The organism is Hymenobacter metallicola (assembly GCF_004745645.1).
Taxonomy (GTDB): Bacteria; Bacteroidota; Bacteroidia; order Cytophagales; family Hymenobacteraceae; genus Hymenobacter; species Hymenobacter metallicola.
Window position 1 is genome coordinate 1 of sequence record NZ_SRMB01000009.1, and the last position, 57,671, is coordinate 57,671.

General features: G+C 59.4%; 35 protein-coding genes and 1 pseudogene (1 of these 36 running past the window's edge). 10 read left to right on the forward strand and 26 right to left on the reverse strand.

The window, feature by feature from the left end; genetic code table 11:
• Nucleotides 1-836 precede the first annotated feature (836 nt).
• Together E5K02_RS24945 and E5K02_RS24950 are read left to right on the forward strand one after the other, a co-directional pair.
• Nucleotides 837-3,200 carry a TonB-dependent receptor gene (locus E5K02_RS24945; protein WP_135399214.1) on the forward strand — a complete coding sequence of 788 codons (2,364 nt, stop codon included), beginning with the start codon at nt 837-839 and terminating at the stop codon, nt 3,198-3,200.
• Nucleotides 3,201-3,210: 10 nt separating this feature from the next.
• Complete coding sequence (locus E5K02_RS24950) at nt 3,211-4,116, forward strand: DUF4249 family protein (protein ID WP_135399216.1); 906 nt, start codon at nt 3,211-3,213, stop codon at nt 4,114-4,116.
• 412 nt (nt 4,117-4,528) lie between these two features.
• Here E5K02_RS24950 and E5K02_RS24955 read toward each other — a convergent pair whose 3' ends face one another.
• Nucleotides 4,529-4,891, reverse strand: a complete 363-nt coding sequence (locus tag E5K02_RS24955) for a hypothetical protein (protein ID WP_135399218.1) — start codon at nt 4,889-4,891, stop codon at nt 4,529-4,531.
• A gap of 301 nt (nt 4,892-5,192) precedes the next feature.
• On the opposite strand from E5K02_RS24955, the pseudogene E5K02_RS26300 reads away from it, so the two are divergent.
• Together E5K02_RS26300 and E5K02_RS26000 are read left to right on the forward strand one after the other, a co-directional pair.
• Nucleotides 5,193-5,531: pseudogene (locus E5K02_RS26300) on the forward strand (helix-turn-helix domain-containing protein); the annotation flags it as partial.
• 25 nt (nt 5,532-5,556) lie between these two features.
• Complete coding sequence (locus E5K02_RS26000; protein WP_240737442.1) at nt 5,557-6,273, forward strand: serine hydrolase domain-containing protein; 717 nt, start codon at nt 5,557-5,559, stop codon at nt 6,271-6,273.
• On the opposite strand, the gene E5K02_RS24965 is transcribed toward E5K02_RS26000, so the two are convergent.
• From E5K02_RS24965 to E5K02_RS25075, 23 genes are all read right to left on the reverse strand, one after another.
• Nucleotides 6,254-6,745, reverse strand: coding sequence for a hypothetical protein (locus E5K02_RS24965; RefSeq protein WP_135399222.1), 492 nt, complete (start codon nt 6,743-6,745; stop codon nt 6,254-6,256). The genes E5K02_RS26000 and E5K02_RS24965 overlap by 20 nt on opposite strands.
• A gap of 399 nt (nt 6,746-7,144) precedes the next feature.
• On the reverse strand, nt 7,145-8,497 hold the full coding sequence (locus E5K02_RS24970) for a family 43 glycosylhydrolase (RefSeq protein WP_135399224.1): 1,353 nt from the start codon (nt 8,495-8,497) through the stop codon (nt 7,145-7,147).
• 28 nt (nt 8,498-8,525) lie between these two features.
• Nucleotides 8,526-10,100: a glycoside hydrolase family 43 protein gene (locus E5K02_RS24975; protein WP_135399226.1), complete on the reverse strand. Its 1,575-nt coding sequence runs from the start codon at nt 10,098-10,100 to the stop codon at nt 8,526-8,528.
• A gap of 3 nt (nt 10,101-10,103) precedes the next feature.
• A complete protein-coding gene (locus tag E5K02_RS24980) occupies nt 10,104-11,417 on the reverse strand; it encodes a glycosyl hydrolase family 8 (RefSeq protein WP_135399227.1) in 1,314 nt (437 codons plus the stop codon).
• A 27-nt stretch (nt 11,418-11,444) separates the two neighbouring features.
• Nucleotides 11,445-13,103, reverse strand: coding sequence for a glycoside hydrolase family 43 protein (locus E5K02_RS24985; protein ID WP_135399229.1), 1,659 nt, complete (start codon nt 13,101-13,103; stop codon nt 11,445-11,447).
• Nucleotides 13,104-13,272: 169 nt separating this feature from the next.
• Complete coding sequence (locus E5K02_RS24990; RefSeq protein ID WP_240737444.1) at nt 13,273-15,321, reverse strand: alpha-glucuronidase; 2,049 nt, start codon at nt 15,319-15,321, stop codon at nt 13,273-13,275.
• A 72-nt stretch (nt 15,322-15,393) separates the two neighbouring features.
• The gene (locus E5K02_RS24995; protein WP_135399233.1) at nt 15,394-16,350 is read right to left on the reverse strand and encodes a glycoside hydrolase family 43 protein; all 957 of its coding nucleotides are present in this window, start codon (nt 16,348-16,350) and stop codon (nt 15,394-15,396) included.
• 47 nt (nt 16,351-16,397) lie between these two features.
• Nucleotides 16,398-18,887 (reverse strand): glycoside hydrolase family 95 protein, encoded by a 2,490-nt coding sequence (locus E5K02_RS25000; protein WP_135399235.1) that lies wholly within the window; start codon nt 18,885-18,887, stop codon nt 16,398-16,400.
• 68 nt (nt 18,888-18,955) lie between these two features.
• Nucleotides 18,956-20,884, reverse strand: a complete 1,929-nt coding sequence (locus E5K02_RS25005) for an alpha/beta hydrolase-fold protein (RefSeq protein WP_135399237.1) — start codon at nt 20,882-20,884, stop codon at nt 18,956-18,958.
• A 96-nt stretch (nt 20,885-20,980) separates the two neighbouring features.
• Entirely contained in the window at nt 20,981-22,909 is a 1,929-nt protein-coding gene (locus tag E5K02_RS25010; protein WP_135399239.1) for a glycoside hydrolase family 97 protein, read from the reverse strand.
• Nucleotides 22,910-22,948: 39 nt separating this feature from the next.
• Nucleotides 22,949-24,619 carry a glycoside hydrolase family 43 protein gene (locus E5K02_RS25015; RefSeq protein ID WP_135399241.1) on the reverse strand — a complete coding sequence of 557 codons (1,671 nt, stop codon included), beginning with the start codon at nt 24,617-24,619 and terminating at the stop codon, nt 22,949-22,951.
• 291 nt (nt 24,620-24,910) lie between these two features.
• A complete protein-coding gene (locus tag E5K02_RS25020) occupies nt 24,911-26,524 on the reverse strand; it encodes a RagB/SusD family nutrient uptake outer membrane protein (protein WP_167856586.1) in 1,614 nt (537 codons plus the stop codon).
• Nucleotides 26,525-26,548: 24 nt separating this feature from the next.
• Complete coding sequence (locus E5K02_RS25025; protein ID WP_135399245.1) at nt 26,549-29,983, reverse strand: TonB-dependent receptor; 3,435 nt, start codon at nt 29,981-29,983, stop codon at nt 26,549-26,551.
• Nucleotides 29,984-30,128: 145 nt separating this feature from the next.
• Nucleotides 30,129-31,169 carry a FecR family protein gene (locus tag E5K02_RS25030; protein ID WP_135399247.1) on the reverse strand — a complete coding sequence of 347 codons (1,041 nt, stop codon included), beginning with the start codon at nt 31,167-31,169 and terminating at the stop codon, nt 30,129-30,131.
• Between the two features lie 140 nt (nt 31,170-31,309).
• Entirely contained in the window at nt 31,310-31,876 is a 567-nt protein-coding gene (locus tag E5K02_RS25035) for an RNA polymerase sigma factor (RefSeq protein ID WP_135399249.1), read from the reverse strand.
• 1,105 nt (nt 31,877-32,981) lie between these two features.
• Complete coding sequence (locus tag E5K02_RS25040; RefSeq protein WP_135399251.1) at nt 32,982-36,779, reverse strand: AAA family ATPase; 3,798 nt, start codon at nt 36,777-36,779, stop codon at nt 32,982-32,984.
• A gap of 48 nt (nt 36,780-36,827) precedes the next feature.
• Nucleotides 36,828-39,545: an AAA family ATPase gene (locus E5K02_RS25045; RefSeq protein ID WP_135399253.1), complete on the reverse strand. Its 2,718-nt coding sequence runs from the start codon at nt 39,543-39,545 to the stop codon at nt 36,828-36,830.
• Nucleotides 39,546-39,594: 49 nt separating this feature from the next.
• Nucleotides 39,595-42,591, reverse strand: a complete 2,997-nt coding sequence (locus E5K02_RS25050) for a type I restriction endonuclease subunit R (protein WP_135399255.1) — start codon at nt 42,589-42,591, stop codon at nt 39,595-39,597.
• A 41-nt stretch (nt 42,592-42,632) separates the two neighbouring features.
• A complete protein-coding gene (locus E5K02_RS25055; RefSeq protein ID WP_135399257.1) occupies nt 42,633-43,982 on the reverse strand; it encodes a restriction endonuclease subunit S in 1,350 nt (449 codons plus the stop codon).
• Nucleotides 43,983-43,987: 5 nt separating this feature from the next.
• Nucleotides 43,988-45,709, reverse strand: a complete 1,722-nt coding sequence (locus tag E5K02_RS25060) for a type I restriction-modification system subunit M (RefSeq protein ID WP_135399259.1) — start codon at nt 45,707-45,709, stop codon at nt 43,988-43,990.
• 43 nt (nt 45,710-45,752) lie between these two features.
• Entirely contained in the window at nt 45,753-46,751 is a 999-nt protein-coding gene (locus E5K02_RS25065; RefSeq protein WP_135399261.1) for a hypothetical protein, read from the reverse strand.
• Between the two features lie 2 nt (nt 46,752-46,753).
• Nucleotides 46,754-48,466, reverse strand: a complete 1,713-nt coding sequence (locus tag E5K02_RS25070) for an AAA family ATPase (protein ID WP_135399263.1) — start codon at nt 48,464-48,466, stop codon at nt 46,754-46,756.
• Between the two features lie 161 nt (nt 48,467-48,627).
• Complete coding sequence (locus E5K02_RS25075; RefSeq protein ID WP_167856587.1) at nt 48,628-50,103, reverse strand: sigma 54-interacting transcriptional regulator; 1,476 nt, start codon at nt 50,101-50,103, stop codon at nt 48,628-48,630.
• A gap of 210 nt (nt 50,104-50,313) precedes the next feature.
• On the opposite strand from E5K02_RS25075, the gene E5K02_RS25080 reads away from it, so the two are divergent.
• From E5K02_RS25080 to E5K02_RS25105, 6 genes are all read left to right on the forward strand, one after another.
• Nucleotides 50,314-50,673 carry a helix-turn-helix domain-containing protein gene (locus E5K02_RS25080; RefSeq protein ID WP_167856588.1) on the forward strand — a complete coding sequence of 120 codons (360 nt, stop codon included), beginning with the start codon at nt 50,314-50,316 and terminating at the stop codon, nt 50,671-50,673.
• A gap of 31 nt (nt 50,674-50,704) precedes the next feature.
• On the forward strand, nt 50,705-51,412 hold the full coding sequence (locus E5K02_RS25085) for an ImmA/IrrE family metallo-endopeptidase (RefSeq protein WP_262709889.1): 708 nt from the start codon (nt 50,705-50,707) through the stop codon (nt 51,410-51,412).
• A gap of 10 nt (nt 51,413-51,422) precedes the next feature.
• On the forward strand, nt 51,423-51,953 hold the full coding sequence (locus E5K02_RS25090; protein WP_135399271.1) for a hypothetical protein: 531 nt from the start codon (nt 51,423-51,425) through the stop codon (nt 51,951-51,953).
• A 303-nt stretch (nt 51,954-52,256) separates the two neighbouring features.
• Entirely contained in the window at nt 52,257-52,478 is a 222-nt protein-coding gene (locus E5K02_RS25095; protein WP_135399273.1) for a DUF2188 domain-containing protein, read from the forward strand.
• A gap of 440 nt (nt 52,479-52,918) precedes the next feature.
• A complete protein-coding gene (locus E5K02_RS25100) occupies nt 52,919-54,160 on the forward strand; it encodes a nucleotidyltransferase domain-containing protein (protein ID WP_135399275.1) in 1,242 nt (413 codons plus the stop codon).
• Nucleotides 54,161-54,609: 449 nt separating this feature from the next.
• Nucleotides 54,610-55,848 (forward strand): SAVED domain-containing protein, encoded by a 1,239-nt coding sequence (locus E5K02_RS25105; RefSeq protein ID WP_135399277.1) that lies wholly within the window; start codon nt 54,610-54,612, stop codon nt 55,846-55,848.
• 114 nt (nt 55,849-55,962) lie between these two features.
• On the opposite strand, the gene E5K02_RS25110 is transcribed toward E5K02_RS25105, so the two are convergent.
• Together E5K02_RS25110 and E5K02_RS25115 are read right to left on the reverse strand one after the other, a co-directional pair.
• Nucleotides 55,963-56,925 (reverse strand): tyrosine-type recombinase/integrase, encoded by a 963-nt coding sequence (locus tag E5K02_RS25110; RefSeq protein ID WP_240737445.1) that lies wholly within the window; start codon nt 56,923-56,925, stop codon nt 55,963-55,965.
• 149 nt (nt 56,926-57,074) lie between these two features.
• Nucleotides 57,075-57,671, reverse strand: partial view of a T9SS type A sorting domain-containing protein gene (locus tag E5K02_RS25115; protein ID WP_135399279.1) — the end only. Its footprint extends 756 nt past the window's final position; 597 of the gene's 1,353 nt are visible here — the last part of the coding sequence; its start codon lies off the right edge, out of view; the stop codon is at nt 57,075-57,077.

A 57,671-nucleotide genomic window follows, 5' to 3' on the forward strand; every position in this document is an offset into this window, starting at 1 on the left:
CTCTAGTGGGAATTCCCATTACACCTCTAGTACTACCCCAGTTGCTACAATTGCTCTTAACGCCCAAGTGATAAGGATGGCCAAATTTCCTTAGCGTTGGTTTCCGTTCCAACTCTAGTGGAACCCCTACTCCTGCGGAGTATCAGGGACACTCTCGTTAGCAGCCCTTTGGACAGCCTATAGTAGCGGCTAGGGTCATTTCCCTCGACCACGGGCACCGCGGAGGGCCCGGCCAATGCCTTCGGCCGGGACGTGCAGTATAAGCTCGTCGACATCTTCGAGCCTAACGGCCTGTGGGATAAGCGCTTCAACACGGCCCTGTTTACCAGCGCCGCCGCCGGCTTTGTGAAAGGCCGCGGCAACGACGGGCCCGGCCCAGGAGGCGTTGGCCACCGATCCGGCCAAGCCGGTGAACAGCTACTTCCAGAACCTGGGCCCGTTCGATCTGAACTACATCGACAATAAGTACAAGGGCCTCCAGCACCGCCCAGCTACCAGAAGGCCAGGAGCGGGGCCTGCACCAAGATGTTGCAGGCCCTGTTGCGGTTGCGGGAGTCACCGGCTAGCAGTAGCTGCCAGGCAGAACCACCTGGCCATAGCCCGCACCGCCGGGGCCGCGTTTTTCACCCGGATAGTGGGCGGGGCTATGGTTTCGGCTGCGCAAAGGGAGCCGGCGGCCGGGCCCGGAGCACCCCATCCCGGCCTCTATACGCTACCTGGACCTGGGGGGAAGCATCGTGCAAGGCCCTGCCGGCGGAGAAGGAGCCACCAAAGAATAACATTTAGGCTCGTTGACGCTTTACTGTGAACGGATTATCTCTTACCAGCCGCCACGCATGCCAGCAGCGCACCGAGCATCTTCCCCGTCCGCAGGCCTGGGCCTTTTTCTTTTGCTGCTGGGGCTGCTGGCCCCGGCGCTGACCTGGGCCCAGGCCCAGCACGTGCTCAGCGGGCTGGTGCGCGCCGCGGACGGCACGGCTTTGCCGGGCGCTACCGTTGCCGTGCCGTCCCTGGGCCTGGGCACGGCCACCGATGCCGCTGGCCGCTACCGCCTTGCCATTCCCGCCGGGCCCCAGAGCGTGACCGTCTCCTTTCTGGGCTACCAGCCCCAGACTTTTCGCGTGAACCTGAGCCGCGCCCAGCAGCGCGACCTGCTGCTGATGCCTACCACCAACGAGCTGACCGAGGTAGTGGTGCAGGGCCAGCAGACCCTGCAGCAAAAGCTCGAAACTCCGCAGATGGGCGTCGAGCACCTGAGCGTGCGGGAAGCCAAGCTGCTGCCGGCCCTGTTCGGCGAGGTGGACATTCTCAAAACCCTGCAGCTCAAGCCCGGCGTGCAAAGCGGCGGCGAGGGCAGCAGCGGCCTGTTCGTGCGCGGGGGCTCGGCCGACCAGAACCTGGTGCTGCTCGACAACATGCTGGTGTACAACCCCAACCACCTGTTCGGGCTGTTTTCGGTCTTCAACTCCGACGCCGTGCAAAGTGTGGACCTCTACAAGTCGGGCTTTCCGGCCCAGTTCGGCGGGCGCCTCTCTTCGGTGATTGACGTGAAGATGCGCGAGGGCAGCCGGGAGAAGCTCACCGTCAGCGGCGGCCTGGGCCTGATTGCCTCGCGCCTGAGCCTGGAAGGGCCCATCGACAAGGGCCGGGGCTCGTTTCTGGTGAGCGGGCGCCGCACCTACTTCGACGTCTTTACCCGCGCCCTGAACCGCGCCAACGCCGATAACGAGAACTGGCAGCCCATTCCCGACTATTACTTCCACGACCTCAATGCCAAGGCCAACTACACCCTGGGCGAGCGGGACCAGGTGTTTGCCACCGGCTACCTGGGGCGCGACGTGTTTGGCCTCAACTCCTTTGGCAACCTGTCGGCCAACTTTTCCTGGGGCAATACCCTGGGCTCGCTGCGCTGGCAGCACACGTTCTCGCCCCGGCTCACGGCCAACACCCAGGTAGGCGTGACCAGCTACCGCTACTCCTTGGGCAGCGCCTTCGACATTGCTTCCTTCGGGCTGACGTCCACGATCCGCGACTACACGGCCCGCCTCGATCTGGACTACGCCCCGGACTCCACGCACCAGGTGCGCTTCGGTGGCAGCGTTACGCAGCACACCTTTGGCGTGGGCCGGCTGCAGGTGGAAACCAACGACAACTCCCTTAACATCAACAACGACATCACCTACCCGGCCCTGGAAGCCGGCCTCTACGCCAGTGACAGCTGGAAAGTCACCAGCCGGCTGCAGGCCGAGTTGGGGCTGCGGCTCAGTGGCTTTCACAGCCAGGGACGCGCCTACGGCGGGCTGGAGCCCCGGGTGGCGGCCCGCTACGCGCTGACGCGTACCGTGTCGCTTAAAGCCAACTATGCCCTGATGTACCAGTACGCCCACCTGGTCAGCAACACGGGCGCCTCCCTGCCCACCGACATCTGGTACCCCACGCGCCTGTCGGTCCGGCCGCAACGCTCCCAGCAGGTAAGCACCGGTGTGAGCTGGCTGCTGTTCGGCGGCAAGTTTCTGCTCACCGACGAGGTGTACTACAAGTGGGCCAAAAACCAGGTGGACTTCCGCGACGGGGCCCAGATTTTTGCCAACCCCAACCTGGACCAGGAATTCCTCTTCGGCCGGGGCTGGAGCTACGGCAACGAGCTGTACCTGGAAAAGCAGCAGGGCAGGACCACCGGCTGGATCGGCTACACGCTGGCCTGGGCCTGGCGGCGCTTTCCGCCCCAGCGCGGCACGACCGGCATCAACGACGGGCGCGACTACGTGCCCAGCTACGACCGGCGCCACAACCTGAACGTGGTGCTGCTGCACCAGCTCAGCACCCGCCTGCGCCTGACGGCCAGCTTCGTCTACACCAGCGGGGCCCCGGCGACGCTGCCGGCCGGGCGCTTTCCGGTGCAGAACGTGCCCGGCGGCGACCTGCTGGCCGTGCCCGTCTACCCCGACCGCAACACCTACCGCCTGATTCCCTACCACCGCCTCGATCTGGGCCTGGTCTGGAAGCTGCGGCCCGTGCGCCTGGGCACCGAGCGCGACCTGACCTTCAGCATCTACAACGCCTACGACCGGCGCAACGCCTACTTCGTGTACTTCGAGGTGACGCGTAACCCGGACACGGACCTGATCGACGGCTTCCGGGCGCGGCAGGTCTCGCTTTTTCCCATCATCCCGTCGGTGACCTACAACTTCACGTTTTAATGTCCCCCGTATGAAACCATCGCCATTCCGTGCCCTGCTCTGCCTGGGGAGCCTGCTGCTGGCGGCCGGGTGCAACCTGGAAAAAGACCTGGACGTGGTGCTGCCCGCCTACACGCCCGAGCTGGTGGTGGAGTGCTACCTGCAGAACGGGCAGATTCCGCGCCTGACGGTGGTGGAGTCGGGGGCCTACCTGCCCACGCGCGTGGGTACGGGCCAGCCCACCATCACCCTGCCCACGGCCACCACACCCACGCTGGGCCTGGGCCTGCCCAACGGCATCACGATTCAGCTGCCCGTTGATGTGACGGTCCGCCTCACGCTGCCCGGCGGCCAAGTCGTGCCGCTGCGCTTTGCTCCGGGCATCGACCCGGTCACCCGCAAGGTCTTCACCCACATTGGCACCGCGCCGCTGCGCCTGGAGGCGGGCCAGCGCCTGGACCTGGACGTGCGCGACACGCGCAACCACCACCTTACCGGCACGGCGACCGTCCCGGCCTTTATCCCGATTGACTCGGTGCGCTACGGCTTTAACGGCCTGAGCGGCCCGGCCCGCAAAGCCAACGTGGTAACCCGCTGGACCGACCCGGGGGCCACGGCCAACTACTATTACCTGCTGCTCAACGCCGCCGACGAGCCCAACGACGACGCGGGCGACTACCTGCTCGACGACCAGCTCTTCAACGGCCAGACCTACACGGCCCTGACCACGTACCGCTTCGCCCCGGGCGATACGATGACCGCCACGCTCTATCACATGGAGCCGGCCCACTATACCTACCAGCAGAGCATTCTGGGAGCCGTCTCGGCCAACGGCAACCCCTTCGCCCAGCCCGCCCGCATCCGCAGCACGGTGCAGGGCGGCCTGGGCGTGTTTGCCGTGCTGGTCGCCGACCGGCGCACGGTGATTCTGCGCTGAGCCGGCCGGTAACGGGTCTGCTCTGCGACGCGCCGGGTCGTCCCGTACGCACCCCGGTGCAGGCCCAGGACCTGGAAACCGCCGGCAATTTGTGGGCCGCGGGCCTGTACGTGGTGCGGGCTGATGATGGCGCTACCCGCCCGCTGGTGGTGGACTAGCCCCGGCAGGATGGGCCCGATTGGGCGGCCCGATACCCGGTGCGCAGGCCCACCTTGATGCTGGCGTTGTCAGCCTGCCCGGCTTTCCCACAGCCTTCTACCTCGCCGAGCCCGTCCTGCGTTCAGTAATAAGGGTGGGCAGGGAAGTAGTAGCTCCCTGGCGGAAGGCAGCAAGCTCCCCGCTGCGGCAAAGAAAAAGCGCCGTTCCAGCAAGTGGACGGCGCTTTTTCTTGGTGTATTAGAAGCTCAAGGCGCTAGGCCGTACGGAAGCCGGTTGCCTGCTTGATCGAGCGCTCGTTGCCCGTGGCCGGGTCGGCGTAGCTGTGCTCACCGATTTCAACGGAGACCCGCTTGCCGATGAGCTCTTTGGTGTCCAGGTCTTTGCCTGCCTGCGGATGAATGCCCACGGCGGCATACAGGGACAGCAGAATGGGCATGGCCGTCGGGGAGGTATAGAAGCGCTGCACGACAAAGCCCTCCTCGTTTTCCATGCGGGCGGCAAAGAAGGGCACGTTCTGGTGCTCGCTCTGGCCTTCTTCAATAGCGGTAATCTCTACTGTATGGCGGCCGTCCGGCAAAAAGCCTTTTTCCTGACCTTTTTCAACTGATATTTTCATGATCTAGGGTTCGGTTGGGTATAGGTAGTGTACGGCGACTAATAAAATTAGGTTTATCTGCTAATAAAAATAGCAGTACATGTTTTTTCCCGAACCGGGTGATGCACCAGCTCTAGTCAGTCAGTCAGGTGAAGGCAAGCGCTTTCCAAGGCTGCTGCCTTCAGCACAATAGGGGCAGTTACGCTACTACTGGCCACGTGCGGCGGGTCGCAAGGACGGTTTTTCAGCGCGTATCTCTTCAGCGGATCGAGCCTGGCGTCAGTAGGCCCTGCTACCCCTTCCCCGGCCTTCTCCAACACCCATGAGCAAAGAGCTGATTGCCCGCACCCTGCTCCAGCTGCGAAACCGGCGTGCTATCACGCAGGAGCAGCTGGCCGCCCGCTCCGGCGTGGGCATCCCTACCATTCAGCGCATTGAAGCGGCAGCGGCAACCGCCCAGCTAAGTACGCTGGCCCTGTTGGCCAAGGCGCTGGAGGCCCCGGTGCAGACCTTAACGGACCCCGCACCGCAGGAACCGCTCCCCGGGCCCTCCAGTGCCGATGCCCGGCCCGGCTCCGCCAGGCGGGAGCTGGTCCTGTTGCACGTGCTGCCCTTGCTGGGCTGGGTACTGCCCTTGGCCAACGTGGCAGCCCCGCTGCTGTACTGGCTCTATAAGCGGGAGCAGCATGAATGCCTGGATGCGCAGGGGCGCCTTGTACTTCCAGGTGTCCGTCGTGCTCGGTATGACCCTGGCCGTCGCCTTGCTGCTGAGCTTCTTTACGGCCGGCCTGGTGGTCCTGCGCGGCAAGGGGTTGCCCCGGCCCATATACCGGCAGATGCTTTCGCCCCAGATTCGTGTCGACAGCTACCGGGGCTGGGGGCCCGGGCGTGACAGCCTCAACCAGCAGCCCGATCCGGCGCACCTGGCCTGGGAACTGGGCTGGGGCATATTCGAGAGCGCCCACGGCCGGGCCTTCTGGCACAGCGGGCATGCCGAGGGCTGGCAAAATTTCTGCGTGCGCTACCCCCGCCGCCAGCTCAGCGTACTGCTGCTCAGCAACAGCGACAACTTTGAGCGGGTTGCCGCCCAGCTGCTGCGCCTCTGCCTGGGAGAGGCCCCGGCCCCCTTGGTCTGGGGCGGCTACTATGATCATCGCCCCCGGCCGGAAGTTTCCCCGACCGGGGGAGTCGTTAGCCAGCGGCGGCCGGGCGAAAAGGGAATGTCCACCACCCTTGACAGGGCGGTTAGCGGGGAGAGGCATCAATACCGGTTGGCACACAAGAGCCTGCGAACTGGAAAGCGAAGCGGTTGCCAGGCGCTGTACCCCAGTACCCATCAGTGGGTACTGGCTCCGATTGTAAAGCCGGGGAGCGAAGGCGTGCCTACCGTCCTATTTTGTTGAAAGCCACGTTGTCAAATACCGCGTCGGTTATCGTCACAGCGGGGCCTTTGGTCGGCTGGGCCGTGCAGCCGGTAAGGGTGCAGGACGCCCTACGCGTGGCCGCATCATAGCTGGTGATGGTCACGTTGCCGCCCCGGGCCGTGACGTAGTCCTGGCCCATGACAATGCCGTTGGGGTAATAGTTGACGACCACATACGTGTCCGGGGTGGTCAGTACCGGGCGGGTCTGCGGGAGCTTGGCAAAGGTGGCCGGATAGATCGTAACCATGATGCTGGCCTTGCCCGCCTTGCCGGCCAGCGACAGCGCGTCGCCCATCAGAAGGCAGCTTGCTGCATCCACCGTGCCTGCTACGGGCTGGCCATTGAGTTTACAGCGGAACGAGCCGCTTGCCGTTGTAACCGGGTCGCGGTCAAGGCTACCGGTTACCAGCAGCAGGGCTGGGGCCAGGGCCCAGGAGCAGAGCAGTTTCATAGCATGGGAATGGGCTGAGGAGAAAATGCGGGGAGGGTACGGAAACAAAGTGCGCGTGGCGACTCCGACAAGGCTGAAGCGCCCCGGCCGGTAGGGCTGGCAACGGCTGGTCAGCGGTAGCAGGGGATGGTTTCTTCGCGGGCTTACTGCACCGAGCAATGAATTAAATATACTATTTATAAAATATATTTTAAGCAGGGCCGCCACTTGGCAGGCCAGGTGCCGGTGGCGTCCCGCGTGTTTCAGAGTACCAGTCTAAACCAGACGTATTCGTGCGCCGCAAAAGCGCCTTTGCCTTGGCGCACTACACCCTTTCTGCTACGGGGGCTACGGGGTAGCGGGCCTTTAGTCATGCAGGTAGGAAAAATGCCTGCTTTTTGGCGCAGGCACTTCGCGGCATTACTCAAAGCGTATCCAATCCACTTCAACAGTGCCTGTCTTAGCCGTTGGAGCTACATATATGGCGTGCGTACCGGGCTGGCAGGACAAGACCGGGACTTTGATTTCCTGCCAGGCGCCGCCTTTGGGCACGGTCACTTCCGCCAGAAGTGGTCCCGCCGCATGATCAAGCCGGATCTGCAGGGTGGCCCCAGTGGCCGAGGTGACCCGCAGCAAGACGGTTTTGGGCGTTTGCCGGCCAAATGCTACCCCACCGTACTGCACCCAGCCGCCGGCCCCGGTGAAAACTGTTTTCCAGCCCCGGAAGGGAGTGGCCGCATCCAGGAAAGCAATAGCTGCGCCCTGGGGGCTGAGGCGGCTGTAGCGGTCCAGCTGGATTTTCTGCCGGGCGTCGGTCAGGCCCACGCCGCGCAGGGTGGGCACTACTTTGTTGATGGACCCGTCGGCGGCAAACGACAGGCTGTCGATTCTGACGGAGCGGTTCTTGTCGAACTGCGGCGAGAGGTCGTTGTGGTGGTAGAAGAGATACCACTGGTTGTTGAACTGCAGCAGGGAGTGGTGGTTGGTCCAGCAGCCGGTCGGCGACTCGTCCATAAGCACGCCCTTTACCGTGAACGGCCCCAGCGGGCTGGAGCTGGTGGCGTATTCCAGCCGCTCGGTTTTGTGCTCCACGTGCGGATAGGTGAGGTAGTAAATGCCCTTGCGCTCAAATACGTACGGGCCTTCCTTGAGGCCTTGGGTGGGCAGCTCGCCGAGCGTTTTGGGTTCTTCGGCCAGCTCCAGCAGGTTGGCCTTGAGCTTGGCGCCGTAGATGTTGCCCTGCGACCAGTACAGATACGCCTGCCCGTCCTTGTCGATCAGCACGTTGGGGTCGATGCCGCGCACGCCCTTGATGGGCAGCGGCTGCGGCACGAAGGGGCCGGTGGGCTTGTCGGCCACGGCCACCCCGATGGTGAAGCCCTTGCCGTTAATTGTCGTGTCCTTGGGCGTGGTGGGGAAGTAGAAGTAGTACTTGCCGTTGCGCTCAATGCAGTCTGGGGCCCACATGCTGTAGCTGTCGGGCTTCACCCAGGGCACCTTGTTCTGCGTCACGATAACGCCGTGGTCGGTCCAGTCGGTGAGGTTGGCGGAGGAAAACACGTGGTAGTCTTCCATCACAAACCAGCCGGCCCGCCCGCGCCCGGGGGCGGCCGGAATATCGTGCGAGGGGTACACGTACACGCGCCCATTGAACACCCGCGCCGTGGGGTCGGCGGTGAACTGCGAGGTGATGAAGGGGTTTTGGGCGTGCGCGGACTGAAGGCCCAGCACGGCCAGCGTAGCCAGCAGCCACGGTTTTAGGTTCTGTATCATAGGTTAAGGAGGTTCCCCGACAGCACGCTTACTTGGTCAGCTTATCGGTGATGCGGAAGTAGTCGAAATCGGCGTAGCCGCCCGGGGCCTGGGTGGCGTAGGTGAAGAGGGCGAAGCGGTAGCCCATGAAGTGCGGCAGCGTGTAGGCCATCTTGAGCGGGCCGCCGATGGGCTGCCAGGTCTTACCATCGAGGCTGTAGAAGAAGGTGGCCACGTCGCGGCGGTCCTGGAAGTCGCACTCGATTTTGAAGTACACCTTGTCCTGCGTCAGCGGCAGGCGCTGCAGCTCCACCGGCTTCTCCGATTCGGCGCTGACCATCACAATGGCCTTGCCACTGGCGCCGGCCTGCACGCCCACCAGCCCGTAGCGCCGCTGCAATACCCCGAGGCCGGCAAAGTCGCCCGCTTTCAGGTGCGACACGTCCAGGGCGGTGCTGCCGGCGCACACCGGGCCAATGGTGCGCTGGGTAAGGGTGTTGCGGGCCAGCACAAACGACGTATCGACCCGGCCGGTGCTGAGGCGCAGGTAGCCGGGGCGCTGGCTCACCGACCAGAGCCGGTTGTCGGGGTTGTGGTTCCACTGCCACACCAGCGGCAGGGCCGGCTCCCCCTTGCGCCGGGCGAATTCGTCGGAAGCCACGATGCCCGGGATCAGGCTCTTGTTGGCGGGCAGGGCCAGCGTTTCGGGCACCTTGCCCGCCGGGCTGCCCAGCACCGGCCAGCCATCCTGCCAGGTGACGGGAACCAGGTAGGGGATGCGGCCCACGGCGCCGAAGTCGCGGAACAGGTAGGCGTACCACTGGCCCTCGGGCGTGTCGATAAGGCCGCCTTGGGCCACGCCAAGGTCCTGCAGGGCCACGCGGCCTTCGTAGGGGCCGGTAATCTTATCGGCCCGGTGCACTACCACCGTGCGCATCCCACCCTTGGGCCAGGTGATGTTGAAGAGGTAGTATTTGCCCTTGATTTTGAACAGCTGCGAGCCTTCGGCCACCAGGTTGATGGTGCTGGGCGGACCGGCCGGGGCGCTGGCATTGTCGATGATGGTTTGCGGGGCGGTGCCCGGCTTCAGCCCCGATACGTCGGCCGTGAGTTCGGCCAGCTGGATGTTGCCCGCGCCGTAGAGCATGTACACGCGGCCATCGTCGTCGAAAAACAGCGAGTGGTCGTGCATGCTGGGCCGGAAGGAAACGGCTTTCCAGGGGCCTTTCTCGATGTTTTTGGTGGAATAGACGTGGGTTTTGCCCGTGGTTTGGGCGAAGGTGCTGACGTAGTAGGTGCCGTTGTGCAGGCGCAGGCTGCTGGCCCAGGAGCCGCGGCCGTAGGTGCTCTTGCCGTTGGCGAGGCTCATGGCGTCGTTGCTGGCCAGCGTGTCGTAGGCGTAGCTCACCAGCTGCCAGTTCACCAGGTCCGTCGACTTCATAATCGGCACGCCGGGGCTCAGGTGCATGGTGGTGCTGCTCATGTAGTAGGTCTTGCCCACCCGGATGATGGCCAGGTCGGGCACATCGGCGTGCACCACGGGGTTACGGGCCTGGGCCCGGGCCGCCGGCCGCAGCCCCAACACGCTGAGCGCGGTCAGCAACAGTAGTAAGTAGTTCTTCATCGGTTAGCCTTTGGAGGGTTGTGGCTTGATTGCCTGGTACTTGCCGCTCAGATGCAGGAGACTGAACAGGTAGAGCAGGCCGTCGTAGTAGGGGTCGAAGTAGCCGTCTTCGTAGGGCGCCAGCTTGGCATTCCAGAGGGCGTGCACGAAATCGAGGCGGTTGGCGTCGGGGCTCATCAGCGAAGCCGAGGCCGACGTCGCCACCAGGCCCAGCGAGTGGCGCAGCTTCTTCACCTTACCGGCCGGCAAGATGAAGTCGGGCCGGGAGCCGTCCACGTTGAACTGGTCCTCGAAGGTGTTCAGGCCCTTGCTGCGCAAAAAGCCCTGGAAGCGCCGGGCGTACTGCTGTTGCCAGGCCCGGTCCTTGCCAAACCACACGTAGTCCATGGCAATGTTCATGGGCACGCGCCAGGAGTCGTAGCGAAACGCGGGGGGCGCCCAGCGGGTAGCGCGGGGCTTACCGCTGAACTCGGTGTAGTCGTAGTTGAGGCCGGTGGGGGCGGCGCAGGCGCGGTGCAGAAACACGCGCGCCGTATCGGCGCAGTCCCGGTAAAACTGCTCGTGCCCGTCCCGGGCGTATTCGGCCCACACTTCCAGGAACGCCGGTACGTGGTAGGAGGGGTCGGTCCAGCGGTACATATCCCCGACGGGCACGAAGCTGATCTGCTTGTGCTCGGTGTTGAAGAGGTTGTACACGTCGCCGGTGCCGTCTTTTTTCCAGGAGGCATCCAGAATGCGGCGGGCTTCCTGGTAGTAGTTGATACCGGTGTTGTTGCCCCAGCGGTTAGCGGCAAACAGCAGGCTGGTCACGAAGTACAGCTCCCCGTCCGAGGCCGGCCCTTCGGCGTTGCGCTTCAGGGTGGCCGGGTTGATGCTCCAGGCAAAGTAGCCTGCCAGCGGCCCGCTCTGGTGCTGCAGGTACTTCTTCGACCAGCGCCAGAGCCGGTCGAATACCTCCTTTTTATCGAGCTGCACGGCCACCATCATGCCGTAGGACATGCCTTCGGTGCGGGCGTCCTCGTTCTTCACATCCGACACGTAGGCCATGGAGTCGCCCACCGTGAAGTATACCTTGTTCGGGCCCTCGAACACGTCGTGGTAGGCCTGGGCTACTTTCTTATCGATGGCGGCCTGGCTGTAGCCGGCCTCCCGCAGCAGGTTGGGGTACTTATTGGTGTAAAAAGCCGCCGTGCTCGAGGGTTTTTTCGGAGCGGCGGGGCGCTGGCCGAAGCTCGGGGCGGTACTCACGGCGAGCAGGCCCGCCACCGCCAAGAGGGTGCAGGTAGTGCTGCGTACAAGGGTGAAAGGGTTGGTCATGAAGCTGCTTTCGGGGCGGGAAATGGGCTAGTGGTTTAGCAGGGTGCCGTACACGGCCAGGGCAAAGTCGTAGCCGCGCTTGTTGTTCAGGAGCACGGGCTGGCGGTTTTGGTAGGCGCTGCCGCCGGCGTAGGTGTCCTGCCGGCTCACCCGCCAGAACAGCGGCGCCGACTTCGCCACGCCCTGCAGCTCCAGAGCGTAGCGGTGCCCGGCTTGCAGCGTCACCTGCTGGGCGGCGGCAAAGTCGAATTGCAGGATGCCAGCGGCCTGGGGTGTGTAGCTGATGCCGTTGGCGTTGCCCAGCAGGTTAGCGCCGGCGGCGTAGGTGGGCGCATCGGCGGCCAGGCCCGCGGCCGGCCCCAGGTCGTAGAGGGCCAGGGTTACCGGCTGCCTGGCATCCGTGCCGAACCCATCCCCGCCAAACAAATCAAGGCGCGTCAGCCGGCAGTCGGCTTTCACTTCGAAGGTCTGGCCGAGGCTGCTGACGCCCTGCTTGTGGTTGAAGCTCAGGTTGTCCAGCGCCAGGGTGGCCGGGTCGGGCATGGTGCTGAACACGGGGCTGCCGGGCCACTGCGCGGGGCGGGGCTGGGTGTTTTCGGTCAGCGTGACGCCCGCGCTGGCGGCTGGTGGCGGGGCCGTAGCCGGGGCCAGGGGTGGGCGCTTGGGCGGGGCGGGCTGGGCGCCTTTGCGGGGCGGCACGCTCAGGCCGGCTACCGTGTGGGTGATGGGCTGAATGGTGCCGTCGGGGTTGTTGTAGAGGTACTCGGCGCACACGCTGCGCCGGCCCAGGGCGCCACTTTCGCCGGTGGGCAGCGTGAGCGTGGCGTTGTGGTAGAACAGGTACCACTGCTTCTTGAACTCCACCACACCGGCGTGAATGGTGTAGCTGTTTTTGGCCTGCTCGGTGAGGATGCCCTGGTAGGTCCAGGGGCCAGTCACGCGGGGCGCGGTGGCGTAGCAGAGCTTTTCCCACATGCCCTGGTGCGCAAAGGCCGCGTAGGTGAGGTAGTACACGCCGCCGCGCTTGTGCAGCCAGGGCCCTTCGGTATAGTTCGGCACCTCGATGCGCTGAATGGGGCCGTCCAGCTCCGTCATGTTGGGCTTGAGCTTGGCCAGGTAGCAGTTGGGGTTGCCCCAGGCCAGCCAGGCCGTGCCGTCGTCGTCCACGAAGACCGTCGGGTCGATGTCGTCCCAGCCGTTGGGGCCGGGCGTGGTTTTATCGGAAACGAGAGCCGAGCCGCGGGCGTCCACGAAGGGGCCGGTGGGGCTGTCGGACACGGCCACGCCGATGGCCTTGGCGTTGGCCGGGGCGCCCTCCTGCACCGCCGCGTAGAAGTAGAACTTGCCGTTGCGGGCCACCACCTGCGAGGCCCAGGCGTCCTTTGTGGCCCACTTGAAGTCGCGCACCTGCATGATGGGGCCGTGGGCGGTCCAGTTCTTCATATCGGACGAGGAGTAGCAGCGCCAGTCGTTCATGTTGAACATCTGGCCTTCCTTGGCCTCGTCGTGGCCCACGTACAGGTACACCCGGTCCTTGTACACCAGCGGGGCCGGGTCGGCGGTGAATACGTCGCGCAGGATGGGGTTTTCGCCCGGCTTGGGGTTGGTCTGGCCGTAGCTGCGCGGGGCCGGAGCGGCTAGCGCAACTGCCGCAACCAGGGCTACATAGGGGAGGAGTTTGGGCATGTATGGAAGGGTGGAATAGGGCGAAACGGACGGTTCGGAAACCACCAAGAGCTTTGTCAGTGGAGTTGGTGAGGTGTAATGGCCTGCCGTGGCGCCTCACCCCCCCGGCCCCCTCTCCGGAGGAGAGGGGGAGCCAGACGATTTTTAGGTCTGCGGCTTCTGCTGGATACTAGGGCTGGCGGGCCGGGCGTGGAGCCGGCGTGTCGTACTTGATGAGGGCTTCCAGCGTGTGCATGGGCGGCTCCACGGCGGCTGGAATGGGCAGGCGGCTGAACTGCTGGAAGTAGAGCAGGCAGGCGTCCTTCCACATCACGGCGTTGCCGCTCTGGGTGCGCAGCTTGTTTTGCACGGCCGCAAACCGCTCGGCATCCACGTAGGGCTGGGCCCGGTCCCAGGTGCGCTGAAACTGCCGCACCTGCTGCACGCCGTGGTCGTAGTGCAGGGCCAGCTCGTCCCAGAGGGTGCGGCCGCTTTTCATCCGGAAAGTCCAGGGCAGGTGGTGAAACCAGAGCAGGTACTCATCGGGGCAGGTGGCGGGGTCGTTAAGCTGCGAGGCCAGCGGCTCGTGGTACTGGCTCACCGCGTCGCTGCCCGTCCTGGTGCGGTCGAAGCCCACGCCGTTGGCGGCCGCCTGGTGGTAGTAGGGCGGGGTCCAGTCGGCGCGCATGCCGGAGGGCGCCCACCAGGGGCCGGGGCCGTAGTGGTGGTAGGTGGCCGACATGATGTGGTGCAGGCCCAGTGGCATGGAGTAGTCGACGATGGCCTCGCGGCTGGCCAGCATCAGCTGCGCTACGGGCGTCAGAAACTTCGCATTCCATTCGGCCTCGGCGGCAGGCGTGGCATCGGCGGCGTTCTGGAAAGTCAGCTTCAGCCACTCCTCAGCTATCTGGGCGCTTTTGGCGCTGCTGTTCCAGGCCAGCCGCCCGAAAGCGTACCAGTTGGCCTGCGCGAAGTCGTGGCCGGTCCAGTTCCGGTCCAGGCCCACGTTGGACACACCGGCCATGGCCGAGTGCGCCTGCCGGTACACGCTGCCGTTGGTGCAGCGGGCCACGGTGCTGCCGGGGCCGGCCTGGTAGGTGTCGCTCTGCAAACACTCCTCCCACATCGGCGCCAGGTAGGCCAGGTCGATGGCGTGGCCGAGGTACTCCTGGGTGATTTGAAACTCGGGCATGACGGCCGTCTTTTTCAGCGCCCCAAACAGCGGGCTGAACGGCTCCCGGGGCTGAAAATCCACCGGCCCGTTTTTCACCTGGATGATGACGTTGTCGCGGAATTTGCCGTCGAGCGGCACAAATTCGTTGTAGGCCTGCTTGGCGCGGTCCTTATCGGAGGGGCTGTACACGAAGGCCCGCCACATCACCAGGCCGCCGTAGGGCCGCACGGCGTCGGCCAGCATGTTGGCCCCGTCGGCGTGGGTGCGGCCGTAGTCCTGGGGGCCGGGCTGCCCTTCGCTGCTGGCCTTCACCAGGAAGCCCCCGAAATCCGGCACCTGCTGGTAAATCTCCTTCACCTTGCCCTGCCACCACTTGACGACGGCCGGGTCGAGCGGGTCGGCGGTCTTGAGGCCGCCCAGCAGCACCGGTGAGGAAAATTTTACCGAGAGGTAGGTTTTCACCCCGTAGGGCCGCAGCGCGTCGGCAATGGCTTTTACCCGGCCCAGGTACCCGGCGGAGAGTATCACGGGCGAGGCATTCACGTTGTTGAGCACGCTGCCGTTGATGCCCACCGAGGCGTTGGCCCGGGCGTACTGCTGCCACAGCGTTTGGTCGCGCCGGGTTACGACCAGGGCGCTGTCCTTGCGCCAGAAGATGGACTTGCCCGCGTACCCCCGCTCCACCGAACCGTCGGGGTTGTCCCAGTGGTTGAGCAAGCGGTGCTCGTACGAGGGGTTGGAGAGGCCCGCCTCTGGCGCCTGGCCGATTTGCTGGCGCCGCAGCAGTTCGAACACGCCGTACAGCAGGCCCCGTTCGGTGCTGGCCTGCACGCCCTGCGCGCTCAGGCGAAACCCGTCGTACTTGATGGCCTTGTCCTTTTTCAGGCTCAGCGTGATGGTGGCGCCGGCGGGGCCCTGCCAGCCTTGCTGCAACTCCTGCCGGGCCGTGGCGAGCAAGGCGGAGGTTCTGGCGGGCAGTACGACCGTAACCGGTACTGATACGTGCGGCCGCAGCCAGAGCTGGTGGCCGTCTTCGGCGCGCAGCCCTACGGCAGGGCCTAGCATAAGAACAGCGAGAAAGAGCTTTTTCATGGGTGAGAGGCGCAGGGTGCGGGATCAGTCAGGCAGCGTAGCGGCTTACTTCACCGGCGCTACGCCCTGGGTGGTCTGCACGATTTTTTGGATGGAGCCGTCCTTGTTGTAGTGCAGCTCGTCCACGCAGATAGAGCGACGGTAGCTGCCGCCGGTGGGCAACGAGCCGTTGTGGTAGAAAAAGTAGCTTTTACCCTTGTAGTCGATGATGCCGGGGTGGGTGGTGAAGCTGTTGGGCACGTTTTCCTGGATAATGCCCCGGTAGGTCCACGGTCCGGTGGCGCTGGGGGCCGTGCAGTACTCTATCATTTCGGGCTTGGTACCCTCGCTGGCATACACCAGGTAGTAGAGCTTTTTGCGCTTATACACCCAGGGGCCTTCAATGTAGTTCTTGGGCGTTATCACATTGATGGGGCCGTCCAGCTCGGTCATGGTATCCTTGAGCTTTACCCACCGGCAGCTTAAGTTGCCCCAGTACAGGTACACCTGCTTGTCGTCGTCCACAAAAACGGTGGGGTCAATGTCGTCCCAGGCGTGGGGCTTGTCCTTGGTCATCTCATTGACGATAAGCGCCTTGCCGATGGCATCCTTGAACGGCCCCGTCGGCCTATCCGACACAGCCACCCCGATGGCCGCCCCGCCCTGGCTGTTGGCGTCCTTCTTGTGAAACGTCGACACAAACCAGTAGAACTTGCCGTTGTGGTACACGCACTGGGCCGCGTACGCATCGCCCGTGGCCCAGGCGAAGGTGCGGGGCGAGAGACGCTTGCCGTAGTCTTTCCAGTGCACCATGTCGGTGGTGGAGTAGATGCGCCAGTCGGGCATCTTGTAGTTGGTTTCGCTCACCGAAGCCGTGTCGTGGCTGGTGTAGAGAAACAGGGTGTCGCGGTATACCAAGGGGGCCGGGTCGGCCGTGAACACGTCGCGGATAATGGGGTTTTGCGCCTGCGAAGGCAGGGTGGCCCCAAGGGCCAGCAGCGTGACAAGCAACGTTTTTTTCATAGGGCTGGGGGTAGCTAGGCTGGGCGGAGCAGGAATGAACGGCGGCGCTAGCGCGCTTGCAGGGAATAGGTTTTACCGGCTTCGGTAGCAACATCATACACAAACGACGGGGCTAGCACGGGTCGCTTAGGGGTAGTTTTGGCGGAAACCAGGGGCGGCTTGAGGGCCGGGGTGTGGTAAAACGGGTTGGGATTGTCGCCCTGCGCCGCTAGCAGCCTGGTGCTGCCCGTGGCCACCACGGGGCTGTGCACCCGCACGCGGCAGGTGCCCCCGAGCCGCGAGGTGATGCGCGCCCGGGTAAGCCGGCCCTTGTTCCAGGCCAGGTCCACCAGGTAGCCGCCGCGGGCCACCAGGCCCGTTACCTCACCGGTGGGCCAGGCGGCGGGCAGGGCGGGCAGCAGATCCAAAGTGCCGTCGTGGCTTTGTACCAGCAGCTCGGCTAGGCCCGCGGTGCAGCCGAAGTTGCCGTCAATCTGAAACGGGGGGTGGGCGTCGAGCAGGTTGGGGTAGGTGCCGCCGCCCTCGCCCGAATTGCTCCCCGCGCCCGAGCGCAGCCGCAGCTGGTCGGTGAGGAGCTTGTAGGCGTGGTTGCCGTCCTGCATCCGGGCCCAGAAGTTCACCTTCCAGCCCATCGACCAGCCCGTGGACACGTCGCCGCGCTGGGTGAGGGTCACGCGGGCGGCCTCAAACAGCTCGGGGGTGCGGTAGGGCGAAATCTGACTGCTCGGGAACAGGCCGTAGAGGTGGGAGATGTGGCGGTGCTGGTCCTGGGGGTCGTCCACGTCCTGCAGCCACTCCTGCACCTGCCCGTGCTGGCCAATCTGCAGCGGGGCCAGCCGGTCGCGCAGGGTGCGCAGCGTATCGGCAAAGGGCTGGTCGAGGCGCAGCAGCTCGGCGGCCCGGATGGTTTTCGAGAACAAATCGAAGGCCAGCTGGGTGTCCATGGTAGTGCCGGCCACGATGGCAATGCTCTTGCCCCGCAGCGAATAGGTATTCTCGGGCGAAACCGAGGGCGCTACTACCAGCCACTGGTGGGTGGGCTCGGGCTGCAGGGCATCAACCAGGTACGTGGCCGCGCCCTTGAGCACGGGGTAGTACTCGCGCAGAAACTGCTCATCGCCGGTGAACTGATAATGGTCCCAGAGGTGCTGCGTGAGCCAGGCGCCGCCCATAGGCCAGAGGCCGTACTGCGGCGGGTCGACTTGCCCGGTGATGCGCCAGATATCGGTGTTGTGGTGCAGGGCCCAGCCGCGGGTCCCGTACATCTGGCGGGCGGTCTGCTGGCCGGTTACGCTCAACTCGTTTATCATCCTGAACAGCGGCTCGTGCAGCTCCGTCAGGTTGGTGACTTCGGCGGGCCAGTAGTTCATTTCGGTGTTGATGTTCACCGTGTACTTGCTGTCCCAGGGGCCCTTGAGCTGGTCGTTCCAGATGCCTTGCAGGTTGGCCGGCTGCCCGCCCGGCTGCGAGGAGCTGATGAGCAGGTAGCGCCCGTACTGAAAGTACAAGGCGGCCAGCGCGGGGTCGTGGCCCTGGGCAAAGCCCGTCAGGCGCTGGGGTGTGGGCAGCTGGGCGGCGGGCGTCACGCCCAGGTTCAGCGTCACGCGGTTGAAGTAGCGCTGGTAGGCCGCGACGTGGTCGGCCAGGGCCTGCTTATAAGGCTTGCGCACGGCCGCCGACAGGTAGGCCGCGGCCCGCGCAGCCGGGTCGCCGCTTACGTCGTGGTAGTTATGGAAGTTGGTGCCGATAGAAATGTAGAGCGTGGCGCTGTTGGCACCCTCCAGGCGGATGCCCGCGTCGGTAGCCTGCACGGTGCCGCCCTCGGCCACGGCCTGCACGCGCGTCTGGAAGCGAATCTGGCCTTCCTGGCCTTCGTGCTCACTACCGCGGCCGTCCAGCACCAGCTGGTTTTGCGCGGCGTGCCGGGTGTGCGGCATGGGGCTTTCCTGGCTGAGCAGGCAGCTGATGCGGCCCGGCTTGCTGGCCGTGAGCCGCACCATGACGACCTGGTCGGACAAGGAGCTGAACACTTCGCGCCGGTAGGCCACCCCGCCCACCTCGTAGCTCACCGAGGCCACGGCCCGGCCGATGTCCAGGTCGCGCTGGTAGTGGGTGACCTGGTCGTGGCCCGAGAAGTCGAGGTACACGTTCGAGGCCGTTTGGTAGGGCATGCCGCTATTGCCGGCGGGCTGCATCCGGGCTTGAGCCAGGGCCTGGGCCTCTACCAGCTGCCCGGCCAGCAGCTGCTCCCGGAGCTGCCGCACCACCGGCAGCGCATCGGCTTTCACGTTGTTGTTGGGCCCGCCGGCCCAGATAGTCTCCTCGTTCAGCTGGAGCCGCTCCCGCTGGGGCCCGCCAAATACCATAGCCCCCAGGCGGCCATTGCCCAGGGGCAGGGCCTCATTCCAGTTGGCGGCCGGCTTGTCGTACCAAAGCCGCAGGGGCGTCGGCTGGGGTTTGCGCGCGGCGGCCCCCGGGGCAGTTGTCCAGCAAAGCATCAGCAAAGCGGCCCTGACTGGCCAGTGAAGTTTCCGCATGAATGGGATTGGCGCTACCTCGTGAAAAAGCAGAAGATGGAAAGGGACTTACCGAGCCATATAGCGGCCTAAAACAGCTTCTGGGCAAACAGATACAAGTCGTGGCGCCACACGGGCCAGGTGTGGCCGCCGGGGTACTCGCTGTACGCGTACCGGATGCCGAGCTCGTCCATCTTGGCCCGCATCACCTTGTTGTTGGCGTAGGCTATGTCTTCCGGTCCGCCCATCGAGAGCCAGAGCTGCCGCAGGTTGGTGTTGATGGTGCCCGCATTGGCTTTCATGTAGGCATACTGCGGGTCCGACAAGGCTGGGTTGTTGGCAAAGAAGCCCGAGCTGAACACGCCCAGGTAGCTGAACATATCGGTGTTCTTCAGGCCCGCGTACAGCGTCTGCAGCCCGCCCATCGACAGGCCGGCCAGGGCCCGGTTCCGGGCCCCGGGCGCCACGCGGTAGTTGCTTTCCACCACCGGCAGCACGGTTTGCTTGAGCTCGTCCTCGAAGCGTTTCAGCGTGGGCTCGCCGAAACCGGCCAGGCCCCCGGGGCCGCCCATGTTGCCGTCGAGCATCACCACGAGCATGGGCTTGGCCTTTTGGTCGGCAATGAGGTTATCCAGAATCAGGTCGGTTTTGCCTTGCCTGGCCCAGCCGGTTTCGTCTTCGCCGCCGCCGTGCAGCAGGTAGAGCACCGGGTACCGGGCGGCCGTATTGGTGTCGTAGCCGGCCGGCGTGTACACGAAAAACCGCCGCCACGAATTGGTGACCTTGGAGTAGAACCGCCGCTCGCGCACTTCGCCGTGGGCCACGTCGCGCAGGGCGTAGAAGCCCGTGCCGCGGCCGGGAATCTCGATGCCGCTGGCCATGCGCCCCATGCCGTAGAAGGTGTCGCTGGCGGGGTCGGCGACGGGCAGCCCGTCGAGCACCAGGGAGTAGTAGTGCAGGCCCCGGCTCAGGGTATCGGTGGTGACGGTCCAGGTGCCGGTGCTGTCCTTGACCAGGTCGTACTTGCGGCCCAGGTCCAGCTGGGCCTTCTGTACGCCGGGGGCTTTGAGGCGAAACACGGCCCGGTTATCGGGCAGAATCTGGGGGTACTTAGCGTTGCGCACGTTGGTGGCGGCCGGCGCGCCCAGCACGGTGTAGGTGGGCAGCGCGGCCACGTCGACGGGCCTGAACAGCTGCTGGGAGAACATATAGAGCCCGTTTTTCCAGACCTTAAAGTCGTGCCCGCCGGCCTCCAGGTAGTACACGTGGGGCACGCGGTGCTCGTAGAGGTAGTCGTGGGTGCGCTGGCTCACGGGCAGCAGGCCGTCCTGGTCGCCGCACGAAATCCAGAGCAGCTTGAGTTGCTGCTTAGCTTTGGCCGGGTCGGGCACCAGCAGCCCGGGCTGCTTGGTATTCGGGGCCGAGGAAAACCCGCCCACCCAGGCAAATTTATCCAGGTGGCCCAGCCCAAAGTTCAACGACTGCCCCCCGCCCATGGACAGGCCGGCAATGGCCCGGTTCTCGCGGCTGCGAAGCACGGGATAGTGCTTTTCGACGTAGGGAATCAGGTCGGTGAGCAGGTCTTGCTCGAAGTTGGCAAAGGCGGCCACCTTCTCGGGACTGAACACGTCACCCACGGCCCGGTCGTCCTGCATGGCGCGGCCGTTGGGCATCACCACCAGCATGGGCTTGAGCTTGCCGGCCGCGTACAGATTGTCCAGAATCACCTGCGGGCGCCCGCCTTTGAGCCACTCCTTCTCGTCGCCCCCGATGCCGTGCAGCAGGTAGAGCACCGGATACTTCTTCTTGTTGGAGTAGCCCGGCGGCGTGTATACCAGCGCCTTGCGCACCGTGCCTACCGTTTTAGAGGTATAGCTGATGCTGTCCAGCTTGCCGGTGGCAATGCCCGCAGTAGCTTGGTCGAAGCCCTTGGGGGCTTCCATCCCGGTTTTTTGGGCAACGGCGCTGCGTACGCTCAGTAAGGCCACGCCCAGCAGAAAGGCAAAGACAGTTCTCATAGCTTACAATCGATTCATTCGCTAATGCTTCGTTAACCAGTGAGTTGGGCAGGCCTGGCCAGGAATGTTTACTGCGCGGGTAGCGCCGCCGCATCGCTAGGGCTGCACCACAAAGCCGCCGCGGGCCGGCAGGGTGAGGCTCAGGGCCGGGCCGTCTATGGCCCTAGTGCTGAAGCTGCGGTGGCTGGCGCCGTCGGTGATGAGCGTGCCGCCGCTCAGGCCCAGCGTACCCAGGTCGAGCTGAATGGTTTTAGGCGCGTCGGTGCCGTTGATGCCGGCCACGTACCAGCGGCCGTCGGGGGCCTGGCGGGCCAGCACGGCGTACTCGCCGGGGAAGCCCGCCACGAACTTCACATCCGCCCAGCGCGGGGGCAGCTGTTTCACGAATGCCTGCACGTAGGCGGGCTGCGCGGCCATGCCCTCGGGCACCTCGGCGTAGTGCTGAATGCCCGACTGAAACAGCACCGACAAGGCCAGCTCAAACGCGTTGGACGTGCGGCGCTCCTTGCCCCGAATCTCGGAAAAGGCCATGGGCGTGAAGTCCATCGGCCCCACCGCGTTGCGGGTGAAGGGCAGCGTGGCGCAGTGCGTGGCCTCCTGGTCGGTGTTGCGCTGGTCGAAGGTCAGAAACTCGAAGCCCTTCACGGCCTCCATCGTCATCAGGTTAGGGTAGGTGCGGTTCCAGCCCCGCGGGATGGTCGTGCCGTGGAAATTCACCAGCAGCCCGGCCTGGGCCGCGTCGACGAGCAGGTCCTGGTAGTAATTCATAAACGACTGTCCGTCGCCGCCGAAGAAGTCAACCTTAATGCCGGCAATGCCCATCTGCCTGATGCGGGCAAATTCTTTCCGGCGGCTTTCGGCCTCGAACAGCACGTTGGTGGGCGTTTGCGGGGCCTCGTTCCAACGGCCGTTGGAGTTGTACCACACCAGCAGGCCCACGTTCTTGGAGCGGGCATACTGGGCCAGCTCCTGGGTTTTGTCGTAGCCGATCTGCTGGTCCCAGAGGGCATCTACGAGGCAGTAGCGCCAGCCCATGGTGGCCGAGTAGTCGATAAAGCGGCGCTGCACGTCGTAGGTGGTGTTCTGGTCGCCCAGCAGCACCCACGACCACGAGGCCTTGCCGGGGGCTTCGGGCAGCACGGGCGTCGTGGCGGGCACGCTCAGGTCGGTGGTCAGCGTCGATTCCACGATGGGCGCCAGGGAGTTGCCCACCACAATAACGCGCCAGGGCGTACGCCAGGGCAGGCGGCCTTCGGGCAGCAGGGCCGCGTCGGGCGTGGTTTTTTCGGGCGCCTGCGGGAAGGCTACGCGGTACTCGGCGTCGGGCGACTCGTGCGCCAGGTGGGTGCCGGCGTAGCTGCGGCCCATGCCGGCCTCGGTCAGCAGCACCCAGTGCCCGCCCGTCGCAAACAAGGCCGGAAACGACCAGCCCTGCCCGATGGTAGACGGCGTGCCGGCGGCGATGCCCCGCTGGTAATTCTCCTCGTACGAAGGCTGGGTGTTGGCAAAGCCGGTTTGGGCCTTGGCGTGCGGGTGCAGCCAGCCTTTGGCAGTGGCCGGCAGGTGAAACGTAGTAGCCTCGGCGGCAAGGCGCTGCACTTCCGGCTCTTTGCCTTCCAGCACATACTGAAACGCTACCCCGTCGTTCGACACCTGAAACACGACGCTCAGCTTCAGGGCCTTGGTGTTGCCCGCGAAGTGCACCACGCGCCGGTTGGCCCGGTAGTGGCAATTCGCGCGCTTGTCGGTAGTTAGCTCGTAGTCATCCGTTACGGCTTCCACCTTGTCGGCTTTTTTCAGCTTCAGGCCCTGGGTAAGGTCGGCGCCGGCTAGCTGCAGGCCCAGGCGGGAAGGGCGCAGCAGCTCGGTGCCGGCGTAGCGCACGGCATAAGTCGGCTGGCCCTGCGGGGTGACGTCTACGGTCACCTGCACCGCCCCATCGGGGCTGCTGACCAGAACGGGCTTAGCGGCCTGCGCCGCAGTCAGGGGCAGCACAAGCAGGCACAGAAGGGGAATGGAGCGCATACGGAAAGAAAGGTGTAAGCTGACGAAGGGGCCGGCGGATTACTTTTTGTACATAGGGTCATGGCCCTCGTACTTGAGCCAGGTAAAGGAGGCGGTGTTGGTCGTGGGCTGCCCGGCCGAGGTGCCGTACATGCCGTACAGGCAGCCAATAAAGCCGCCCGCTACCTGCGTGCTCAGAAAGCGCGCGTCTACCTTGTCTTTCAGCAAGGTGTAGTTTTTGCCGTCCTCCGAGAAGCGGAAGCTGTAGGTATCTCCGTCGGCGTTGATGCGCAGCTGCACTTTGCCGACTGCCGCTTGCAGGGGCGCTTTGGCCAGCAGCTCGGGGTTCTTGGTATCGGTCGTGCTCTTGAGCAGCTGCACGACCGGCTTGCCGTTCTCCACCGATTTGCAGAGGTAGTAGAAGTGCTTCTCATCCTGAAACACCACCAGGCCGGCCGTTTCATTGGCCGCCCTGGCCGCAAAGCTCAATTCGGTTTCGGCGCTGCCGTACAGATGCTGCTGCCGCTTGCCGACAAAGGCCGGGTTGCCGGTTTCGGCCACCGTTTCGGGCTTCAGCTTCAGGGTGAGGCCGTTGGCCTTGCTCAGCGAGAAGCTGGCGCTGTCCACGGTGCGCATAAACAGCAGCGCCGGGTCGAGCTGCTTGTCGAAGGTGAGCGTGTAGGCGAAGTTGCCGCTCTGGGGCCGGGCGCCTTTCTGCTTGACTTCGGGGAAGCTGGCCTTGTAGGAGTACTGCACTCCGGTGGGGCCGGGCGCCATCACCGGCCACTCGTCTTTCCACTCCACGGGCACAATGAAGGTTTCGCGCCCGGTGTTGTAGAAGTTGTCCTCGTAGGGCCGCACGGCCAGAAAAATAGCGTAGGTTTTGCCATCAGGCCCTTCCACAAACTGCGCGTGCCCGGCCGAGGTGATGGGGTCTTTGCGGTCCTTGGGCAGCTCGCGCTGGGAGAGGATGGGATTTTTCTCGTAGGGCACAAACGGCCCCAGGGCCGCCTTGCTGCGGAAGACCACCTCCGTATGGTTCACCGACGTACCGCCCTCGGCCGCGTAGAGGTAGTACCAGCCATTGCGCTTCATCAGGTGCGGGCCCTCAATCCAGACGGGCTTCTTGCTCAGGTCGACCCCGCCGTTCACCACGATTTTCGCCTCGCCCACGGTTTGCAGCGTTTGCGGGTTGAGCTCGATCATCTTGATGGAGCGGTGACCGTCGTAAAGAGGCTTGTTGTCCGGCGGGTCGCTGTTGTAGATAACGTAGGCCTTGTCGCCCTCAAAATACAGCGAGGGGTCGATGCCCTTTACCTCGGGCAGGAACGTGGGGTTGCTCCACGGGCCGGCGGGGTTTTTGGCCGTTACCACAAAGTTGCCCTTGTGGTCGATCAGCGTGCAGGTGACGTAGTAAGTGCCGTTGTGGTACTCAATGGCCGGCGCAAACAGGCCCCGCGTCATCCGGTCGCCCATAAACGTCATCTGCGCGGGCCGGTCTATCACGTTGCCAATCTGCTTCCAGTTTTTGAGGTCCCGGCTGTGCATCACCGGAATGCCGGGAAAGTAGGAGAAGGTGGAGTTGACCAGGTAGTAGTCGGGACCTACCTTCACAATACTGGGGTCCGGGTAAAAGCCGGTGAGGATGGGATTAATCAAGTCAATCGATTGTGCAAAAAGGCCGGCAGTTTGCAGCAGCAGGGTGGCCATCACGGCCAGGGATTTTTTCATGCTCGTGATTTTCTCGGGTACGCTTACCGGGTGAAGGTACAGGTTAGAACGCGTAGCTAAAACTAATAAATGCCGGGCCGTTTCTTCCGCTTCGGCAGCCTCCCGGTCAAGACGGCGCTGCTGGCGGAGTGGACAGCAACAGCGCCGGTGCCGCCCGATTGACGCTGCTTTCCCTGCCCGGGATGCATCCTTCCTGATTTTATTCTCCACCCGGGCTGGGCTACGCAGCGCAAAGCCGGCTGGCTGCCTTAAGGGAGGCAGCCAGCCGGCTTTTGGGGAAGCAGCTGGCAATCAATAGCCAGGGTTTTGCGCCAGCTTCCAGGTTTGGGCATCGTTCAGGGAAATGGGCAGCAGGGGCATCGGGTTGACCGACTGCTCGGTGGCCACGTGCGACTGGGCGCGCGCCCGGACGTCAGCCGGCAGAATGCTGAAGTAGCGGCCCGTACGAATCAAATCCCACAGGCGCAGCGACTCTTCCCCGAATTCTACCCGGCGCTCGTGCCAGATGGCGTTCAGCAGGGCCTGGCCCGACAAGCCGGGGGCCAGATCGGGCAAGGTGCCGGGCGGGGTGTTGGCGGGCTCGTAGGCCAGGGAGCCCAGCGTGGTGCCCGGCGGCCGGGTGGAATTGCGGGCCCGCTGCCGCACCTGGTTGACCAGCGCTACTGCTTCGGCGGATTTACCGAGCTGGGCGGCGGCTTCGGCCTTCATCAGCAGGATGTCGGCGTAGCGCAGCTTGCGGATGTTCTGCGGGCCCGACTCCGGGGCGTTGGGCGCCAGGATAGCCGCCTTGCGGTTGAAATAGCCCGTGGCATTCTGCGTCAGGTCGACGGGGTTGAGAATACCCAGCACGATGTCGTTGTTCTTGATGACGGTGACTTCGCGGCGCGGGTCGTTGGGCTCAAACTCGTCCACCAGATTTTGCGTGGGGTTGTTGAAGCCGTAGCCGAAGGTTCGGCGGTTGTTCTGAAAGATATTGTTGGTCGTACCCACCGAAATGGGGCCGTAGCCATCGTTGGAAGTGGCAAACTGGATTTCAAACAGCGACTCGCTGCTGTTCTCGCCGATTTCCTGGTGAATAGCCGCGTAGTTGGCCAGCAGGCTGTACTGGCCGGAGCTGATAACGGTGCTCGTCAGGTCGTACACTTCCTGCCAGGTGTGGTTGTTGCCGTTCACGGTGCCCAGCTGGTAGAGGATGACGCGGGCCAGGTAGCCGGTGGCCGCGCCCTTGGTGGCCCGGCCGTTGTCGGCGGCGGCGTAGGCGCCCTTCTCGGGCAGCAGGGCCGCGGCGGCCTTCAGGTCTTTTTCGATGAAGGCATAGGTCTGGGCAATGGTGGCGCGGGTCGCGTTGGGCGCCTCGGCGGGCGTCACGTTCTTTTCAAAGAGCGGCACGCCCCCGAAGCCCTTGACCAGGTTGAAGTAGAAATAGGCCCGCAGAAACAGGGCTTCGCCCTTCAGGCGCGCTTTCAGGGCCGCGTCGATGGTGCCCGCGTCGATGTTGTTAATCACCGTATTGGCCCGGGCAATGCCCGTAAAGCTGTGCACCCAGAGCGTGGTCACGGGCGGGTTCGAGGGCGGAATGTTCCAGGTTTTGAGCTCAATCAGGGACAAAAAGTCGCTGGGCGAGCTGCCGCCTTTCTCGGAATCGTCACTCATCAGGTCCCCGAACATCCATTCGTAGGTCTGGGCCACGTACTGGCCGGTGGGGTCGCCCCACTTGGGGCCCTGGTCCCAGGCGGCCACGTCGTAGACGGCGTTAATGGCCTGCACGGCATTGGTCGGGTCCCGGAACAGGTTGTCCTGGGTGGTGGTGCCCAGGGGCTCCTTATCCAGAAAGTCCTGGCAGCCCGAAGCCAGGGCGGTCGTTATCAGCAGGCCGAGCAGGACGGCGGCACGGGTGGGTTTCATAGAGGGTAGGTAGGACATACGTGGTTAGAACTGCAGGTTGAAGCCCAGGCGGTAGGTACGGGCCTGCGGGTAGTTACCGTAGTCCACGCCGTAGGCCAGGGGGTTGTTGTAGAACGCCGCCGTCGATATCTCGGGGTCGTAGCCCGTGTACTTGGTCAGGGTAAAGACGTTATCGACCGATACGAACACCCGGGCGCCGTTCACCTTCACCTTGCCCAGCAGCGACTGGGGCAGCGTATAGCCCAGCTCCATGTTGCGGGCGCGCAGGTAGCTGGCATCCTCCACGTAGCGGCTGCTCATCCGGTCGTTGCCGTTGGTATCGGTCGAGGTGACGCGGGGCTGGTTGCTGTTGGGGTTGCTGGGCGTCCAGCGGTCCATGCGGCTGGCGTAGAAGTTGCTCCACACGCCTACAAAGTCGGCCGACTTATTCAGGTTGAACGCCGCCCCGTTCAGCGCCTCGGCGCCCTGCACGCCGTAGAGCAGCACCTTGAAATCGAAGCCTGCGTAGTTCAGGCCCAGCGAGCCGCCGTAGGTGAAATCGGGGGTGGCAGAGCCCAGGTAGGTGTAGTCGGCGGCCGTAATCACCCCGTCGCCGTTGGTGTCCTGGTAGCGCACGTCGCCGGGCTGGGCCCCGGGCTGCACCAGCGTCCCGTCGGCGTTTCTGTAGGCGTCAATCTCGCCCTGATTACGAAATATCCCCTCGGCCTGCAAGCCGTAGAAGAAGGCTATTTCGCGGCCCACGTCAGTTAGGGTCGTGTTGTTGATTTGCGTCAGCACGTTGCCGCTGGCAATGGGGTTGGCCCCGCCCAGGCTGGTCACGACGTTGTTGATTTTGGTGAAGTTAAGCCCCACGTTGTACTGGAGCTTGCCTAGCTCGTTGCGGTAGTTAAGGGCCAGTTCCAGGCCGCGGTTGCGCAGGGCGCCCACGTTGGCGCTGGCCGGGGCCTGACCGACGTAGTCGGGCAGGGGCAGCAGGGCAATCATGTCCCTGGTGCGGCGCTCAAAGTAGTCGGCCGTCAGGGTCAGGCGGCTGTCGAAGAGCTCGGCATCCAGGCCCACGTCGGTGGTAATGGCCGTTTCCCACTTCAGGTCCGGGTTGTTGATCTGGCTGATGGCCAAGCCGGGAGCGGCCACGCCGTTGAAGGAGTAGGTCTGGTTGTTGCTGGCCACGGAGGCATAGCCGTAGTTGGGCGCGGCGTTCTGGTTGCCTACCTGGCCGTAGCTGGCCCGCAGCTTCAGCACCGAGAGGTAGCGCACGTCTTTGAGAAACTGCTCGTTGGAGATGTTCCAGGCCGCGCCTACCGACGGGAAGTAGCCCTTGCGCACGGGGCCCAGAAACTTCGAGGTCTGGTCCAGGCGCAGCGTGCCCGTCACCAGGTACCGGTCCCGGAAATTGTAGTTGGCCCGCCCAAAGAACGAGGCCAGGCTCCCGTCGTACTGCGAGCTGCGCACCACGTTGCCCGTGCTGCGCGAGGCCGACGCGTATTGCAGCGAGGCATCGGCCGGCACGTTGAAGGCCGTGATGGAAATGCCGTTGCCGTAGCCCCGCTGGGCCTCCTGGCCCAAGGTAGCCGAGAAAGAGCTGTTGTCGGCGAAGGTTTTGGTGTAGTTGGCGTAGTTCGACCATACCCACGACACGTTCTCGCTGCGCGTCTCAATCAGGGCACTCTGGGCCCGCTGGTCCACCGGGCCGATGTAGTACTGGGGCTGGTAGACTTTGGGGTGGTTGTTGAAGTAGTTGATGCCAAACGTGGAGCGGAACGACAGGCCCTTGACCAGCTCCACGTCGAGATAGCTGCTGCTGAACAGGTTGTTGTTCTGCAACTTGTTGTACTGCTGCTCGTCGAGGTAGCGCGGCACGTTCAGGGCATTGCGCGTAATGTTGTCCTCGTTGAAGGTCCCGTTGGGGCCGAACGGGTTGAGAACCGGGTTGGTTTGCAGGGCATATTGCAGCACGAGGTAGGGCTGGGAGCCTCCCTGGCCGTCGCCGCTGCCTGTCTGGTCATTGTGGGTAAACGTAGCCGCCACGCCCGCCTTGATGCGCTTGGTGAGCACGAGGTCGTCGTTCACCCGAAGCACATACTTTTTAAAGCCCGAATTCTTGATGATGCCGTCCTGCTGGAAGTAGCTGCCGCTGACTAGGAAGCGGTTTTGCTCGGTGCCGCCCGAGGCCGACAGACTGTAGTTGGCAATCAGGCCCTTCTGCGTCACCAGATCCTGGTAATCAATGCCTTCGGCGTTGGTGGCAATGGCATTCTGCAGCAGCGGGGCATAGTCGGGCAGCGGCTTGCCGGCGTTGGTGAAGGCTTCCAGCACGAGCGTCGAGTACTGGGCAGCCGTGGTCAGGGGCAGCGTGCGCCGGATCTGCTGGAAGCCCGTGTAGCCCGACAGGTTGAACTGCGTGGCGCCGGCCTTGCCGTGCTTGGTGGTGATGAGCACCACGCCGTTGGCCCCGCGCGAGCCGTAGATGGCCGTGGCCGAAGCATCCTTTAAAATCTCGGTCGACTCAATGTCGGCGGGCAGCAAAAAGCCAATGTCACTGGTCTGGATGCCGTCCACCACGTACAGCGGGTCGCTGTTGTTGATCGTGCCCACGCCCCGCACCCGGATGCGGGTACCCGAGCCGGGCTGGCCGCTGTTGGAGGTCACTTCCACACCGGCTGCGCGGCCTTGCAGGGATTGTACGGGGTCGGAGGTGGCTACCTGGGTCAGCTGGGTCCCGCTGATGGAGGCTACCGAGCCGGTCAAGTCGCTTTTGCGGGCCGTACCGTAGCCAATGACTACGACTTCGCTCAGGGCCTGCCTGTCTTCGCTCAGGGTTATGCGCAGGCCGGTAGCGGCTCCGGTTACGGGTACTTCCTGGCGGGTATAGCCCACGAAGCTGAATACGAGCACGCTGTTCTCGGGAGCTTGCAGGGTAAAGCTGCCGTCGGGGCCGGTGCTGGCCCCGATAGACGTGCCTTTCACGACCACCGTTACGCCCGGTATACCGTCTCCTTTCGCATCGGTTACCCGCCCGGAAACGGGGACATCCGGTCTACCGGAATCGTTTGCGGAAACAGGCTCGGAAGCCGCCCGCAAGAGCACGCGCTTGTTGGCTACTTCATACTGAACCTTGAGTGGGGCCAATACTTCGTCCAGCACGGCCAGCAAGGGCGCGTCCTGGGCATTGATCGTCACTTTGCGGTCGGCCCCAACCAGCTGCTGGCTATATACAAACCGAATATTGGCCTGACGGGCAATCTGACTGAGGATTTCCTTGATGGTTTGTGCCTCTGCCTGCAACGTAATTTTTTGCTCGAGTACTCCCTGGTGCACCGTCAGGCGGGATGCTGCCGGGCCCGCCGCCGCAGCATGCGCGGCCGTTGTCAGGATCGGCAAGCACAGGACTGCCGTTTGCAGCAGCAACCCGCTCACCGCAGACCGGGCAGGCGGGGGGAACTGTACAGTTTTTTTCATAGAGGTAGAGTAGTGGGGTGTGGGAGTTTGGAAAAAAAGGAAACCTCAACAGTGTCTTCGCAATCGATTGAGTAAATAGGTTCGGAAGCTGCTACAGTGGTCAACATCAAGTGGGTCTTCCTCTGAACGGGGCTTGCGGGTAAGGCTAGGTGCCTGACTGGCCCTGGCAGCCGTTGCTGTGAAGGAGAATGGTAGCGTCGGAAAGCGTGTAGTAGGCGCCCAGGGACTTGCATAGCAAGCCCAGCTTCTCAAACAGAGGCTCGTCGTAGAAGGTAATGCTGACGGTGCAGTCAGCCAGTTTGGCCGTATCGTACTTGATTTCAACCCCGTACGCTTTTTCCAGGGCCCCCAGCACGTCGGCCACGGGCCGCGCTTCAAACTCCAGGGGCTGGGGCGCCAGCACCACCGGCCGGTCTACCAGCTCCTTTTTCAGGCGCTGGTGGGCCGCTGAGTACACCACCTGCTGGTTGGGCAGCAGCACGACTCCCCGGGCGGCCGGGCGCGCGGGAGAAGCATCCAGCTGCGCGCCCTGCCGGGCCTGAACGGCCACCTTGCCTTCCCGCACCGCTACCGAAGCGTCTTTATCAGCTGCGTAGGCTTTCACCCGGAAGCTGGTGCCGAGCACAGTGGTAACCACTTGTTTGGTGAACACCAAAAAAGGTCGCTGAGGGTTTTTACTGACCTGAAAGAAGGCCTCGCCTTCCAGGTGCACTTCCCGTCGGGGGCCCGTCAGGGCCGTGCGGTAGCGCAGGCTGCTGCCCGGGTGCAAGCTGATCCGGCTGCTGTCGGGCAGGCGGAAATTCAGTATCTGCCGGGTTGAGTTAGTGCGCAGCTGCCACGTAGTGGCGGCGGCAACCTGGTTGGGTGGGACAGGCGCCCGCAAACGGCTGGTGGCCAGCACGAGCAAGCCCAGGCTGACGGCTAGCAGGGCCAGGACTGCGGCCCAGCGCCAGGGCGTCGAGGGCCACATGGCCACTACCCGGGCCGCCGGCTCGGTTGGGTGGCGGTGTTGCATCAGCCGCGCCCAGATGGCCTGCTCTACTTCGGCCGGCTTGTGGGCGGGCAGGATCTGTCCGTCCGCTTCTTCGAGCCGGTCGTACCAGTGCTCGACCAACGCCTGTTCCTCAGGCGTGCACTGACCGGCAAGGTAACGGTGCAGCAGATTGTGAAATTCGGGTTCCGTCACGGGGCGCAGGGGTTGGCAGGGTGCTGACTAGGAAGTCACCCAAGTCGCCGATTACCCTCACGTCAACCGCATTTATTTTTTACCCCGTATTCTAAATCAACCAGTGGATAATGGTAATTTACTTACTGTCAGAATGTTACCTATTTGATAAAAAATAGCAGGGGCCAGATCAGCATCAGAAACTGGCGCAGGTAGAGTCGCATGAGCTTGAGCGATTTCCGTAAATGGTACTCTACCGTTTTCTCCGACAAGTTCACGCGCACCGAGATTTCGGGAATAGTATACTGCTCCAGGCGGCTCAGGCGAAACACTTCCTGGGCTTTCTCGGACAGGTGCTGCATGCCCGCAGTCAGGGCCTCGTTCAGGTCAATGAATGCCACGGCTGCTTCCGTGCCGTTGTCGGCCTCGCTCAGGTGCAGGCGGCAGAACAGCTCGTAGCTCGTCCGCACCTTCTCGGATTTGATGTAGTTGATGACGCGGTAGCGAAGGGCCGAAAATAGATAAGGGCCGGCTTGCTCAATCTGGGTGGTAGTGCGTTTGCTCCACAGCGCTTCGAACAGATCCTGCACCAGCTCCTCGGCAACCTGCCGGTTCTTCAGCTTCCCGTACGCAAGGTTGAAAAGCGGATAGCTATAGCGTGTATACAGTTCGGCAAAGGCTGCTTCATCCCCGGCCTGCATTGCCGCGAGTACGGCAGAATCCGGCATACCAGCATAAGAAGATAGAGCAGCGGACTTCACACCTTAAAAATTAAGCAACACTACAAGTAGTAACGAATATACAGTTGAATGTCAAATAAGTCCACTCCGAGGCGTCGGCGTTTGCCTGGGTTGTGCTAGCCGGTCCGGTGCAACGACCCGCCGCACGCTGCTGCAGGACATGGAGCCCATCCGTATGGTTTACAACAAGAACCGCTACCGGGGACGGAAGTTCACGAAGGCCTCGGTACGGGAAGGGAAGTGCCCTAAGGGGGCGGGTAGCGGCCTGGCCTACTTCAGAGACCTGACCAGGCCCGGGGGCACGGTTGGCAGCACGGAGCTCCTGCAGCTGCGCTCGTGTTTACCCTTAGAAATATAGCAATGCTCCGCGTAATTCTATTCCTCGCTGCTAAGGCAAGGGCTTTACGGGCGTAGCATTTCCCGTTGGCGCATGGGCTTGGCCCCAATCGTGGTAAAAAGCGCGGAAGGTGCAACAGGCTCCGTTTGGCGACGCTTGACCCCGCCGTTGTTTCAGGCAGTACGACCAAGCAAAAAGCCCTTGGCATGCCCGTGCGCCAGGCTACCCACCCAGAGCATGTAACCGCTGACGGCGTCGGGGTTCTTCTCATAACGAGGCGAAAATTTCGCTAATGGAAGTGCCTGGACCCGGCACACCTTGTGCGCATCCATCTAGTCGTACACCTAGCCGGGCCGCAGCCGGTACGGAAGGTGAACAACGGCTTGGACGTCGGCGCGCGCAGGTATGGCCAGAAAGTGTTTCACCTGCTTCGCCGCCAGAGTGGCTATACGACCGAGGCGGGCATGAGACTGCACCTGGTCAGCTGTATCGAGGTTGATAGTCCGAAAAACCAAGGCGCCACGTTCCGTGTCGAGTTGAGTCAAAGCTCAGGGGAAGTAGGACGAGCTATACAGTTCTACTCCAGGTAAGAAGATGTATAGCCCATCGATAGATTTTAAGCGTTGTATGAATATTAGTACCGATAATACTGACTTATCGGTACTAAGTCCTCTAACTGTTACGAGTAGAGCTGCTACACCTAGCCTCTTTGGCTGGCTTATTCGAGGTGGTGGAAGTACAAAATTTGTCTTTAGGCTAAAACAACGATTTTAAAATGCCAGTAATTTCATGCGAATCAATGCCGCCAGCCGGGTCATCCTTGGTGATAATAAGCGTGCCGTTTGGCCCGCCCCCTTCAGTGTTGGGCAATATGCCATGCTCAGCATACCAAACTAGCTTGGCTTCCCAGCGACGCCGGTAGGCCGGATCATGCAACATCCCGCAGTGTTCCCAATAATAGGTTTGGCCGGTATCGTCATCCTCGATTGTAAAGTCTGGATACTTAATAATACCATCTAATTCCAATGGACTTTCGTAGTGGTAAGCTAGTCCATGGGTATGCAACAAATTGGCAATAATTACCTCCGACTTCGAACGAACGGCATCACCCCGGCTGGTGCGGTGTATCAATCGGTCCTCCAAAAACCGTTGGCCTACCTCTACAGGTCGTGGTGGACCGAAAAGGTTAGTAAGGCGTGCTGCCGTTGCGGAGAAGCCCTCTCCGCTCATTCGATGCAAATCTGTTGCCGAGCCCTCGTGCAACACCAAAACCTGCTTTTTCTGCCGGGTAAGAGCGGTATAAAGCAATTCCCTCGAAAGCATGAGGGGCGACTTGGGCAGCACAAGTATCACGGTATCAAACTCGCTGCCTTGAGCCTTGTGTATCGTCAGAGCATATGCTAACTCCAGCCCAGAGTCTTTCTCATCACTAAAATCAGACTCATAATACTTGACTGATAACCCAGGTTGAGTTGCAAACTCAATTTCCAGGTTCTCCGGCTTGAAAGAACGAAACCGTGTTTTCCGATGGCCTACCACCATTCCGATTTCTCCATTCGCTAGATAGCCCCGCATGCCTTCCTCATTCGGATAAAGGCGTCCGGCTGGCACAGACCAGTTACGGTTGTTAATAACCTTTGACCCGTAGATTATTTGCTGTTCACCTCGAGGTGGTGGAATGCTCCGATAGCCCTCTGACCTACGGGCTTGCTCTATTTGCAGGCCCTTATACCGTAGTTGAATGTGGTGATTTAACACATTGACCCCCCATGGTTGCTGGCGAACAGGACTCAGAATTTGCCAGCTTTCCGCTGCTCTACCGGAGCCTTGTCTTTTTCCATATTCCAGGTTGAACCAAGCTGAGCCTCTATCATCGAGTACTCCTCCAAGGCTAAGCGCGAAAGATTGCCATTCTTCCAGGTCAGGATCAAAACCAAGCGCGCTTGCTAAGACACCGGGCAGAGCAGCTGTCAATTCTTCAGGTGAGTCCCACCTTACAAAACGGATAGTATCGCTGCTACGCTGGCCTGTAAGTATTTCAAATACCTGGTCCTCCCCTGGGCCCCTAGACCCACCACCAAACCAATTGGCTAATTGTAAGTCGTCACGCTCGCCGGCTCCCTGGCGTCGGGGTATTGTAAGTGCTGCGTAGCTGGGTCCTACCTGTGGAAACTTGCTTTCGACCGCTTCAGGTGTGAGGAATGAAATAATGTCAGCGAAAGGACGGCCAGCACCAATAGGCGGCAGCTGACGAGGGTCGCCCACCAGAATAAGGCGCTGAACCCCACCAAGCGCGTCGAAAAGGGCTCCTAGCATTTCCTCCGTCAGCATCGAACACTCATCCACAATTACTGTGCGTGCTTTCAGCTCCCCTACGACGCCGGTAATGCAATAGCGCTGGGTGTTTCCGTCGTAGCGTTTAGGGGTGGTGCGGGAAAGGAATTGGGCCAATGTGGCTGCTTCCATTTGCTGAATGCCTGCAGCACGCGCAACTGCTTCCATGCGTACACGTGCTTTGCCGGTTGGCGCCAGCAGCAGAATGCGCCCTGTGGCCACTTCAGGATGGCTACAAAGCACCGACAACAGCGTGGTCTTGCCAGTACCAGCCGGGCCAATCAGCACGCTAAGCCTTGCAGCCGCCAATTCGGTCAGGGCACTTGTCTTTTCTTCACGGGCAAGCCTCTCTTTCTCCTGCTCGTCAGCATTGCCCATCAGAGGCCCCAGCACTTTGTCCAACTCGCCCCGCCAATCAGCCTTGACAATGTGCCTCTTCGTGCCTGCACTGGTACGCTTCTGTACGGTGCGCCGGATCAGCTCACCAATTTTTGCAAAGCGGTCAAGCTGGTAAGCCATAGTGCCGTCAGCCATGCTCACTGTATGCACGACATCACCAAAGTTCTCTGCTTCAGCCACAGCTAGCAGGTCTCCCGATACAGGTGTGCGGCGCTCATCCGGGTCATCGGTCCGCTCACGTAAGGCACGCACAATGGTAGCTTTGGCTTGGAGTGTATGGCCTTGTACTGCTGCACTCTCTAGCTCCCGAACTACAAGTGCCCGCATCCGCCGGGCGTCTACTGTCGTTGTTACCGCAGTTGCGCCGGGCAATTGAAACTTGTCTCGCACAAACCGGGCAGGTAGTACGCCTCTGTCCACTGTGCCAATACCTACAGCCCAAGGTGTAAGTCGGGTGTTTTCATACACTAAGTAGGGATTGGCCAGAAAGTCCGCGTCCGTGCCGAGAATTCCCTTGTCGTCGCGGATTTCTGGATTAGCTAGAATATCCGCCTGGTCAGTTGATAGGTCCATGCGGCTGAGCAAATCCAGAAATTGGCGCCGCTCAGGGGATTTGTGCTTCCAACTCTTCCGAATTGTATCATCCAGATTAGACGCTAGCGAAGCGGGCAGATGACGACTGGGCTCCGCAAGAGTTTCTTCCCACAGTGTCCAAGGATTACCTTCCTCACCAGCCTTTTCCTGCAACAGTAAGCCGATGAAATTGCCCATTTCCAGTCCGGTAGCAGCCAGTACGGCTCCTAGGCCTGGAAAAGCTCCGCGCAAGCGCCAGAGTCTTCCTAGCTGTGCATCTATCCAGGTATCCTGCCGTTTTTTGTCGTAGCCGAACAACTCTTCAGCTCGCTCCAGCGCATTACGGCACGCCAGTAGAGCGCTAATAGCTGCATCCGGACCGAGGTGTTCGGTGGCGTACGAAAACTCTGTAAACCGGTCTTCTGGTGCGAAAGCTACTGCTTCAGCCGGGTCAAATTTTATCCCTCCTTCTGACTTGGCCAAAGCTTCGTGATAAGGCAGAATAAACCCATCAGCGAAGTCTGGTCGAATCGAGTGCTTAACCATTCGCTCCCAGAGCAAGCTTCGAATGGGCGCTTTGGTTGCCGGGCGGTCATACTGGTACTCGGTAAGATCACCTACTTCCCATACCCGGCCAACTCCAACGATGACTCGACGTCCGGTATCTTCCACCAGCGGCACTTGCTTGGCGTAAAAGAATACCAGTGACTCCTGAGGCCGGATGTGGTTCCAGAAGCAGTCTAGAAGCACGCGGTGGTTGCGGTGGTCCTGCAGCCAATTGGTTTCAAAGTCTAGCTGCGGCTCGTAGCTGCGGTCAATATCTTCAAGCGGAAATTCTTCTATGAGTCCGCTAGCATTTTTCCCTTCGTCGTTAAAGACAAACGACTTCATCAGCCACCGAAAAGGAAGTCCAGCCGCTGCGTAGGCTGGATAACGTAGAATTGTAGGACGGAAGTGAGCGTGGGTATCCGAGTTGGGCCTGGCGTAGGGGTGGGCATGCTGCCGCTCGAGGGCAAATGGAGCCATAAAGGTGGCTCGTTCCTTAACGCACGGCGGAAACTGTTCCGAATCCAGGTTCTGCAGCGACTCGCCGGCCAGACATTCTTCGGCCTTGTCATCCTTGCTGGCTGCTATATTCTTCAGCTTCAAACAGGCCGTATTCAGAGTAGGGCAGGCGCATACTGTGCCATTCCAACCGGCATCATGCCAAGGCACCCGAATAGAAATGTGGCGTAGAGGATACTGCATAGAGGTTGATTTTCCGTTTTTCAATGTGTTCAGGTCAGGCGAATATTATCAGAACTTGTCCTGTATTTTTATCCACCAGGGCCTGTTAGCCCGCTTTTCCTCTTCAAGGTCTTTTCCTAGCTGGGTTTTGGCCAATTCCGCATCAGATAGCAGTTTCCTTAGCAGTTCGATTTGACGACCAGCCTGTAAATTCTCTTGCTCCAATCGATGAATTTCTTCGTTGGCTTCCGCTTGTGTATCACTGGCACAATCCTCTACTAATGATAGCAGCTCCACATACTCAAGTTCTGTTTGCTGAAGCTGTTCAACATGTTCCTGTTTTGTATATAGACGTAATTCTTCCAACCAAGAACTTTTCTTCTGTTCCTTCTTCAATTCACGCTGAGCCTGCTCAAGTTGTGCTTGCAGTTGCTGGCGTTCCTGCTCCCATTGCCGTTCCTTTTGCTTCGAGTCGGCGGCTAATGACTTGAGCTGACGTTTCTGCAGCTCGCTTTGGGTCCGGGCATTGTCCAGATCAAGTTGCAGTGCTGCTAAAGCCTCCTGTTCCTGGGCTGCTTTCACTACTTGCAGTGCCGCCGCCACCTGGGTTTCCGCTAGCAAGGCTTCATGCGCCGGCTTCAACTTGGCTAGTTCCTGTTTGGCTCGCACATAGCCTTGCAGCTTATGGCGCAACAAGCGGCTGAACAGCGGCTGTATCGCGTCATTCCGCAAACTCAACGCTTCACAAAAAGTGGCTACCGCTCCGGGCAGGTCGCCCCGGTTCAACAGCATTATACTCTGCTGATATAGCTTAGTAGGCCGCGCCTCTTCCAGAGCAGTAGCTATTTGCTGTTCATCATTGGCACTACGGTGCAGCGCTACCACCTCCTGGCTCACCCGCACGTCACGCGGTGCTACGGTCGTGCGTAGCTGCAGCCCTTCAAAGGAACGGCACCGGCTCAGGGCCACATACAGTTGGCCCGAATCGAAGAATCCGCCGGGCGCATTAATTTCTACCGCGTCAAAGGTCAACCCCTGGCTTTTGTGAACCGTCAGGGCCCAGGCCAGTTTCAGCGGGCGTTGCGTGAACGTGCCGATAACCTTGCTTTCGATACGTCCCGTAGCTTCATCATAGCCATAGGCACATTTATCCCAGGTTACGGCTTCCACGGTGTAAGTAGCTCCCTGCTCGGTTTCCACCTCCACGATGCTTTTCTCCAGCTTCACTATCCGCCCGATAGTGCCGTTTACCCAGCGCGGTGCCTCACCTGAATCGTTCTTTACAAACATTACCTGCGCCCCGCACTTCAGGACCAGCTCCCGCGCCGTCGGGAAGTCACTCTCCGCAAAATCCCCTGTTACCACGGCGTTGAATTTTACCAGCGGAGAGGTCAGCTTTGCCAGTTCATTTGCGTTGTGGTCCTCCGCGTCCTTATTGCGGGTGCTCAGGGTAATACCGCGCCCTAGCGCTTTAGGCGCATCAGTAAGCCGGCCATTCAGCACACGCATATCCGCTGGACCGGCCTCATTGGTCCGAACCCGGTCCAGCAATCCAATAAAGTGAGGGTCTTGCTGACGATAGGCCTTGCGCAGCTCCACGGTAATCAGCGGAAACTGGTCAAACACCCGCGCCCCGAAGAAATAACGGGTAGTATAAAACCGCTCGTACAGCTGCCGGTCAGCCGGCACCAGCACCGGGGGCAGCTGATACGCGTCACCTACCAGCAGCACCTGTTTGCCGCCGAACGGCTCCCGCAGCCGCCGACTGTTCAGGCGTAACGACCGGTCCACGGCATCCAGAATATCGGCCCGCACCATCGACACTTCATCGATGATAACCAGCTCGACGGCCTGCAGCAGATCATATTTTGCCTGGTTCAGGCATTCGCCGGTATAGCGCTGCGGCCCGAAATAAACTATCCGATGGTCGTTCGGCTGCATAATGCCAAACGGCAGCCCAAACATCTTGTGTATGGTCATGCCGCCCGCGTTCAGCGCCGCTACCCCCGTGGGGGCTACCACAATAGCCTTTTTGCGTGTGTGGGCCACGATATAGCGCAAAAACGTCGATTTACCCGTACCCGCCTTACCTGTCAGAAACACGCTCCGATTGGTATTTTCAATCAGATCCAGCGCCAGCTGAAATTCCCGGTTGTCTAGGTCCAGCGTCGGCAGCGTTGACTTGGCTCGAGGCGCTGCCTTTGGCAACGGCAGGTTGGGTGCCTGCAGGGACACACCCCGCTGCAACAGCGCAAACAGGCACCGGGCACAAGCGGCTACATCGGCCCCCGCGCGGTGCGCCCCCTGCATTTCTTCCCCGAATAGGGCGGTGTGCAGCTCGTGGAGCTTAGGCGGCTTGCTGCGTTTGCCCGTTTCCAGGTTCGTGCCCATGCGCATCGTGCAAACCAGCTGCTTATCCGCCCCAAAAGCCGGACGCCCCAGCCTATGCAGCTCGGCGCCCACAATAGCCAGGTCATATTCCAGGTTGTGCGCAGCCACGTACCGGCACTCGCCGGCTGCTAGTACCAGCTGATCCAGGGCCTCACTCAGCTCCACGCCTTGCGCCGTTGCCTGCTCCGTGGTGATACCATGTATGCTTACGGATTCCGCCGGAATGGCAAAGCCCTCCGGCCGCACCAGCAGTTGTCCGGTGCCGCGTTCCTGCCCGTTCTCATCATAAATACCCCAAGCCAGCTCTACTAGGCGGGGCCAGTTGCTGCTATCTGTCAGAGGAGCGCTAAAGCTGGCCGGCAGCCCGGTCGTTTCGGTATCGAAAACCAAGTACATAAAACACGCTGATCAGAGAAGGACGAGTACAGATTGCTGACGATTTTGGTTAAGAACCGGCCTGCGTCCCGGCGCCGCTCATCCGCGCCGCAAAGAGTTGTTTGAACCACAGCCGCTTCAGCTCCTTGTTCGTCTTCTCTTCCGTCAGCTTGTCAAACAGGTCGAATTTGGAGTTGTAGAAATCAAGAATTACCAGGTCCAGCACCTCCTCAAATTTGTCCTGCAGGTTCTGCCGGGAATTAGGCGCCGCGAAGGCCGCTTGCAATCCGGTGTCTCCTTCCACCCGCGTCCGCACCGATTCAAAATCCACCCGGTGCTCCTCAGTCAGGTTCAGGCCGAAGGTCTCGTTGAGCGTCTTGATAATGGCCGACAGGTAGTCGTACTTTTCTTCGGCTCCGCCGCCCATCCCGCCGCGGTTCAGGCCGGTTAGCTCGGCCGGCTCTGCCACCAGGCTCAGTTGCTCCTTGCCTTGTTCCTTTATCTGGTAGGCCACCAGCTTCACTTCGTTCAATACCTCTCGGGGCAGCTTCGAGCCGGCTGGCGGCAGCTTCTTTACCAGGTGGCTCAGCAGATAGTACAGCTTGGCCAGGTCCACGTCGCGGAAGGTGATAAGCTGGCTCAGAAAGCGGTACAGCCGCACGTAATCCTGTGCCGCGCCCCGGAACGCCTGCCGCTCTTCTTCGTCCAGTTCGTGGTTAAACAGCCCCACGCACCGGTTCAGGATGGGCTGTAGCAGCTCCATATTGTCGGCCCGGCCCAGGTAAATAGTTGCGAACTGCTCCAGATCGGCCTCGCTCACCACCCCAGCGCGCATCACGTCGGCCTGCACGTCGTAGAGGGTATTCGGGTCGGTTTGGGCCTCTTCGCGCATAAAGCTGCCATCGTAGTACCCCTGAAAATCGGCTTGCACCTGGGCCGGGTCGTTCACGAAGTCCAGCACCAGCGTATCGTCTTTGTAGCGGGCCGTGCGGTTCAGGCGGCTTAGCGTCTGCACGGTGTTGATGTTGCCCAGCTTCTTGTCCACATACATCGTGTGCAGCAGCGGCTCATCAAAGCCTGTCTGAAACTTGTTGGCCACGATCAGCAGCCGGTACTGCGGCAGCTTCAACGCTTCCTCAATCGTGATTTTGCTGGCCAGCCCGTTCATGCTGGCTTCGGTGTAGTCCTCACCGGTTTCAGCATCGGTCACGGTGCCCGAAAACGCCACCAGCGCCCGGTAGGGTAGGTGCATCTCCTGCATCAGCTCATCAAACTTGCGCTTGTAGCGCACGGCGTGCAGGCGAGAGCGGGTTACCACCATGGCCCGCGCCCGACCCCTGATGGCCTTCTGCGTATGCCCCTGAAAGTGGTCGAGCATGATGCGGGCCTTAGCCTCAATGGCGTGTTCCTGCAGGTCCACGAACTGGCTCAGCAGCCGCACCGTGGGGCCGGTTTCGTATTCCTTATCCTCAGTTGCTGCCCGCGTAGTCAGCTTGTAGTAGCGCTTGTAGGAAGTGTACGCGCCCAGTACGTCCAGAATAAAGCCTTCAGCAATGGCCTGCCGCATGGTGTATTCGTCAAACGGTACCTGCTGCCCGTCCTGCAGGGTGCCAAACAGCTCCAGCGTCTTGTTCTTGGGCGTGGCCGTAAAGGCAAAAAACGATACGTTCGGCTGCGGCCCGCTGCTCTCTATTTCGGCTAGCACCAGGTCATCGGTATCGGGAGTGTCCTTTTCTTCTGTCTCAGCCTCCACCAGACTCAGGGCCCGTTTCATGTGGCGCGACGCCTCGCCGCTTTGGCTGCTGTGGGCTTCGTCTATCAGCACGGCGTAGCGCCGGCCGGGCGTGTGCGCAATGGTCGCCGAAATCACCGGAAACCGTTGCAGCGTAGTCATAATCAGGCGGGTGCCGCCTTCTATATGGGCTTGCAGCTCCGTGCTCGGCGTGTCGTTCTTCACCTGAAACACCACGCCCCGCGCCTGCTCCATTCCCTTCACGGTGTCGCTCAGCTGCTTATTGAGCAAGCGCCGGTCCGTCACCACGATTACCGAGTCGAACAGCGGCTGCCCGTCGGTAGGGTGCTGGTAGAAGTTAGCCAGCCGGTGTGCCAGCCAGGCAATGGTATTACTCTTTCCCGACCCCGCCGAGTGCTTGATCAGGTAGCGCCCGCCCGCGCCCTGCGCCGTAACGGCATCCAGCAGCCGCCGCACCGCCCGCCGCTGGTGGTAGCGCGGAAACAACAGCCGCGTGGTTTTTTGCTCTTCCAGCGCGCCCTTGGCGTCGTTATACACCGTTTCGGTGGTGGTCTGCTCAAACACAAACTGCTGCGCCAGCTCCAGCACGGCGTCGGGTGCCCACACATCTTCCCAGAGGTAGCTGGTAGCGAAGCCCTGCGGATTGGGCGGATTCACCAGGTCGCGGTTGAAGGGCAGGAAAAACGTAGCCGCGCCCGCCAGCCTGGTAGTCATGGCCACCTGCTCGGTGCTCACCGCGAAATGCACCAGGCAGCGCCGGTACTGGAACAGCGGCTCCTGCGCATTGCGCTGCTCGCGGTACTGCTGCACGGCGTCGCTCAGGTACTGCCCGGTCAGCGCGTTCTTCAGTTCTGCTGTCAGCACGGGCAGACCGTTCAGGGTCAGCACCATGTCCACCGACTTATCCTCGTCTTTCTTAGTCGTGGCGTAGCGCACCTGACGCATCACCCCAAAGCGGTTTTTCCGATACAGCTCCTCGTGCTCCGCATTAAGGCCGCTGGCCGGCCGGAAGTACACCAGCTTCAGCGTCTGTCCACTGTCCTTGATGCCCTTGCGCAGCACCGGCAGCAGCCCGTCGCGCTCCACGTTCTTGGCCAGGTTGCGGAGCAGCCGCTCGTCGGTGCTGGCTCCGTGCTGGGCCTGCAGTGCGGCGTAGGCCTTGGGCTGCGTTTCCTGAATAAACGTCAGTACTTCCTCCTTTACCAGCCCCAGCGCCCGATCATAATTCTGCGGCTCCAGCTTGTGGTAGCCGTGGCCGGTTAGATAGTCCTCGATATGTTTCTCAAAGTCTTTTTCTTGAGTGCCACTAGCCATAGGTGGAAATGCAATAGGGGAGGAGGGGTAAAATAGCGGGTCTATTCGAATAAGCCCAACTGCTGCGGCATCGACTTCGGTGCGGATGATGAAGCTGCTGCCGACGTGCGTACATCGACTTTCCCTGTCACCACTTCTGAAATCAGTGCTTGCCGGTAGGCCTTCAGCGTTTCAATTTGGGCTAGAATGGCACTAGCTGCTTTATCGATATTTCTAACTCGGGTTTCGATATAATCAACAATGCTACATTGTTCCTCATAAGACGGGTAGGGTAACACTAGTGAAGTGATATCACCAAGCGTTAAGCCCTCCTTCGTCCCCCCGTTGGTGAGTGTCTTGAATTGATGCTTGCCTACTGGAGAGCTTAAAAAATAGGCTACCCATCGGGGGTGAACTATATCTTGGTTCAGGCGCACAAGAGCAATGTGCTGATTTACATATGCCTCTTCAATTACTTGCGGCACTACCCCGACAGCCCCAAGGAGTGCAGTAATTGAAATGAGAAGGTCATTAGGTTGAACCCGCGTCCTCTCGCCCTCTGAACCTGAAGGGGGCGTTACTCGCTGCAAGTTGTGAAGCTTGAGGTCAATTGACGAGCTGGACAAATTTCCAATTCGTAGAAAAATTGATCCTTCGTCGCTATAATATTCTGCCCAGCCGCGAGAACCGCTAGTTATAAACTGGCTGACAGTCTTTAGTCTTCTTACTTCCCAATGCGCGGGTAACTCGCCCAGCCACTCTACCCCAGAGGACTTGCGCGGGGCCAACGAATTCAGTCCCTCTGTCACAGCCTCATTGATGAACGCCTGCCGCTTTCGCTGCAACAGATCGAGCAGATCCTGCTTGTGGGTTAGCAGCTTTTCTAGCTTTTCGGTTTTGCGGTCGAGGAAGTTAGCTATGATCCGTTGTTCAGAGAGAGGAGGAACGGGCAACTGTAACTCTTTGATAAAGCTCCAGCTTGCACGAGGCATTTTTGAGCCATAAGTAGAGCTATCTACAACGCTAATAAAGGCCGATGAAAGCAGTTGATAAAACAGGAAGCGGCTGTCGTAAAGCTCTTTATTGGGGGTTAAGACAAGAATTTCACCTACTGCTATGCCACTGGTTTTTGGGTGTAGCACCTTGGCCAAATACGGTCTGAGTTTGCTAAAAAGTACATCATCCGCTTGGAAGGTATTTCCTATTCCTTCAAACCCTGGTACTTCCGTGGGGATATGCTTGCCGGTACCGCTTTCGATATTTTCCAACGCCACTTTGAAGGTAATTCCCTCATCGGCACACTCATTACTATTAAGCTCGACCGTGTGCTTAAGCTTTTTCAACGGCCAATGGGTAGGAACCTTTCCTAACCATTCCGCTCCTGATTCCTTAACGTTTTCGTACTGCTTCATCCTCACTAGTCCGCCAAAATTTCTTGCAGCAGCCCATCAATCTTGGACTCTAAGCTGATAATGAGCTTCTTTAGATCTGCCGACGTATCCGGCTTCTTATACTGGTGGAAGTACTTCGTGAAGTTTATTTCATAGCCGATCCGCGTCTGGCCCAAGTCCATGAAGGCATCGGGTACATGTGGCTGTACTTCGCGTTCAAAGTAGGCGTGCAGATCTTCGCTCAGCGGTACGTTCTCGTAGTCGCGTTTCTTCTTATCAGGTTTGGCCCGTCCGGTTTTCTTGTCTAGTACCACTTGGCCGCGGGCGTTGCGCTCCGGCTGCTCTATCACTACTTCGTAGTAGCCAAAGAAGTCGTTTGGGTAAATCTTCACCTGCGGCCCTTCCTCGAAGGCCGTGTACAGCGCTGTAATCTTAGCTATCTGCTCATCCGAGATTTTCTTGCGCTTGTTGTTGAGGCTAGGCCGCATCGGTACGTACTCATCCACCGCATTAATGAGCTGCACCATACCACGTCGCTCTGCTGGCTTTTTGTTGCTTAGTATCCAGAGATAAGTGTAAATACCCGTGTTGAAGAAGATTTCCGAGGGCAGCGCCACAATGGCCTCCAGCAAGTCCTCCTGAATCAGCCAGCGCCGGATTTCGCTTTCACCGGAGCCCGCGCCGCCCGAAAACAGCGGCGAGCCGTTCGTCACGATGCCGATGCGGGAACCACGCGGTTCCATCTTGCTCACCAGGTGCTGAATAAACAGAAACTGCCCGTCAGAGGAGCGCGGCAGCCCCGCCCCAAACCGCCCGTGCGGGCTTAGCGCCTCGTGCTTGATAAACAGCTCGTCGCGCTTCCAGCTCACCCCATAGGGCGGGTTGGCCAGCATGTAGTTGAAGCGCTTGTCCGAGAATTTGTCTTCCGTAAAAGAGTTGCCGTGCCGGATGTTATTGGGGTTTTCCCCCGTAATCAGCAAATCCGATTTGGCAATGGCATACGACTGCTCGTTTATCTCCTGCCCGTATATCCGGATGTCAGCCTCCTTATTAATGTGCTTCAGCACATAGTCTTTGCTCAGCGTCAGCATCCCACCCGTACCGCACGCCAGGTCGTAAATGGTGCGGATGATGCCCGGCTGCTTCAGCTCCTCTTTCTCCGTGCTGAAGATGATAGAAGCCAACAGCCGGATTACCTCCCGAGGTGTAAAATGCTCCCCCGCCGTTTCATTGCTCTGCTCGTTGGCAATACGGATCAGTTCCTCGAACACGTAGCCCATGTCGTGGTTACTCACCTTGGCCATCGTCAGATCCTCCTTGCTGATTTCGACAATCAGCTGGTACAGCAGACCGTTCTTCACCAGCCGCGCCACCACCTTATCCAGCTGGTAGTTGTCCAGGATATCTACTACGTTCGGGCTGAACCCGTTCACATAATGCCGGAAGTTCAGTTCCACATTGGCCGCGTCCTGCGCCAGCAGCTTCAGGCTGTAAGGCGAGGAGTTGTAAAACTTCTGCCCAGCCGCCTTTTCCAGTATGGGCCCCAGCTTCTCCGGCGCTATTCGCCCTTCAAATTCTTTGTACCTGGCCACTACCGCATCCCGCGTTGAGTCCAGCATGCAGTCGAGCCGCCGCAGCACCACAAACGGCAGCATAACGTCGCCGATTTCGTTCTTCTTAAACGTGTTCCACAGCACATCATTCGTGATGCGGTACAGAAAATCTATGTTAGGTCGTTGTTCAGCCATACGGTACAAGAGCGCAGATTTGGTATTGCGCTAGTGAGGAAGATTAGAACGTCAAGAACGACGACACACGGTCGCCCTGCACGTAGTCGGGATTCAGCGCCCGGACGTTATCAATTCGGGTTTGAAACCGGTTGAGTATAAGGTTAGCGCCCCGGCGGTGTTCAGCCCGCGCCAAACTGTTGATGGTAAGCGTATCGCCTTCGCTCAAGAGGTTTCCTGTGGCAGAGAAGTAGTTGAAAGTATCACCCGATTGCAGCCACTGGTAATTAGTAATGATATGTCGGTCGTGGCGCACATTCTTAGGATCGTTGGCCCATACCAAAGTAAAATTGGGTGCCTTACCGGTAAGCGCTTTGACTTTGTCTTTAGTCAGTTTCTTGATCTGCTCAAATGTCCAACTCACTTCTCTGTTGTTGCTTCTGCGCAGCACGATGAGGACTATGTTAACCTTGATTTGCTTGTCGTACAGCAGATTCTCGAGCAGTTTTGGATAGTTTGCCCGAATGGTGTCGTCATCCTGTAGTAAAAGGTAGCGGTCAGAAATGATGACATCGTAGCATGGAAGGCAATACGGCCGGAGATGGTCCCAATTCCGAAATTCCGGCTCACCAATGTATAGCTTGGATTCAAACTCATAGTCGCCACCTCGCTTTTGCAAACGAGATAGTACCTCTACTTCTTGGCCTACCTCACCTATTAGGCAAGCATTGATGTCCCGGTAAGCTGCTGTGCGTTCATCATTCACCAGCATCACCGGGCGCGTAATGTGGTCAAAATGGGTGTGGGCGTTTTGCTTTACAGGCCTAGCCGGATATTGCTCCTCTAAGAACTCATGGTTTAGTTGCTCACCACGACCCGAAGTAATCTGAGTGGCATAATTTGCAAGGCCAACACCATTTGTGCCTGAATGTATTGCCGCCTTAGTAAAATTAAACTTAATATTTAGCTGGTTTTTAATCATTCGCTCAACATCGCCATAAGATGGCACACTACGGGAGCGAAGCAGAGACTCTAGATTTTCTTTGTCGAAGTAAACAATCATAATTATAATACTTCAAAGGCCAGTTTAGCTGATTCATCTAAGAAACCAGTGCCAAAATCTTCGATAAAGATACCGTCTTTTCGTAGGCGCATTTCGTGGCCGGGCTGCCAATTATTAGCTTGGTTAGGTTTGTCTAAATAGTATACTTTGAACATGTTTATTTGCTCATCTTTCGTGCCTAGCAAAAATGTTTTCTGCAGAAGATTGTTATTTTCACCCGCATTTTTTACCAATACTTGAATATTGCGGATTAGGTATTCGGAGTGCGTTTCCAATATGAATTGCATTCGAGTATTCATCCGTGCCAACTCTGCAAATAATTCAGCTAGTACCGATTGAAAATGCGGATGCAGATTAGCTTCGGGCTCCTCTATAAGTACAATGATGCGCTGTGCTTTCGCTCGGTTTGTGGCTTCCTGCTGCTGAAGCAACGTAGCTATATGCAGCAGCATGGTCAGCATCTGCCCAGCTCCAAACCCTAAGTCAGCCAGGTTAACACGCTGCTTGCCGCGTACAACCTCAATGCGTATAGCTACATTATCAATAGGAGTAACTTTTACCTGGTCACCCAATTCAAAACGCTGCAGCCACCGTCGTAAAAAGGTTCTTGCAGCACCGTTTTGATAATTTCCTAACCGCTGAAATTTATCAGCCACTACATTAATCTCTGAGGCATGCCCTCCGCCCGTCAGGTAAAGGCGAGATTGGTGTGTTCGATTGGCTCCAAGGTGCTCAATTGCAGGCCGGGAATTTTCCAATTCACGCCTGAATTGTCGCGCAATGCGGTATTCCTCCGCCTTCAAGTCTAGTTCACGATGGTGTTGTTCTTGTGAAATGATAGCAGAACGGGTGCTTACAGCCTGCGCCATTTCTTCTTCGTCATATACCCCGTTCTCATCTTGCGAAACGCCATATTCTGCGGCTATTTCCTCTAAGGTATAGGATTCGTCTATTGGTATATTTTTAAGTACGTACTTATCAATCGCCGCCTCAATAATGGCCGCTAACGTAGGCCGCTCCTCTACTTCTGAGCGAGAAATGTCTGTTTGAAAGAATATTCCTGCACTCTGCTGGCCTTTGGCAACTACACCTTTTAAGTTTTCTAGAGTAGAAGTCAGGACTTGCCGTTCTTGTAACAAGCTAGCAAACTCATGTCTGTTGGCGCCAGAGTTTTCCAGCTTAGCTGTTATAGCGTCAAGTTGCTTATGAATTTCATCAATACGCGCAGGGTAGTTGACTGCTCTACGCATTCTTATACGGGTAAAAATGCCTCCAGCCACATATTCAAGAAACTTCTGTGACACTTCTAATGCGTACGTATCTCCCCCGTCTACACTTATTAGCTCAAGCTGGTCGATGTCCGGTACATCCATGTGAAAACGGCGCAGATACCCAGTCGCACCGTCTGGATGTGAATCAAATTCATAGGTATAGGTTATTTCATCATCCGAATAGCTAATGTGAAACGACGAAGAATCGGATTCCCAATTAACCAGATTCTTCCAGTTGTTGATGCGGTGCCGTGAAGCCCGTGGCCCATCTAGCCGCAGCACTGTCTGATCATCCTGTTCCAGATAGTCGGCCAGTACTAGAAAAGCTTTAATAAGAGACGACTTACCCGAATTATTCTTCCCAGTCAGCACGGTAACCGGAGCAAGGTCAAAAGCAGCCGGCTTACCAAATACCCGAAAGTTGTCGAGGGTGATGCGTTGCATTCGTTTAGCTTATATCGCAGTAGTGCGATGTGATAAAAGTCGTTGTGCCAGAACCAGGCCAGCCAGTTAAATGAGCGTAAAAAGCTTGCTAGGCCACTTTTTCAGGCTAAGGTACTAGCAATTATCGTGGTGGGCATAGCAAATTTTGCTATAAGCTCACGTCAGCTTAACTGCTCGTAGCTGCGCAGCTTCGCGGCCAGAGTCCGCTCGTCAATACCCAAAGTCAGGGCAGCCTGCCGCTTCACGTTGTTTTTCAAAGCAAGCACCCGTAGCAGGTGCTCCCGCTCCACGTCGGCCAGGCGCAGCGAACTACCAGCCACAGTTGGTTCGTACAGGCGCCGTGGCAGGGCCGCTGGCTCTACCAGTTCTTCCCCCGGCTGAAACACATAAAGTGTTTCGAGCAGGTTTTCCAGCTCCCGTATGTTCCCCGGAAATGCGTAGTTCAGCAGCAGTTGCCGGGTGGGCGCCGCCAGCCGTAGTTGGATTGGCCGTGCCAGATCCACTCGTTTCGTTTCCAGCAAATGATCGAGCAAAGCCTCCCGTTCGGCCGCTGGCCAGTCGCGTAGGGGAGGGGGCTCCAGTTCGGCCACTGCCAGCCGGTAGTACAAATCCCACCGGAACCGGTCTTCACGGCAGCGTGCTTCCAGTGGTGCATTGGTCGCTGCTACTACCCGCACATTCACTCGCCGGGGTGCCCCACCCACTGGCTGTATTTCGCCCTCCTGCAGCGCCCGTAATAGCGCCACTTGTACAGCCGGCGAAATATCTCCTATCTCATCCAGGAACAACGTGCCGCCCTCTGCCAATTCAAACACCCCGGCTGTATTCTTGTCGGCTCCTGTGAAAGCTCCCTTCTGGTAGCCGAACAACCGCGACTCCAGCACGCTATCCGTCAGGGCCGCACAGTTAAGCGCCAAAAAAGGCTTGCCGGCACGGGCCGACCGCTCGTGCACGTAGCGCGCGAGCTGCTCCTTACCCGTTCCGCTTTCTCCCCGAATCAGCACCGTCACCTTATCCGTCTGAGCTACCAGATCAGCCCGCTCATACACAGCCTTGAGTGCCGGGGGTAGCAAATGACCTTGGTACTGAGCCGGCTCAGTCACTCTTCCCGATCCAAGTTGCTTTTCCCGAATGATGGCCGTCACAGGCGTTGCCGAGCGCTCCTCCTGCATTTCCGTCAACCCCGGCTGACCCTTGACTAAGTGCCGGCTGGCACGGGTTTGCAGCAGGCGTGTGCGCAGGCCAAGCGTGGTATGGCAGATGTACCATGCCAGCTGCATTATGCTGGTGCCCGGCGAGAAAAACAGCGCCAGCTCATCTTCGCGATGCGCCAGCAGCCAGGTTTCCACTTTGGTTTTCACCTCCGCCAGGTCTATCACATCCGTCAGCGGCAGCAGTTCCGCGCTAATATCCCGGCCCGGATGCTGTCGGCGCAGGTACGCCACCAGGTGCTCCGCGTGGTTCTCCTGTCGCGCATCGGCATACAGTAGTATATGCTGCTCCAGGTCCTCGGCTGCAAAGTAGTGTTGGTGAAAATCAGCATTGGGCCCCTGTGGATTTACACCGCCGAACCCTCCTTGTTCATTGGTCAGGAAATCGTTATTGCGCGCTATCCAGGATACGAGTAGGTGGGCCATCATCCAACAGTAATCCACAACTGTCGTCAGTCATGGCTTCACAAAGTAAGCTGCTCTTCACATGAAACGGCATATGACGACAGTGCTCAAATGTCGCCACCGTCGTCAGTAGAAACGCTTGTTACATAAAAGAACAATTTTTTTGAAAAGTACGTTATATTTGTAACAATGACACTGACACCATATTACCGCCGTGAGGCGACACATCACATGAAAACGCAAGCCACTACCCCCACACTGGGCAAAAACATCAAGATGCTGCGTACCAACATGGGGCTGACCCAGCAGCAGTTAGCTGACTATTTAGAGGTGTCCCGTGAAGAAGTGTCCTACTTCGAAAATCAGACTCGCAAACCCAGTGTAGCCGTGCTTCATAAGCTAACTGACTTGTTTGGAGTCGACTTAGCCGATATCCTTTCGCCGGACCCTTCCGCTCAAGCACTGAATGCTGCCTTTGCATTCCGTTCAGTTGGTGAGCTGCAGGCTGCTCAACTTCAGCAGATTGCTGCCTTCCGCCGCATCGTATCCAATTATGTAAAAATGGATAACCTGCTGAGCCGTGAAGACTAGCCCTGCCGAAATTCAGTTGCTCGAAGCCAAAGTGGCCAAGTTCCGCCAGGAGCATGGGTTAGAGCTTGGAAGTCCCGTTGACTTGGAGCCGTTACTGAAACAGCTTCAGGTCCGCACGGTATTTAAGCCGCTCGATAGTTCCTTCTCAGGGATGGCCATGAAGTATGCTAACAAGTCATACATGCTGGTCAATTCTGACCACTCGAGGGGCAAGCAGAATTTCACCATTGCGCACGAGCTGTATCACCTGTTCATTCAGCACAACTTCGTGCCCCACGCCTCACAGGCCGGGCGTTTCGGTTCCCAAACCGACCCGGAAGAGCGCAACGCCGATTGGTTTGCTGCCCTGCTCCTTATGCCGGCTAGTTATATCTATGTCGTGGCTAGTGAAGCAGGGGAGATGGAGCCTCGCATTCAACTAACGTTACCAACGGTAGTTAAGCTCGAGCAGGACTTCCAATGCTCCCGCCAGGCATTGCTGGTGCGCCTCGAAAACCTGCGGCTCATTACGGCTGCTCAGAAAGAGGAATGGGCTCAAAGCCCCGCCGCGTCGGCCCGCCAGTTCGATTATCCTACCGACTTGTACCGTTCTACCCCCCAGCGTGAGGCCATCGGCGACTATGTTGCGTTGGCCTCACGGCTGTTTGATAAAGAACGGTTGAGCGAAACCCACTACGCTGGCCTGTTGGCTGACTTCGGAGTGGACATTCATTCACTAGGGACGGAAACGCCCGACTAACCGTGAATTCATGCCCCCCGAAACGTTACCCAGAATCCTCCTTGATGCGGATGTGCTAAGCCACTTTATCAAAGGCGACCAAGCTGGTTTGCTCAATGTGGTTTTTCCTAATCGGCTAGTCATTCTTGACGAGGTGATGAGGGAGTTGGAACGTGTCAGCCGTTTCGAACAGCCGCTAGAATGGCTCATCAAGCTTTCCAACATCACGGTTATCAGCTTTGCCGAAGATGATGAGGTGCTGACGGAGTTTGGCAACCTGCTCAGGCAATACCTGGGGCGTGGCGAAAGCGCTTGCATGGCAACTGCGCGTTACCACGGCGACTTTATTGCCAGCAGCAACCTCAAGGATATTACTCGCTATTGTCAGCAGCACGGCATCACCTATTACACCACCCTCGATATTCTGCACTTCGCCGTGCAGGATGGGCACCTGACAGTTGAGGAATGTGACGCCTTCCTTGTGAAGATCAAGAAGCTGGGTAGTAGGCCCGGCTTCGATTCCTATCAGCAGTACTTGAAAGCTGGGCCTCGCTCCCGATAGGCGAAAGACTTTTCCAACAAATTAACGGCTCGTAAATGACCTAGTAATACCCTGAAAACTAAAAACCGCCCGCCACGGGAGAGTGACGGCCGGCTTCTGAAGTGCCAGTGCAGCAGGCCAGACTTGAGACCTCAAACCTTGCTGTTCCTGTCCAGGCCCGGGATGTAGCCACCCCGGTACCCTCTTTTTGAAATTGTTCGCGAAAGTAATTGCTTTTACGCAAAGTGCATCTTCGTGTTCAGTTGTCAGGCTCGGTATGCCCTTCCGCCAAGGGCAATAAATCCCCCAATATCGACAACTGCCATGGGCAAGAATGTTCACGTTACGCCCCGCTCTAACGGCTGGGCTGTAAAATCCGCCGGCGCGGAGCGCGCCTCCGCCATCAAGCCTACCCAAGCTCAAGCTATTGCTGCGGCCCGCCAGCAAGCTGCCCGAAACGGCAGCGAGTTAGTTATCCACGGCCGCAACGGCCAGATCAGAGCCAAGGATAGCCACGGTAGCGACCCACGTAATATCCCAGGGTAATCCATCACGTGTTCACACCACTCCTTGAGGGTGGTGCTCCTCGTGCGTCCGTGCAAATGGACTGCCAGGACTCGTGCGTCCTATTCATGCCGTTTTAAGGCTGCTTTTCTTCACTTCCGGCCAGTTTAGACTGGCCTCGATAACATTCATCATGCAATCAACTCCCCAAGTTACCATCACCAGTGCCCTCAACTTGGCATCAGCTGCTCAAACGGCTCTAACCAATCCCGTCGGTGCCGGAGTCAAGCTCTTTCGGACCCTCGATAAGGATACCCAAGCCCTTATCATAGGACTTCTGTCTATTGCGGGTTTGATATACGCCCTCAACCATCTCACAGGCAAACGCTAAGGGTTTTGCCGGCAGGTGCCGTGTGCATCTGTACCTGCCGGTAATGCTTTCAGCAGTAGCTGCCATTTCTCTGCCTCCAACCCTCGATTCCATGCCTAATTACGACTACCTCACACCTCCCGAAAGCTTAGCTCAGCGCATTGCTCGCAAGAACGATGTATTCACGCTTCTCGACCAGATTGGCCAGGAGCTGGAAATTCCTGAAGGTCGTTACCTCGAAGCCGAAAAGCGTTACCAAAGCGTAATCAGCTGCCTCGACGGCTGTCCCGTACTCAGCCGGCTCGACCCTCATGCTTTTCCGCAAGGCTCTTTTGCCCTTGGCACTACCGTGCGACCCTTGCACGGTGAGGAGTACGACCTGGATTTCATTTATCTGTTGCGTGCGGCACACCCTCAGCTGTACACCGAGCAGCAGATCTATGACTTTCTGCTCTCCCGCCTGAAAAGTAACGGCACCTACGCCAATATGGTGGAGCTGAAAAAGCGGTGCGTACGCATCGTTTATGCCAACGAGTTTCATCTCGATATAACGCCAGCTGTCAATAACTCGTCGTGCCCGAACGGTAGCATCTACGTGCCCGACCGGAAGCTGCGAATTTGGAAGCCCTCCAACCCCGAGGGTTATGTTAACTGGTTCAAACCTATAGCGGCCTTAACTCCGCGCCTCAGCCAAGCGCAACGCCTATTCTCGGAAGGTCGGCACTTGGTTACGCTGGCTTCGGCCGAGCCCGTGCCCTCGCAGCACGAACCCCGCGGCATTCTACGCCGGGCTGTGCAGTTTATGAAGCGACACCGCGACGTGTACCGGGAGAACAACCCAGCCAGAGCCGATTACGCGCCCATTTCCATCATTATCACCACGCTGGCTGCGCACGCTTACCAGACGGCAATAGGATTGGGTGAATATGAATCTCCGCTCGATGTGCTGAACGCCGTGGTAAGGTTGATGCCGCAGTTCATCGAAGTAAGCCAAGGGTGGCCGGATAAGCGGATCTATACAGTAAAGAACCCAACGGTGGAAGGTGAAAACTTCGCCGACAAATGGCAGAACGACGAGGACCGGTACTACAGCACGTTTATGGCTTGGCACCAAGCCGTTCAGAATGACTTGCTAAAGCTGCAAGACCTGCACGGCCGTGACGCCCTGCAGAAGTCGTTGCAATTGACCTTGGGCGAGACGGAGGTGAACCGGGTATTCGCTCGTCAGGTGCAGGTGGTGAGCCAAGCCCGCAGCAACGATCAGTTGGCCGTGTCTGCCCCTGCTCGTGCCGCTACGCTGAGTGCTACCGCTGCTGCCATGCCGGTACTCCGAAACAATTTTTACGGCAGTTAGATCATGTTTCAGGGAATTAAATCCTTGTCGCTAGCACAGCAGCTAGGTGCCCTCCGGAAGGATTGGCCGGAGGGCCAAGGCCAGTTGACTAAGCAAGGCCTCTCGTGGTTAGTTGCGCTACGGCCGACTTCGCTGAGTCGTACCTACATTATTCGGCTTACCTATTCCTCGCTCAGTGCGTGGCCACAGGTACATGTGGTTAGCCCTTCCCTGCGGGAGTTAGCTGGGGACCGAAAAATTCCGCACTTGTACTGTCAGCGCACTATCCGCCTGTGCCTATTCACTCCCTGGCTGCGTGAATGGCAGCAGCATCAGCGTCTCTCTCGCACGCTGATACCTTGGGCCAAAACCTGGCTATACTTCTTTGAAGACTGGCTTATTACCAACGATTGGCAGGGTGGTGGTATCCACCCCGTTGCCGCCTAAACATTGATTATTTGCAAACGAATATGGCTTCATCAACTCCTGCCACCGCCAAAGCTCAGCGTACGACCAAAGACCCATCAGTCAAAAAAGAAGCTCAACGCCAGAAACCCAGCGCCAAGGTTCAAAAGCTACTGTACGTCCGGGCTGGGGGCCGGTGTCAGATATGCAACGATTATGTGCTGGAAAGCACCGATTTAGGGTTTTACCCCTTCAATAGAGGCGAAATGGCGCATATCGTTGGCCAAAGCCTCGACGATAAATCCCCTCGTAGCAATTACCCATTAGCAAAGGAACTGCGCGACAACATCGATAATTTTCTGTTGCTCTGCGCCATGCACCACCAGACTATTGATAACGCAATTGCACAAAAGAACTTTACTGTCGAGCTGCTGCGTGAAATCAAAAGGCGCCAGGAAAACCACATTTACCATGTTACCGGGATACCTCACAGCAGCAGTACCTGCATTGTTCGCTTAATTGGCCGCATCCGTGGCAAGACGGTGCAACTCACCGCTGCCGAATGCAATGGGGCCACACTGCACCATACCACGCCCCGATTTGCCGACTTTGCCTTGGATCTGCATCGGCAGGGTACAGAAATTGATTTAACGTTACTGGGTGAACCAGAAGAAGACCCAGAATTCTACTACAGAGGAGCCCGCAAAATCATTGTCGAAAAGTTGGCCATAATTCGCCAGGGCGTCGAAAGTGGGCACATTGAACACCTGTCTGTTTTTGGCTTCGCTCGGATTCCAGTACTTGCCTTCTTGGGTTTCAGCCTAGGCAATAAAGTAGGCTCTACCTTGTTTCAGAGGCGGCGTGTCGATGAAAAGCATTGGCATTGGTTACCGGACGCGCCGGTTCAGAATTTTGAGTGGCTGCCGGTACAAACTGGCTCAAATCCTCTTCACGTTGCCATTATCGTAAATGTTAGTGGGTCAATTCATCGGCAGGAGTTGCCACCGCACATAGATGATACGTACACAGTATTCCTTATCAGGCCCACTGGTGTAGCACCTAATCCTGATGCTGTTTTATCTGTAGCTTCTCTGGATGAATTCCGGAAGTGCTATCGTAACTGGCTGGCATACCTGGAAACCGAACATAAGTTTACACCCGCTATCCACCTCTTTCCTGCAGTGCCACCTGCTGTTGCGGTGTCTATAGGCCTGGATTTAATGCCTCATTCTCAGCCTAGTATCGTAGTTTATGATCGTATGCCGCATGATTTTTATAACGTGTTAGTGATAAATGAAAAGTGATAAATATTACAATCATCACAAGTAACATTAAAAGCATGCTGTTGCTTTGCGCGTAAAGCGTAACCCGTTAAAGAAGTTACTAAGAGTATGAGGTTGTTCTCCTGATTACTAAAACTACAAACCCAGCTTCTGAGCTGCATTGTGCTGGCGCACATCATCTAGACGGGTGTAACGTCGGATCATTGCCGAGGTTTTATGCTTGGTCTGGTTCATGATTTCGCTGTCATCAGCGCCAGCTAGCTTGGCTACCGTCACAAAGGAAGCGCGCAATGAGTGAGCGGAGTAATTAGCCCCCAGATAGCGCTGCACCACGGCATTGATACTCTTATCAGAAAGCCGAGCCTGGGTCAGCCGCTGGCCCATGCGCATCCCAACAAACACCGGTCCGGTGTCGCGGTCCAACACGCGCAACCAAGCCTGCAGGGAACGAATAGGACACACCTTAGCCTCGGGCGAGTAGAAAATAGCCTTTTCCTCATATTCGCCCAACTGGTTGGTTTTACTTTTAGCAAGAGAGACGATCAAGCAATCCTCTGTAAAGCGCATGTCCTGCACGTTTAAGGTTGATAGCTCTGAGCGGCGGAAAGCTCCGGTAAAACCCAACAATAATATAGCCCTGTCCCGCAGCCCCGCTACGGTTTCGGTATCAATGCCGCGCACCAAACGCTTAAGCTGTGCGAGAGTAAACGCTGGCGCCTGCTTTTGCCGCACGCCGTGCACACGGCGTATGCCGTCGAGCAGCACCTGAAACTGTTTGTTGTCCGTGGCACAATCCAGCCCGCGCAACACGTGTGCTTTGCTGATAGCCGAAAGGTGACGGTGAATCGTCGCCACCTTCTTGCCCGCGTCGGCCAGGTACGTGACGTAGCCGGCGAGGGCATCCACCGTCGCCGGCACCGGCTCCACATGGTTAGCCTGGCACCAATGCGTAAAGTGCCGCAAATCCGAGGCGTAGGCCCGCGCCGTGTTGGGTGCGCCCTGTAACCCGGCTTCGACATACCGCGCGGTCTGCTCCGAGAGGCTTGCCAGCGAGTCAGTCGTTCGGGAAGTTGTTACCTGCAGTGCGTCGGTTTTCATGTGACCTATATATAAAGGAGTAGCCTGGCGAAAAACGGCTCGAAAAGCGAATATACGTATAGGTTCCGATAATTAAAAGTTATCGGAACCTATGACTCTCGTCCGGTTGACTGTGGCTATACTTTTTGCCTCAGGTCTGGAAGAGATTTTTACTCTATCACCAGGCGTTGCGTCGCCACGTACCCCTTTGGTCCCTCTACACGCACCAGATATAAGCCGGCCGGCTGCTGCTTTAGCTCTACCACTAGCTCACCGTTGGTACCGCTAACGGGTTTGTGATTCGTCGTACGACCAGTCGCGTCGACCAGCACCAGCTGTAGGCCCTGGCGTGGAGCAGTCTCATCAAGTCGCACCGTCACAGTGGTGCGGGCTGGGTTTGGGAAAAGCGATACTTCTACAGGGCGGCGACTTGGTGTTGCCGGAAGGAAGGTACCGGTGTTACGCAGCACGGCCACTGTTGAGCTAGAGTAATTGACGGTAGCAATATCCAGCCGGCCGTCACCGTCCGCGTCGTTTAGCGCTACATCGTGTGCGCTAAGTCCCCCACTGGCAAAATGCCGAAACCCTGCTGGAAATATACCGGGGGCCGCTGCCGAGTTTACTAAAACCCCAACGGTAGAGCTGATCGAATTAATTACATAGCTTCCTGTAACAATGTCCACCTGCCGGTCCCCATTCATATCACCCAGCTCGACGCTGTAGGCTGCTTGTGCACCGGTGGCGTACGTTGTGGCCATAGCGGGAAA

Coding starts and splice junctions, on each gene's coding strand:
- E5K02_RS24965 (WP_135399222.1), bottom strand. CDS start 6,745: ATGAAACTGCTCTGCTCCTGGGCCCTGGCCCCAGCCCTGCTGCTGGTA.
- E5K02_RS25095 (WP_135399273.1), top strand. CDS start 52,257: ATGGGCAAGAATGTTCACGTTACGCCCCGCTCTAACGGCTGGGCTGTA.
- E5K02_RS25080 (WP_167856588.1), top strand. CDS start 50,314: ATGAAAACGCAAGCCACTACCCCCACACTGGGCAAAAACATCAAGATG.
- E5K02_RS25070 (WP_135399263.1), bottom strand. CDS start 48,466: ATGCAACGCATCACCCTCGACAACTTTCGGGTATTTGGTAAGCCGGCT.
- E5K02_RS25110 (WP_240737445.1), bottom strand. CDS start 56,925: ATGAAAACCGACGCACTGCAGGTAACAACTTCCCGAACGACTGACTCG.
- E5K02_RS24950 (WP_135399216.1), top strand. CDS start 3,211: ATGAAACCATCGCCATTCCGTGCCCTGCTCTGCCTGGGGAGCCTGCTG.
- E5K02_RS25050 (WP_135399255.1), bottom strand. CDS start 42,591: ATGGCTAGTGGCACTCAAGAAAAAGACTTTGAGAAACATATCGAGGAC.
- E5K02_RS25035 (WP_135399249.1), bottom strand. CDS start 31,876: ATGCCGGATTCTGCCGTACTCGCGGCAATGCAGGCCGGGGATGAAGCA.
- E5K02_RS24985 (WP_135399229.1), bottom strand. CDS start 13,103: ATGCCCAAACTCCTCCCCTATGTAGCCCTGGTTGCGGCAGTTGCGCTA.
- E5K02_RS26000 (WP_240737442.1), top strand. CDS start 5,557: ATGAATGCCTGGATGCGCAGGGGCGCCTTGTACTTCCAGGTGTCCGTC.
- E5K02_RS25040 (WP_135399251.1), bottom strand. CDS start 36,779: ATGCAGTATCCTCTACGCCACATTTCTATTCGGGTGCCTTGGCATGAT.
- E5K02_RS25010 (WP_135399239.1), bottom strand. CDS start 22,909: ATGCGCTCCATTCCCCTTCTGTGCCTGCTTGTGCTGCCCCTGACTGCG.
- E5K02_RS25105 (WP_135399277.1), top strand. CDS start 54,610: ATGGCTTCATCAACTCCTGCCACCGCCAAAGCTCAGCGTACGACCAAA.
- E5K02_RS24990 (WP_240737444.1), bottom strand. CDS start 15,321: ATGCTAGGCCCTGCCGTAGGGCTGCGCGCCGAAGACGGCCACCAGCTC.
- E5K02_RS25090 (WP_135399271.1), top strand. CDS start 51,423: ATGCCCCCCGAAACGTTACCCAGAATCCTCCTTGATGCGGATGTGCTA.
- E5K02_RS25005 (WP_135399237.1), bottom strand. CDS start 20,884: ATGAGAACTGTCTTTGCCTTTCTGCTGGGCGTGGCCTTACTGAGCGTA.
- E5K02_RS24995 (WP_135399233.1), bottom strand. CDS start 16,350: ATGAAAAAAACGTTGCTTGTCACGCTGCTGGCCCTTGGGGCCACCCTG.
- E5K02_RS25000 (WP_135399235.1), bottom strand. CDS start 18,887: ATGCGGAAACTTCACTGGCCAGTCAGGGCCGCTTTGCTGATGCTTTGC.
- E5K02_RS25015 (WP_135399241.1), bottom strand. CDS start 24,619: ATGAAAAAATCCCTGGCCGTGATGGCCACCCTGCTGCTGCAAACTGCC.
- E5K02_RS25060 (WP_135399259.1), bottom strand. CDS start 45,709: ATGGCTGAACAACGACCTAACATAGATTTTCTGTACCGCATCACGAAT.
- E5K02_RS24975 (WP_135399226.1), bottom strand. CDS start 10,100: ATGAAGAACTACTTACTACTGTTGCTGACCGCGCTCAGCGTGTTGGGG.
- E5K02_RS24980 (WP_135399227.1), bottom strand. CDS start 11,417: ATGACCAACCCTTTCACCCTTGTACGCAGCACTACCTGCACCCTCTTG.
- E5K02_RS24945 (WP_135399214.1), top strand. CDS start 837: ATGCCAGCAGCGCACCGAGCATCTTCCCCGTCCGCAGGCCTGGGCCTT.
- E5K02_RS24955 (WP_135399218.1), bottom strand. CDS start 4,891: ATGAAAATATCAGTTGAAAAAGGTCAGGAAAAAGGCTTTTTGCCGGAC.
- E5K02_RS25055 (WP_135399257.1), bottom strand. CDS start 43,982: ATGAAGCAGTACGAAAACGTTAAGGAATCAGGAGCGGAATGGTTAGGA.
- E5K02_RS25045 (WP_135399253.1), bottom strand. CDS start 39,545: ATGTACTTGGTTTTCGATACCGAAACGACCGGGCTGCCGGCCAGCTTT.
- E5K02_RS25100 (WP_135399275.1), top strand. CDS start 52,919: ATGCCTAATTACGACTACCTCACACCTCCCGAAAGCTTAGCTCAGCGC.
- E5K02_RS25025 (WP_135399245.1), bottom strand. CDS start 29,983: ATGAAAAAAACTGTACAGTTCCCCCCGCCTGCCCGGTCTGCGGTGAGC.
- E5K02_RS25020 (WP_167856586.1), bottom strand. CDS start 26,524: ATGAAACCCACCCGTGCCGCCGTCCTGCTCGGCCTGCTGATAACGACC.
- E5K02_RS25065 (WP_135399261.1), bottom strand. CDS start 46,751: ATGATTGTTTACTTCGACAAAGAAAATCTAGAGTCTCTGCTTCGCTCC.
- E5K02_RS25075 (WP_167856587.1), bottom strand. CDS start 50,103: ATGGCCCACCTACTCGTATCCTGGATAGCGCGCAATAACGATTTCCTG.
- E5K02_RS24970 (WP_135399224.1), bottom strand. CDS start 8,497: ATGATACAGAACCTAAAACCGTGGCTGCTGGCTACGCTGGCCGTGCTG.